This is a genomic window from Runella salmonicolor, assembly GCF_024158025.1.
In the GTDB taxonomy this organism is placed as follows: Bacteria; Bacteroidota; Bacteroidia; order Cytophagales; family Spirosomataceae; genus Runella; species Runella salmonicolor.
The window spans coordinates 26,479-84,149 of sequence record NZ_JAMZEL010000017.1 but is presented as its reverse complement, the minus strand read 5'-3'; the positions used below and the strand labels follow the sequence as shown (position 1 = coordinate 84,149).

The window sequence follows — 57,671 nt, the reverse complement described above, 5'->3', positions numbered from 1 at the left end:
CCTAATCCACTCCCGCACCAGCGCTACTCCTTCCGTATGCGTGGTTTTGCGGCCGAGTTCAGGCATCATTTCGCCAGGGTCGGTGGATTCCATGCGGTACAGTAAAATGGATTTTTCGGGTTGGCCGGGTACGATGCTGTATTGCCGTCCGCCGGAGCCTCTTCCTGCGGCTATGGGCGCTTTCATTATGCCCAATTTTGTCAAATCGGTTTCGTCGTAATTCAACATTAGGCCCGAGGTTTTGGCGGGGCCTTCGTTGCGGTGGCAGTGCGCACAGTTAATGTCCAGCCACGCCCGGGCCCGAGCCTCTAAGGAGCCGCTGGCGGGGTCATTCCAGACGGGCGCTTTGGGCACATCGGCAAGGGCGGGAAGTCCCGTCAAAAGTCCTGTTTTTTGCCAATGAACCAATTGGTTTTCTTTTTCGCCATATTCAAAATCACCATTCAATTGCCTTGCCGACGGCCCGATGGGCTGCATTTTTTCATTTTGATTGTGGCAGCCTTTGCACTGATTTAGGTTGGGCATTGCGTACTGAATGGTGCGTTTTTTGCCATCAGAATGAATCCAACTCACCTCTTTGGTTTCTCCGGCTACTTCTAGGTAAGCGTCGGTTTGGTCATCATTCCAGATATATTCCAGCGCTTTCCAGCCCGATTCTTCGTGAACCAGCAGACGTGTTTCCAGGATGCGGCGCCCCGCGGTGGGATTGCGAAAATCGTTGGGATAATAAAAGGTCTTGATGATGGTGGTTCCGACGGGAAAGTCAAGTACACGCTCAGCATTATAGGCTACGGTTGTGCCGGCAGGAAGTTTTACGAATCGCAATTTTTCGGCATAATCAGAAAAAAGCGGCGTATTGAGCTGGTAAGGAACAACCCCTTCGGCGGGAAGCTGGTCCGCGATTTTGCCCCGAAAAAATCCGTATTCCGAAAGATTTTCTTTAGGGGCAAAAGAGGTACTATCTGCCGAGGGGGATGTTTTTCGAAAAGAAAAAGTAAGGGCAATTGACAAGATAAAAAAGGCAAACGAAAACAGCTTCATTGTTGAATAACGAATTTTGAATGATAATAAATACCTACATCGTACCTCTGACTTCTCCCCACTTATTCCTCAAGCATCGAAGGCGGAATCGGGAGTTTGATGGGCTTTCCGTCTTCTGCTTCTCCGAGCAAATACCCGAACGGTTTGAGGGCATCGACCGAATCAAATATTACTTTCAAAATGGCCGTCATCGGTAGGGCCAATATCAAGCCAGATACGCCCCATAATTGCCCCCCCAAAATCAATACAATCATGGCCGCTAAGGGGTTGACGCTCACCTTAGAGCCCACAATGTAAGGCGTTATAAAATTGCCTTCCAAAATCTGGATTACCCCAAAAACGCCTAAAACGCCCAACGCATACATGGGCGAATCGAGTGCCACCAACGCCATCAGCGCAGGAAGCAACGAGCCAATCATTAACCCAATGTAAGGAATCAGTAATAAGCAAGAGGCAAAGAAACCGAAGAAGATTGCGTGTGGTACGCCCAGCAGCAACAACCCAGCCGAGTTCATGACACCCACAATCAAAATCACCGAAACCAAGCCAACTAGGTAGCCTTGTACGACCTCATAAATTCGACGAATGGCCTGGTCGACGCGGCGTTTGTGGCGACCGTTGAAAGCCTTGTAGAAAAATCGTCGAAAAAAATCACGGTACAAAAGGAAAAAGAAGACAAACAAGGGCACCAACGCCGCCGAGGCAAGCGTGCCAGTGGTGGTAGCCACCGCACCCGTGAGGATAGAGGCACTGTTTTTGAGGGCTTCGGTGAGGTACTTACGGCCTTCGGTGAGTTGTTTACGGCGGCTCATCCCAAAGTTGTCGGACAAGAAATCTTGTCCTTGGTCAATCCAGAAATTGGCTTTTTTCTCCAAACGAGGTAATTCTTCCCCAAAACTGATGATTTGAACGGAAGCAACGTATATTAAGCCAACCAAAACCGCAAAAAACAAGATTAAACTAATGGAAATCGCCGCAATACGCGGAATACGCCAGCGTTCCAATAAGGCACAAATAGGGTACAACAACACCGCAAAAAGGACCGAGAACGTAAGGGGAACCAAAGTTTCGCGGAGTACGTAAAGAATGTAAACGATGATAACGCCCGAGAGCAACCACCCAGCGAGGCGAACGGAAAACGGAAACGACTTTTGCATGTTTAAGAAAGAGTGAAAGCCAAATGGCACGAAAATTTAGGAATAAACCAGACGAAACAACCAAAAAATCGCAATTTTATTATGCATAAACTGATTTGGTGGGCTTTTACGCTGCGAGTGGCTTTGTGTGACTGTCATAATGAAAAAAAAAATGTTGGATTTGTCAATGGAAAAAGCGTCTACGAAATGGTCAAAATCGGCCAGCTCCCTCCCGAACTTCGGGAAACGTCAGGCTTGGCATTGGGCCGAGAAGCTCGGACCTTTTGGACGCACAACGACGGTGATAATCCTGCCGAACTCTACGAAGTGAACGACGAAGGGAAGGTAAAAACGGTGTTGAAATTGCCTCAATTTAAGAATATCGACTGGGAAGATTTGGCCCAAGATACCAAAGGGAATCTCTACATCGCCGATTTGGGCAATAATGCCAACCAGCGCAAAGACCTTGTCATCCACAAAATTAACCCCAATGAGTTGAATAAGTATGAGGCCATCCGCGTGGCGTATGCCGACCAAAAAGCATTTCCACCGCCTTCGGCTGAGCAAAATTTTGATTGCGAGGCTACCGTTTGGCACCAAAATAAATTGTATTTGTTCTCCAAAAACCGCAGTACAACTAACCGCAACGTAAGAATGTACGCCGTGCCCGATAGCGCTGGCACGTACACGGTTGCACCCATCGACAGCGTGTACAGCAAGGCCATGGTGACGGCGGCTGATGTAAGTCCCGACGGAAAAACGCTGGTGCTACTAACCTACGGAAAACTCTTGTTTTTTGACGTTAGCCAGGGCATGAATTTCCGGAAGCCGTTGTACTGCTTAAAGTTTGCTCAAGGACAAACCGAGGCCATTGTCTTTATTAACAACGAAGATTTTATTCTGACCAATGAGCAGAAAGGGGAGATGTTTTTGGGGAGTAAAAAAAGGCTTTGAAACGCATCCCGCAGCTTTAAGGGGCGGTTGGACAAGTGCCTATTTTTGCGCTAAAAACACTGCCCTGCGCGGCCGTAAATCCAGGTTTTAATTCAACGGAATTGCCAGCGGTGTAGGTGACATTGATGGCATTTGCAATTGCATTGGTTGCGTTGATTGAGTTGCTTGCATTGAATGTATTATTGCTCGTTATCGGGTCGAAAGAGGTCAATGTAATAGAAGAAGGGCAGTTTTGGGCTTTTATTTTATAAATGTTTCCATTCGAAAACGAAGCCGTGTATAGCTCTCCTTGCCAATCTTCCCCAAAAGTAACGGGGCTTGAAAGGGAGATAGATTGCGCCGCATTTTGGTAGCCGCCGTTGGGGTTGCGGCGTAAAGCCCAAAAGTTTCCTGAAATATAATCGGCGTAGATATAGTGGCCGTACATGGCGGGAAACTGTTGGCCGCGATACACAAAACCGCCAATCACTGACCGCCCGGCGCCGCCATTGTTGGTGAAGCCCGCGTATTCGTGGAGGGGAAAAGTCATACTGATTGAATCTTCGCATACGGGTTGAAGATACCGATGGTTGCCTTCATAACACCGCCATCCGAAGTTAGCCCCACTGGGGGCGTCCTTGGCTAAAAAATCGATTTCCTCCCAGCCGTCCTGCCCATTGTCGCCAATCCATAAATCTCCGGTTGAGCGGTCGAAGCTCATCCGCCAAGGGTTGCGGAGTCCACGCGCCCAGATTTCGTCTCGAATGCCGTCGTTGGGCATTTGGTAGGGGTTAGACGCTGGAATGGCGTAGGTGTTATTGTTAGCGTTGACGTCAATGCGCAGTACTTTGCCGAAAAGTTTGGACAGATTTTGGGCATTGTTGAACGGGTCTCCGACCGTGCCTCTTCCGCCATCGGCATCATCTCCAGTGGAAATGTATAAATAACCATCTGCGCCAAAACAGATTGCTCCGCCACGGTGACCTATATTCAGTACGTGTGGGATGGTAAGTAAACGCGTTTCGGTGGTATCGGCTAGATTAGCGTTGCCGACACTTTTTCGAAATTGTGAGAGTTGCACAACGTTATCGGGTTTTCGAATGTAGAGTACATAAAAACGGCCGTTCTCGGCGTAGTTTGGATGAAAGGCAAAACTATTAATGCCCGCCCATTGTGTGTCCTCAACTTTGGAACTAATGTCTAAGAAAGGCGTCGATAGAATACTGTTGTTTTGAATGATTTTTATTTTCCCACCGATTTCAGAAACAAAAAGCCGGCTATCACCAGCCGATTGAATATTGGTCGGACGGGTTAATCCTGTTTGGTATATTTCAAGTGAAAGGGTAGGGGGCTGAGCGTATATTTTTGTGAGAAAAAAAAAAGAGATAAAGTAAAATGTGTACTTGTTTGGGGTGTTCATATTGAACATTCTGCTTTTATGGTCGACCTATTATTTGCCTGATATATAAAATTTTATAGCGTATTCAGGTTAAACAAGCGATAAAGATGCTAAAAAAAACACCCCCCTCAAAAATATTAAAGGCGGGTGTATAAAAAAATGAATTAAAGGTATATAGAAAATGTCCTTTTATTGCTCAGGTAGGTGTGGGGGTAGTTTTTGACTTTCATCTTTACCTTTCAAGTAGTCTGGTAAATTAAGGCCAGCCATATTAAAAAGGTCATTCAGAGGTGGCACTGACTTCATCATTCCAGAGATAAAATTAGCCGTGGTAGAGCCGTCGGCGCTTCCGCCGGCGTTGTCCCAAACCGTTACTTTGTCAATTTTTATGTTTTTTACAGCTTCTACCTGAATCTTAACCAGCTCGGGTAATTTTTCGATCAACAGCAATTGGAACGCTTTTGAAGGATCGCCGCCAGCGGCTTTAACTACTTCTTTGTAGCCTTCTGCTTGTTTGGTCAGGATTTCATAAAGACCTTTTGCTTCGGCTTCCATTTTGGCGTAGATGGCATCGGCTTCCCCTTTGGCGCGTTCGCGGATACGCTCGGCTTCGGCCTGTGCTTCGATGATGGCGCGCTGTTTGGCTACTTCGGCTGGTACAATTGTATTAGCCAATTGTGACGAACGCTCGCGGTCAGCCCGGGCGGCTTCGGCTTTTTGCTCAGCCACGTATGATTCTTCCAATGCCTTGGCCTGTTGCACTTTTTCGGCGGCTCCGGCACGACGGTTGGCTTCTGCTTCGCGTTCGCGGCGCAAGGCTTCGGAGTTGGCAATGGTGATTTTAGCTTCGTTTTCTCCCTGAACGGCTATGGAGTTGGCTTCCGAGATTTTGATACGGGTGTCCTTTTCCGCTTCGGCTTTTCCGATTGCCTCGTCGCGCAGTGTAGCGGCAATCACCACCTCTTTGTCTTTTCTGGTTTGAGCAATCTGAATGTCGCGTTCGCGCTGGGCTTCGGCAATGCGCGTATCGCGGTCACGATCGGCAATGGCCTTTCCGATTTCCCCAACTTTTTCCTGCTCGGCTACGCTGATCTTGGCTTCGTTGATGGCTTTAGCTGCCGCTTCCTTTCCGAGGGCCTCAATGTAGCCTGATTCATCGCGCAGGTCAGTTACGTTGACGTTAATGAGTTTAAGACCGATTTTTTTCAATTCAGCTTCTACATTGTGGGTAATGTTGGTCAAAAACTTGTCGCGGTCGGAGTTGATCTCTTCGATGGTCATGGTAGCAATCACCAGACGCAATTGGCCGAACAAAATATCTTTGGCCAATTCCTGAATTTCCTGCATCGACAAACCCAACAGGCGCTCGGCGGCGTTGTTCATGCTATCAGATTCGGTTGAGATTGCGACCGTAAAACGACACGGTACATCAATCCGAATGTTCTGACGGCTCAGGGCGTTGGTCAGGTTGGCTTCGATGGAAATGGGCTTTAAATCTAGAAAAGAATAATCCTGAATCACGGGCCAGACAAACGCCCCGCCGCCGTGAATACAGCGCGCCGACGAGGTAGAGCCGTCTTTGTCGGTGCCCGTGCGGCCATAAATGACCAGAATTTTGTCGGAAGGACAGCGTTTATAACGCGTCAATAAAGCCGTAATGGTTGCAAAAATAACCACCGCAATCACGGCAATCGTAATCAATGGAGTCATGTGTTGTTTTGTGTTAAAAGTATAAAGAATTGATTTAAAGGGTTTCGGTTACGACCAATACACCATTGGGCAATATATCAACGACTTTTACGGAAGCCCCCGTCGGCAATACGCCTCCAGTGGTTACTGCATCAAGTTCGCGGAGGGTATGTTGAATGCTTATGTGTACTTTTCCGTGACCTTTTTGTTTGGCAGGAATGGTTAAGTACACCCGAGCTTCTTTTCCGAGTGCATTTTCGATACGCATGGTATTGTTTTGGTTCAACTTTCGTATCTGTTTAATAATAACAAAAAACAATCCGACTAGCCCCAGTCCCACGGCCATTGATACCATGACCAAAACGATTTTATTGGCAATGATTTCGTAAAAACCGACGCCTGTCCATCCCAATCCGAGCAGAAAATGAATAAGGTTGCGAAACGTAAACAGTTGAAACGGCCCGCTTGCGTGTGATAAATCTCCGTCAAAATCGGCGTCCAAACCATCAGAGGCATCTCCGCCCATGAAAGTGAGCACGGTCTGAATCAAAAATACCAGCGAGGCTGGGAGCGTAATGTACCAAAGCCCCTTCAGAAAAGGGTCGGCATTTTCTAAAAAATCCATGTGCAGTCTGCAAAAGCAGTGGTTAAAAGTTTAGGTTATGTCGTAAAAAAATGACGCTACAAAGATAACGCCCTGCTTATGACGCAGGAAGTGATTTTAGGGTACGGCCTTGGATTTAGAGGATGATGCCTTGTAGGAATTGGATGAGTGGTATCAGACAACAAACCACTTCAAATAATTTTCTAACCAAGCAGCTAAGAAGTAGGGAAGATTGAGGAGGCGATAGGGTTTGCCTTTACGGGTTTTAACGCGGTCGATGGAGATGTTTCCTGCATAAAAGCGCACTGCCAGATCGTGGGGGCAACGATCCATAAATTCGTGTAATGAACGTAGCGCACCACTTGCTCCGGACTTGATTTCTACGGGAATGAGCAGATTGCGGTAAGGGTAAACCAAGTCCACCTCCGAAGATGTTCCACCCTCTTCGCGTACCCAAAAGTGAAGCCCTGAATCGGGTAAGTAACGCAATGACTTGAGTTCTTGCACCACTACTTGTTGAATAAGTTTGCCGCGAGAGCTATCATTTAAGTCATTGATAACGAGTAGTTCGCGGTGTAGCCCCAACTGAAAATTAACCAATCCAACATCTAAATATTGGAGACGAGGGCTTTTTTTGAAATCGGGTAAAGCAGGCAATGAAACATTAGTGGTAGGGTAGATTAGTGCTAAGATTTTAGCTTTCTCTAAGGCATTAATTGCTTCTTTTACCTCTCGTGTTTTGAAAGATGAATTGCCAAAGTGGTTGAAAATAATGCGGTTGTCTATCTCAAACGGCGCGGTATCCATGACATGACGCAAGATTGTACGCTGCGTGAAGTTGGTGGCGTATTTTTCAATATCGGCTTTGTAAGCCTCAGTGATAGAGGCATACAAACTGATGATTCGGCTTAGGTTTTTGTCTTGAAGATAACTGTAAGTGATATTGGGCATACCACCAATCATCACGTATACGTGAAAAATTGGGTAAACTACGGCAAGTAATTGATTGTCAAGCGGAACATGGTTGAGCGCATTTAGTAGTGCCTGATTTCCTATCCCACTGAGGTATTCTTGAAAGTTGAGTGGATGTAATTCCGCAAATTCCACCCTACCTACGGGCATACGGGCGATTTGTTCCATCGCAAATTCCAACAACGAACCTGTTACGATAATGTAGAGATGGGGATAATCTTCGTAGAAAAATCGCAATGCCTCCAATACTTTGGGAGCTTCTTGCACTTCATCAATGAAAATCAGCGTTTTTTTGTCTTTGTTGTCGATTTCTCCCTTTGCTAAAAATAGCAATTGTATCGTTGTAGCAAGGTTTTCAACGGTATTGAAAAGTTGGCGGTCAGCGGCCCGCTCTAAATTAAAATAGAGGTATTGGTCAAATGATTTTCCGAACTGTGTCACCAAGGTAGTTTTTCCTACTTGCCTGGCCCCGCGCAAAATCAATGGCTTGCGAGAGAGTGAATTTTTCCACTCGTACAAGAAAGTTTCTAATTGCCTTTTTATCAAGATTTTGTTCGATTTAATAGGCAAATTTAAGATTTTTTTGTTTGATTTAATAGGTAAATTTTGGCATTTTTTGTTTGATTTTATAGGCAAAATGCTTTTTGTTCGTGGCTGGGGAGGGATATTATGGCAATTGAGAGTTTTGTTTTTACCGCAAAAAAAACAAACCCCCACCCTCATTCATCTGAATAAGTGCAGGGGTGTTAGTATATTTAGAAATAAAGTGAGTCGTTACACGATTCCTTGTGCCTTTGCTAAAGCAGCATCCAGCCCGCTCGCGTCGGAGCCGCCAGCGGTGGCAAAGAAAGGCTGTCCGCCGCCGCCGCCTTTGACTTCTTTGGCGAGGTCTTTGACGATGTTGCCTGCGTGTTTGCCCTGTGCTACCAAATCTTCCGAAAGCATCACCGCTAATTGAGGCTTGCCGTTGAGTACAGTTCCCAATACAATGAAACAGGTATCGAGCGACTCTTTCAGTTGGTACGTCAGCGATTTGAGCGCGTCTGCGTTGGCTACGTCTACCCGCGCAATGATGACAGAAATTTCCCCTTTCGTTTCTACCTGAGCCAATAAACCTTGTTTGGTTTGTTGCAACTTTTCGTTTTCAAGGGCTTCAATGCGTTTGAGCAACGTGGCCTTCTCCGAAAGCAGGTTTTCTACGGCTTTCACCACGTCTTTTTGGCCTTTGAACAACTCTTCCAATTGGCTGATAACCTCTGCCTGACGGCTGATGATTTCCAGTGCTTTCTCGCCCGTTACGGCTTCCACGCGGCGTACACCTGCCGATACGGAGCCTTCGGAGGTGAACTTGAAAAGCGCAATCTCGCCCGTTGAAGGCACGTGCGTACCCCCGCAAAGCTCGACCGAAAACTGCGGGTCAAACTCCACGACGCGGACAAAATCGCCGTATTTTTCACCAAATGTGGCCGTTGCCCCTTTCTTGATGGCCTCATCAATCGGCACATTGACGTAGGTTTTTTGGGCAATGTTGGCGCGAATTTTGGCGTTTACGATGTCTTCTACCTGCTTCAATTCCTCGTCGGTTACTTTGGCAAAGTGCGAGAAGTCAAAACGCGTTACTTCATCGTTTTGATACGAACCTTTTTGCACAATGTGCGTACCCAACACTTTCCGCAAACCTGCCAGCATCAAGTGCGTAGCCGTGTGATTACGCATGATGTTCTGACGGCGGTGGGCATCTACAGAAGCGAGGAGCGGGGAGTGAGTATTCAGAATTTCATCCAGGTTTTTGTCGCGGGAAACATGAACGAATAAATCATTCTCTTTTTTTGTATCAACAATATTGATCACTTTTAACTCATCACCCGTCATCCTTAATTCCCCCGAATCGCCCACTTGTCCCCCCATTTCGGCATAAAACGGCGTACGGTCGAGCACGATGTGGTATTCTTCTCCCGCTTTGGTTTTTACTTTGCGGTATTTTACAATTTGGGCGTTGGCTTCAAGGGTATCGTAGCCCACAAACTCAAAATCGCCACCTTCGCTTACTTCTACCCAGTCGGTAGCTTCTTTGGCGGCGTCCTGACGGCTGCGGTTTTTTTGTTCGGCCAATGCTTTTTCGTAGCCAGCCTCGTCGATTTTGTAGCCTTTTTCTTTGGCTAACAAAGCCGTTAAATCTACCGGAAAACCAAACGTATCGGATAATTCAAAAACCGTTTCCCCGTTGATGATTCCCCCCGCTGGTGTTTGCGCGCTGATGAGTTCAAAGCGTTTGATACCTGCTTCCAACGTACGCAAAAAGCTCTTTTCTTCTTCATTTACCACGCGGGTTACGAAGTCTTCCTGTGCTTTGAGTTCGGGGAAAACATCTTTAAACTGCTCGGCCAGTACTGGTACCAACTGACTCATAAACGGCTCGGTGAAGCCTAGATACGAGTACCCATAGCGAATAGCGCGGCGCAAAATGCGACGAATAACATAGCCCGCTTTGGCGTTGGAAGGCAACTGCCCGTCGGCAATGGCGAAGCTCACGGCGCGCAGGTGGTCAGCAATGACGCGCATGGCGATGTCGGTATAATCAGTGGTGTTGAGCGTACCGTTCACGCCGTATTTTTTACCGCACATTTTCTCAATGACCTGAATGGTATTTTGAAAAATGTCGGTGTCGTAGTTTGATTTTTTGCCCTGAATGGCCATGCAAAGGCGCTCAAAGCCCATGCCCGTATCGACGTGCTTGGAAGGTAACGAAATCAATGAGCCGTCGGCTTTGCGCTCAAACTGCATGAACACGTTGTTCCAAATTTCCACCACTTGTGGGTGGTCGGCGTTGACGAGCTCTTTGCCCGACTTGGCATCTACGTCGGCTTGGTCGCGGAGGTCGATGTGGATTTCTGAGCAGGGGCCGCAGGGGCCAGTATCGCCCATTTCCCAGAAATTATCTTTTTTGTTGCCCAAAATGATGCGGTCTTCGCCCACCATTTCTTTCCAAATATCCCAGGCTTCTTGGTCAAAAGGAACGCCGTCTTTTTCATCACCCTTAAAAACCGACACGTAAATGCGCTCTTTGGGGAGTTTATAGACTTCGGTGAGCAGTTCCCACGACCATGCAAGGGCTTCTTTTTTGAAATAATCGCCAAATGACCAGTTGCCCAACATCTCAAACATCGTATGGTGGTAGGTGTCAAAACCTACGTCTTCGAGGTCGTTGTGCTTGCCACTCACGCGCAGACATTTCTGGGTGTCGGCGATACGCTTACTTGGGGGCGTGCCGTTGCCCAAAAAGAAATCTTTAAACTGCGCCATGCCCGAGTTGTTGAACATGAGCGTGGGGTCATTTTTGGCCACAAGCGGTGCCGAGGGCACAATGAGGTGGCCTTTACTTTTAAAAAAGTCTAAAAACGCTTGACGGATTTCGTGGGAAGTCATTCTTACTGACATTTGAAATTTAATGTTTGACATTTGACCAAAAACACTGAAATCGCGTGAAATTCAGCGTTAAATGTTTAGTGTCTTTTTTGGAGGGGCAAAATTACGGAAAAATGCCGTAGCTTTCTGATTATGATTTGATTTTGATTAACTTGCATAGAAGACCCGATGAAGCTATGGCTACCATTGTCAGTACCGAACGTTGGACGTATGAACGAATGCGCAGAGAGCTACCGCCCGAATCGCGGTACGAATTGCGTCATTTTAATCTGATTGATATGTCACCTGCCCCTAAGCCTCAACACCAACGGATTTCTAAACGATTGTTTAGACTTTTGGATTATTTTGTGATTTCAAATCGACTTGGAGAAGTGCTTTTTGCGCCTATTGATGTTCATTTTGCCCAAGGGGAGGTATGCCAGCCTGATTTAGTGTTTATTGCCCAAGATCAGGCGCAGATAGTGGGTGAAAGCGCCATAGAAGGTGTGCCCGCGTTGATTGTGGAAGTGGTTTCAAAAGGCTCCGTAGCGCGTGATTACATTGAAAAAAAAGAAGATTATGAGCGTTTTGGTGTGCAGGAATACTGGATTGTAGACCCTCGCAATGAAGTGGTTTTGGTATATGTACTCGAAAACGGAAAATACCAGCTGTTTTCTTCGGCTGAAGAACAGGACATTGTTCGTTCGAGTGTGTTAGCAGGATTTGAAACCAACTTGAAAGAAATTTTTGCGGAGGGGTGAGGGAATTATTTTTTATTGTTTTACAAAAATATATTCTACGTTTTTTAGTACTTCCTCAGTTGTGTAATTATACTCTTTATCAATAGAAAATTTTATGGTTTTTTTATCCATAAATTGATAAGAATATACCTGTACTTTTCCTATGGCTTCCAAAGGTAACGATTTTTCGTTTTTTACATCAATATTGCATTTTTCTGGCCCAAAATTATACTCAAAATTGTATTTTGAACTATCTATTGTTAGAACCCCATTTCTCTTAGAATCTGTAAAAGTCATTACGACTGCTGGATTATTAATAACTATTAGTTTGTCGTTAGGATTCACATATTGAATGCGGTTCAATTGCCAAGTTCCTTCCAATTTTTTACCAACTGTGACATAATCGGGTTTGCAAGAGATTCCTGTAACAAGCAGTACAAGCAAATAAAAATATGTTTTCATGCTTTTAAAAATTTGAGTGAAGTAACCGAATCACCAGTTACTTCACTTTGATTAATTCTTAATTTTCAAGAGTAAATTGTATGCTTCCATCCCCAATACTACTTGGTGATGACTTAGTGTAGTGTATTAGTTCACCAGCGAGCTTTTTATCCTGAGCTTTATAAGTGAGTTTAAAACTTGCAGTTTGAGATGAGCTTCCCTCTATACCTGCTCCGCTTGCTTTTGTACCTTGAGTAACTCCAACCGTAAACTCTTGAGTTGTACCATCATCATCTATTTCATAGGATTGAATCTGAGGAATGGAAAGAGTGTTTTTATAAAGGCTATCGAATGGCGGTGCTACGCTGATGGGGAGCTGACTTGCTTTGAATTCTGTCGTATCACCACAAATAGTTTTGCCAAACCCCAAGCTCCCATCCATGTATCCTTTTACGTTTATATCCACAATACTATCTTCCCGCTTAATTTTGTAAAAGAAATACTGGGTTTTAGTCATATCGCTGAAAACATACGTCTCAATTATATCTTTCCGCTCGCATCCTGCTAGTATCAACAAAATGCCGATAAAAACTCTTTTAATTATCATTGCCTGTGAGGTACTTAATGCCCCACGAATTACCTAATAAGTAACCTGTGGGGCATTTATTAAACGTTTTAAAACCCGTAACCATGCTCGCGAAACACGACCTCTATTTTGCCTTTCTTTGCTGTACCGGGAATGAATTGTAAACAATACATAGCCCCAGCTTGAGTACCTTCACACCCACCCTTAGCAATGATCGAATCAGCAAAAATTTTAAAATACCTTCTTTTCAGACTAGTATCGATTTCACTAAGATTTTTGCCCTTGATGAATGACGAAAATTCGTTTTTGTCAAAGCAATTTCCCTCACTATATCCTAAGCTTCCGTCTATGGATCCTTTAATTTTGTAATCCACTATACTTTGCTCTCTTTGTATGGTATAGAATAAAAATCGAGGCTTAGAAAAATCTGTGATGATGTGCTTCTCTATGATGTCTTTTCGCTCACATCCCATCAGTACCAACAAAATTCCAATAAAAATTCTTTTAATTATCATTGCAAAAACTGGTTGCGGAACTGGTTTGAATTAAACTGTCTTCTTTTCTACCACTTGTGCCTATCGAAAGGCGCTTTCCTTGCTTATTGTATATTGCCTCCAAAACTTTCTGACGTAATGCTGAACCACTACATCCGCAGGTTTCGGCTACTTTTCGTCCAAGGTCATTGTTCCATAAGTCCATTTTCGCATCTAAGCTGTTCATATCTTGGCTTTCGTGATTGTCCCCTATAATTTTTGCCTCTGATGAACCAAATGATAAGGTTTTTAATGCATTCCAGTAGGCATGTTTGAACGCATTTTGGTTAGTTCCATCTATATCCAGATACGTTTGGCCGTCTTTTTCACACATATACTTGGCTTTGGAAAAATTCACCGCTGAGGTTTGGTTCCACCATGCGGCTGGCGCTTTTGTGGGATTTGCTTTTACCCAAGCGGTTTCTTTATCATTTAAACGCCCAAGCCACTGTAAAAACTGGGTTATCTTATCTTCCGGGACCGTCCAGCCTTCAGTGGGCTGCTCTTCATTAGTAGTTGTACTATTGTCCGAAGTGCCTCCACCATTGTCATACGGAGAGTAATCAGTGTCGTGTTTGCTTTGGCAGTCTCCGGAGCTTACACTAAAGCTATAAGATTCGGAATACATATAAATAGGGTCTCCGCAGCCATAGCCTGTCATGCAAGTCACTGAATAATGCGTAATGGTAACGTTGTAGGTGGTGGTTTGGCAGGTTGTCCGTAGGTTGGATTTAGCACCGTTTGCCTTTGGCAGTAACGTTTTGATTAGCTTCCCGTCTTCGTACACAAATCCCCTCTTAAAGTTTCCGTCATTGTCCTCAAACCAGTGCATACCTGTATAGTCACGGTCTTCTGATTTATTCTTTTTTCGTTTTTGATAGGCCGGGTCAGCTTTGCTATACATACGTTCAATTACTTCTTTCTCATCGTCGTCTTTATAAAGAACCAACTGCACAGGAGTTACTAATTCTGCAAGAGTCAGCTTGCTTTTGTCAGATATAGAGTCCATTGTAGTCAAAGTGGCTGACTCGGACATTTCAAAAACAGGCACGACCAATGCTTTTCGGCCACCCTTAAATTTAAGTTTTTTTGCTCTCTCCCAATCTGGGGCTTCCTCCCGATTTTTCTTTCGGGCATTGACGGAGGTTTTGTCAATCCGCCGTGAGTTTTCATACAAAACCTTTGCCCTATCGATGGAGATTTCATCGGAAGCTACGCTTTCAGTAACTGGCTCGGGAGGATTAATCAATGATTCTCGATTACACGAAATCCCTGTAAGCAAGGTAATCAACAATAAGTGTGAAAGATAGCGAAGTGGATTTTTTTCATCATTTTTAAATTTTAGGTTTATTATTTAATCTATAGACTAAAAGAAAATTAGAGTGTTTGCTTAGAGGTTTTTTAGGAAAATAATACTATTGATTTGACAACTTCGATAACTGCTGAGTACGCGGAAGTACTCCACGGGGCTTTTTCGTGTGTAAAGGTCAGAAGGAAAAATGAGAGCAGAATTGACCTAAATCAAAAAATAAATTGACATAAGTTATTTAGATGTATCTTCTTGAAATTTTTTCCGAATTCGGCTAAGGGTAGCAGGGGCAAGATTGAGAAATTGGGCAACGTGCTTCACCTGAAGACGGCAAGCCAATCGGGGGTAAAGCTCCAAGAAACCTTGATAGCGTTTCAGAGCATCTTGCTCCCGTAACAGTTGAAGGCGTTTATCATAAACAACAAGATGGTACTCTGACAGCAATCGAAAATGAAAATTGAGTTCAGGGTATTGATTCAATAGTCGCAGCAAATCTTGATAACTAACGGCGATTAGTTGACTGACTTCCAACAATTGGATGTATTCGTTGGCGGGGGTTTGTGTGAGAAAACTTTGCACCGAACATACCCATCCATCTTCTTGGTCAAACCAGTTGCTCACTTCACGGCCATTATCCGTATCGTAAAATGCACGGACAAGCCCTGCTTCGATGTAATACAATTTATCACTGATTTGATTTGGAACCAATAAGTACCTGCCGCTTTTGTAGATTAAAGATTGTGATACGGCTCGTATGGCAACTTGACACTTCTCGGAGAGTGGGGCAATTTTTAAAAGGGCGGTAGCGAGAGGCATGGCTGTTAGAGGTTAAGTTTCAAAGTCACAAAGAAGCATGTTTTTTGTGAGGATATATAGCGTAAAAATACTCATTTTAATGACGGCCCTGTACACTGAATTTTGGCGAAATTTTATTGTTTTCAAGCCTTTTGCTTAAAGATTTTGCGATTAAACAAATCGTTATATATTTGCTTAAAACTTATCCTAAGTGCTATGAAAATAATTCTTACTTCTATTCTTGTGTTGGGATTTTCGGTAGCGTGGGCGCAAAAACTGGAGCTGAGAATTCCTTCACCTTCAAAGCCGTTGAAAATCAAAAAGATTTATCCGCCGCTTTATCCTCCCGTTTCGTATCGTTTTTCGCAAGATTCGAGCATGGCTTATGCCAACATCGACAACATGCCAATTCTAGTGGCGCAATCTCCCGAAAACATGCCGAACGCCGATATCAAAATGCTACAAGACAGCGGAAGTGTGTATCGGATGCCTAATCCTTTAGGTAGAGGGGAGAGAAAATTTCCTAAGAAGCCTTAGCCTGACATACTTACATGAAAAAATCATCTTCTTTGATTGGAGGAGGAGTGTTTGCGTTGATTGGGCTGGTAATGACCGCTGTGAGCTGGAACTTCTACAAAAGTGATAAAGCTTTTATGAACAAATCTCTCTCGGCAATGGGGAACGTGGTTCGGTGGGATTATGTGAGGTCAACGCGCGGCGAAACTACGTTTTATCCCGTTATTGCTTTTGAGACAGCAGAAGGCCAAAAAATAGAGTTTCGTAACGGCGTCGGAACTACCCGCCGCAACGGCAGCTACCAAGAAGGGGAGCGTGTGAAGATTCGCTACGAAACACAAAACCCCGCCAATGCTAAAATCGCGGGGTTTTGGGAACTATGGGGATTGACCGTCATCTTAGGCGGATTTGGGCTGGTTTTTATCGGAGCAGGATTGAAAATTGCTCTTAGTTAAAGCAAACAACTATTCATACACAAACTCGCCAAATTCACTCTTTACAGTTACTTTTTTGCCTTCATGGGCTTCTACATGGCCAATGATTTGGGCTTCAATCCCGAACGATTGAGCAATCTCAATCACGCGTTGCGCGTAGGCTTCCGAAAGGTATACTTCTAAGCGGTGGCCCATGTTGAAGACTTTGTACATTTCCTGCCAACTCGTTCCGCTTTCGGCCTGAATCAGTTTGAAAAGCGGCGGAATTGGGAATAGGTTATCTTTGATAACGTGCAGATTGTCAATAAAATGCAGGACTTTGGTTTGAGCGCCACCGCTGCAATGCACCATGCCGTGAATCTGCGGGCGGAGTTGGTCCAGCAGTGTTTTGGCAAAAGGAGCGTAGGTACGGGTAGGAGAAAGAATCAGTTGACCTACGTTGACGGGCGCGCCTGCAACGGCATCGGTCAGGCGTTTGGAGCCGCTGTAAACCAATGCACTGTGTACTTCCGGGTCAAAACTTTCGGGATATTTGGGGGCAAGATAACTGTCTAACACGTCGTGGCGGGCGGAGGTAAGTCCGTTGCTGCCCATGCCGCCGTTGTAGGTGGTTTCGTAAGAAGCCTGCCCAAAAGAAGCCAAGCCCACAATCACGTCTCCTGCCTGTATGTTGTCGTTGGAAATTACATCTGCGCGTTTCATGCGGGCAATCACGGTGCTATTGACCGTAATCGTTCGTACCAAATCGCCTACGTCGGCGGTTTCGCCACCAGTGCTGTAAATCTCTACGCCGTGGCTGCGGAGCATCTCCAGAACTTCTTCGGTCCCGTTGATGATTTCGGCAATCACATCGCCAGGAATTTTATTTTTGTTGCGGTCAATACTCGAAGAAATCAGCATCGGGCCAGTAGCTCCTACGCAAATGAGGTCGTCGGTATTCATCACGATAGAATCTTGCGCAATGCCGCGCCACACCGACAAATCGCCCGTTTCTTTCCAGTACAAATACGCTAATGAGGTTTTGGTACCGGCACCGTCGGCGTGCATGATGGTACAATAATCAGGGTCGCCAGCGAGGGTGTCGGGCACAATTTTGCAGAATGCTTTCGGAAAAAGCCCTTTGTCGAGGTTGGCAATGGCGCGGTGTACATCTTCTTTGGAAGCCGATACGCCGCGTTGGAGGTAACGTTCAGTCATGGAGTTAAACACAATATGAGGCGCAAAGTTATCAAATTTGCACCTCATATTCTAACGTCGGCGAGGTTCAAAACCTCGCCGACGTTCCCTCGCCCACGTTGATTAGCTTATTTTCGGGAGTTGCCAGCCGTTATTGTAATGGGCTTTAATGAGGGCATTGGCTTCCGCGTCGTTTTTGAAAGAGCCCGCTGCTGCATCCCAATATACTTTACGGCCTGTTTTGTAGGCAATATTGCCCATGTGGGCGTTGATAGCCGCAATACTACCCGTTTCGATGCCGCATTTCAGGATTTTAGGATTGTTGTCTTTAATGGCTTGCACGAAGTTTTTGGTGTGGTCATTGAGGTATTCACCATTGCGGGCCTGATCAGGAATATCTTCGATTTTGTAGATTTTAATGCCGTTTTTGGTTTGGGTTTCGGGATGCAACGACCAGCCGCCCCGATGAAGTACGAGTGTGCCGTTATTTCCGATGAATGCAATCCCTTCGGTAAGGCCATAGTTGCCGCCGTCGATACCCGTGGCGTGTTCCCACAGCATGTTAAAACCTTCATATTCATACACCGTTTGCAGGGTGTCGGGGGTTTCGGAGGCATCGTCGGGATACGCCAGTTTTCCGCCCGAAGCCATTACGGATTTAGGGGCTTTGGCGTTCATGGCGTAGAGGGCAATGTCGATTTCATGCACGCCCCAGTCGGTCATTAAACCGCCTGCGTAGTCCCAAAACCAACGGAAATTGAAGTGAAAACGATTGGGATTAAACGGGCGTTTTTTGGCGGGGCCGAGCCACATATCGTAGTCTACGCCCGCAGGGACGGGGCCGTCGGGTTTTATGGAAACGGGTTCCATCCACCCCTGATACGCCCATACTTTCACCAACCGAATGTTGCCCAATTTGCCCGAGCGCACGTATTCGATGGCTTTTTCGTAGTGCGAGCCGCTGCGTTGCCACTGCCCGATTTGGACAATTTTGTTGGCTCTTTTGGCCGCCGCTAACATAATGTTACATTCTTCGATGGAATTGGCCAATGGTTTTTCGCAATAAACGTGCTTGCCCGCCGCCAGTGAATCGGTCATGGCCAAGCAATGCCAATGGTCGGGTGTGCCGATAATGACCGCGTCAATGTCTTTATTTTCGAGCATTTTGCGGTAATCCTTGTACAATTGGGGACGTTTGCCCTGTGCTTTTTCTACGTCGGCGGCGCGTTGATCCAATACACTTTGGTCTACGTCGCAGAGGGCTACGCATTCCACGTCGCTGAGTTGAAGGTGCGAGCGCAAATCAGACCAGCCCATTCCCTTGCAGCCTATAACACCAAGTTGCACTTTTTCATTGGCCGACACGCGCTTGCGTTGGCTGGCCAAAATCTCTAATGGAGCAAATGAAAAAAGGCCCGTACCCGCCAATGCGGAGGCCGAACGGATGAAATCTCTGCGCGAGGTTTGCATAGGTTTAGTGCGTTTTTTTCTATGCAAAAGGAGGGAAGAAGGTTTATCTAATGTTGTTCTATTCACGCAGAGTCGCCAAGGAGCAAAGTCGCAGTGTAAGAGCACATTGATTCTCTGCACCTTTGGGTCTCTGCGTGATTCTATTTCTTCATCTCCCCGATATGGTACTCCTGAATCAAAGGTGGATTTTCGGGCGTGAGGGTAAACGAGACCCACAGATTGGCTTTTTGGCCTTCCAGAATATACCGTCCGCGTAGTTGATTTTCGGGGACAATTTCTTTCACACTCACGATTTTACCCGCCTTCTCAAACAACGTTGCGGCTTCTTTTTTCAAGGCCTCCAATGAATAATCGGCAAAGAAATTTTCGGCAAATAGCCCGCTTGCTTCGGCATTTTTCCAGTCGGGGAGGAGTTGGGTCAATTCTTTTTGGCGCTTTTTGAGGATGTCAGAAGCGGGCAATTGTCGGGGTTCTAACTTGGCACTCACGATGAGCGTGTCCAAAACCCTCAGGTTGATTGGGACGGTTGAAGCATACGTAAGGTTGGCAAAAGCAATAACCCCAATGCCGTACTGAGGTAAAATGCGCCAGTTGCTGCCAAAGCCCGGCAGGCCGCCGCTGTGGCCAACGTACTCGCGGTCTTCACAGTCGCGCATCCAATTCAGGCCGTAGCAATAAGCCGATACCGTTGCGCAGGGGCGTCCGCTTGGGTATTTGTAGTTGGGGGCAAAACCGCTAATATTCCAAGGTTGGTGCATTTCGCGGATAGAACTACGTTTGAGTGGGCCATTGTCAGTATCGTCTTTGGGGGGCCAAGCGGCCAAGTGGAAAGCTGTATATTTGCTAAAATCTTCGATGGAGGTAATCAGTCCGCCCATCGCGCCGTAAGCACCATCGTGAAGAAGCGGTTCTTCTACCCACTGCCCGTCGCGCCAACGGTAGCCGTGGGCGAGTTTGTCGGCGGGGACTTCGGTGTACTCCCACTTGGTGTGGGTCATTCCGAGTGGTTTTAAGATGTTTTCGTTGATAAACTGTTGATAGGTTTTGCCCGATACTTTTTGAATGATGTACCCCAAGAGGGTGATACCCAGATTGCTGTACTCATACGCCACACCGGGCGCATTAGAAAAAGCCACCTGACTTTGCATTAGTTTCAACAACTCTTCATTGGTATCGGCCAGCTGCCGGTCGCCCCAAGGATTGTCTTCTGGAAAACCCGCCGCGTGGGTTAGCAAATGCCGAATGGTGATGGCGGGCGCGTCGGCGGTGAGCAGTTTGGTATTTTTCATTTCAGGAATGTACTTGTCGGCCCGGTCGTCGAGGTTGAGTTTGCCAGCGTCGCGCAGTTGCAAAATAGCCATCGTTGTAAAACTCTTACTCATGGACGCAATTCGGAAGAGGGATTGCGTCGTGGCCGTCGTTTTTTTGCTCAGGTCGGTATAACCCAAACTACCCGTATGAATGAGTTTGCCATCGACCACCACGCCGTACGTAAATCCTGGAAAATGGTTTTTTTCGGCGTATTCTTTGTAAATTTTGTCAATGGTAGGCAGCACCGCCTCAATCTTTTTCATCCGTTCGGGGTCGGTAAATACGGGTGGTTTGTAAGATTGGGCGCGGAGGAGGGAGGTACTGAAAAACAGAAGCGTAAAAAGTCGTAAAAAAGAAGGTTTCATAGTCGGTGATGGAAGTGTTTGGTGATGGGCTATTTTAAAACTTGATAAACAAACAAAAGTAACCAGAATGGAAGTAAAAGCCGCTTTTCCTTCGGAAATGATTCTTTTAACCATGCCGAAAATCGCCTAATTTACGTGTATCTTTATGTTCGTTAAACAGAAAAAACAAAATGGGGTCGTACGTACTTTTGGTTACTTTTTGGCTTGCTTACGGTGTACTTCACAGCGTATTGGCCAATAACGTTGTCAAACGTTTTTTTGAACAAAAAATGGGGGCGGGTTATCGTTTCTATCGGCTGATATACAATGGGTTGGCGTTTGTACTTTTGGCGGCAATTCTGTTCTATCAATTTACGCTTCCTGCTCAGTCTTTATGGGCGTTTGATTGGCGGATAGATTTACTCGGTAATTTTCTAAAATACGGTGGTTTGCTGATTGTAATGATTGCCATTTCGGGGTATAATTTCAAAGAATTTTCGGGTTTGACATTTTCTCCAAGCGATTCAAAACCAGGTTCGGGGACGCTCAAAACCAATGGGATGTTGCACTACGTGCGGCATCCCATTTATACAGGTACGATTCTGTTTATCTGGGGACTGTTTTTGTCGGATTCTTTGGTGCGCACACTGCTGATGGCGGCCTGCGTAACGGTTTATACACTGATTGGAATTTATTTTGAAGAGCAGAAACTGGTGGCCGAATTTGGAGAGGCGTATCGGGTTTACCGTCGTACAGTACCAATGTTGTTTCCAAAGGTTTTTCATAAAAAAGCGGCCCCGGAATGACACGGGGCCGCTTTTTATATGAAATGAAACGTTGGTCTAAAATCAGAAAGTGCTGACATTCAAACGACCGCCAGTCACACACTTTCCTGCAAGGGATGGAGTAGGTGTTGCCGAGTTCAAAATGGCAGTTTTGATTTGTGCCGCAGTAGCTCCGGGGTTCAAGGAGGCATACAAAGCAGCCGCACCCGCTACGTGTGGGGTAGCCATGGATGTTCCGCTGTAGCTGGCATAGCCTGATGTTACACTTCTTTTTGAGCCCACTGGAACGGTAGAAGTAATGGCGGAGCCTGGCGCACCGATGTCTACTTTGGTGGCGCCATAGCTAGAGAAACTTGACAGCCCGCCCGCCGAGGTAATAGAAGCTACCGCAATGATATTAGCGTTGGGGTAATTTGACGGATAGTTGGCAACGGCATCATTGTTGCTGGAGCTATTACCTGCGGCGCAGATGAAGAGCACCCCAGCGGTGTTTGCGCGCTCAATGGCATCCTGCAATGCCTGAGAGAAGCCTCCTCCGCCCCACGAGTTGTTGGTAGCAACGATGTTTAGGCCTTTGACTTTAAGGCCCGTAAAATAATCAACGGCTTTGATGGCGTTGGCAGTAGTGCCTCCACGGCTACCTAAAAACTTAGCACCCAGAAGTTTTACATTCCATACTACCCCTGCCACGCCTTTGCCGTTGCCGCCTACACCGCCGATGGTTCCAGCTACGTGTGTGCCGTGGTCATCGCCTGCGCCGTCAAATACGGAGCTGTTGTTGCCGTCAAAATCCCATCCGTATACATCATCTCTTAGGCCGTTGCCATCGTCATCAATACCATTTCCTGCAATTTCATACGGATTGACGCCCGCATTGGCGGTCAAATCCTCGTGGGTGTACATGTAACCTTCGTCAATGATGCCGATGTAAACGGCAGATGAACCCGTCTTGTTTGCAGCCCATGCGGTGGCGGCTTGGCTTCCGTATTGGTTGGCACTTGACATTCCCCAAAGCGAACCATTAGTGAAATAGGGGTCGTTTGAGGTGGCGTCGTGGGTGTAAATGTAATTGGGCTCGGCATATTCAATTTCACCGAACTCTTTGGTCTTGGAAAGTGCTTCAAACGCAGCCATCGGAAGCTCAACAAGGGTAATTCCCTCGTTGTCGCCCGCTCTTTCCATCATTTTTGTTAAGATTTTCTCTTTTAATTTTGCCCCAAGTTTTTCTAAAATTTCAGCTTTTTTTGAAGAACTAACCCCATTTTTGAACTTAATGAGCAGTTCATTGGGTACTGTATTGGCAGCGGCTTCCCTTGCAGAGCTGTGCGGATTGCCAGAGGTGGTGCTTTCGGTTAAAATGTCGTTTTGCTGACATGCGACAAAAGCAATCGAAAAGGCGGCCGCGAGTGATAAGTTAGAATACACTTTTTTCATGGTACTCGTTTTTTGGTTTAAAAGTTTAGGTTAATGATAATGGCATTTATACCGGCGGTTAAGGTAAATAAAAAAATGATAATTGATATTGAGTGACCCTCAAAAAATTTTTAACTCCAAATTTATTTTCTTGAAAGAATATGTCTGCTAAAACTAAAGTTGCCCTCATTACAGGAGGGACCAAAGGCATCGGTTACGGAATCGCCGAAATGCTCATCAAAGACGGTATGCGTGTGGCCATTACGGGGCGCAGCGAGGATACATTACAGGAGGCTATTCAACAATTGAATCAGCTTAAAGAAGGCCATGCGTTGGGTATTGTGGCCGATGTACGTGATTTTGAGTCGCAGCAAAGTGCTGTAAAGCAGGTAGTTGAGCAATGGGGCGCGCTGGATGTTTTGGTGGCCAATGCGGGCGTTGGGCATTTTGCGCCCATTGAGTCTTTGACGATAGAACAGTGGCAAGAAACCATTGACATCAATCTTACGGGCGTATTTTACAGCGTTAAAGCCGCTTTGCCTGCCCTAAAAAACGCTAAAGGTTACCTTATTACCATTGCGAGTCTGGCAGGTACAAACTTCTTTGCCAACGGCGCTGCCTACAATGCCAGCAAATTTGGGCTGGTTGGTTTTACACAAGCTGTAATGCTTGACGTAAGAAACGACGGCATTAAAGTGACAACCATAATGCCGGGTTCGGTGGCTACAAATTTCAATAATCATGAGCCTTCTGAAAAGGATGCCTGGAAAATCCAGCCCGAAGACATCGGTCAGATGGTGGTTGATTTGTTAAAAATGAATCCGCGCACGTTACCGAGTAAAATTGAGGTGCGGCCCACGATGCCTAAGTAGTTTTTGGGTGCCTGATTATTTATTAAGCCCGTATTTGAGGAAAAAATTCCCCAAATACGGGCGTTTTAGCGCTTATTGGAGTAAGTACGACTTTTGTGATAGAAACATCAATCACCATCATTATTTTACCACTATGAAAAAAGTAATTTTTGTTTTATCCATGTTCGCGACTTGCTTTAGTAGCGAAGTTATTGCGCAAAAAAATGTTTCTTTCGGTCCGCTGGTCGGCGTTAATTTTTCGAAGTTAACGGGCAACCAACCATATTCTGATTGGAAAACAGGCTCTACGGCTGGTATTTTTATCAATTACAGCGGCGAAAGCAGATTTGGTGTTAATGGACAAGTGCTGTACTCAAGAATGGGAGGCGAGTCTCCCAACGGCGCTTCTAAAGGCCACTTAGATTATCTCCAAATTCCTATCATGGGAACCTATTATCTCAATGGTCGGGGGAATAAATTTCGTCCTAAAGTAATGTTGGGGCCCTACATCGGTTTTCTGTTGAAAGCCGTCAATGAAAATGACGTGTCTATTAATCCTGAAGGCGCAACTCGCCCCTTCAAAGGGGTAGATGGGGGCGCTGCCATGGGTGCAGGATTTAACTACGCGATTGGCCGCATGGTGTGGCTCAATGCTGATGTAAGATATAACCTCGGCCTGACGCAAGTGATGAACACCGTCAGTGATGTTCATAATCGGTCGTGGGGTATCAACGTGGGTTTAAGTTTTCCTTTGGGCGAATATAGCCCAAGCACAGGAACCCTGCGTTAGAGATACAACTGAATTGAATGGTCCATCCACAAATGGGTTAGTTTTCCACAATCTATGTGGAAAACTAACCCATTTGTGGATTTTTTGGCTTTAATCTTCTTTTTTGGCTACAATGTCCTTTTTGTCCAACGATTGGGTCAACTTAACCAAACGCACAAACTCTGCGCGATACCCTTCTGGGTCTTTGGCTAACGCATTTTGTGCGGTTTGAATCACCTGCTCGTAGGTAGCGCTACCCTTAAATTCAGATTTTCGCAGCAACAGTCCCCATTCGGCCACGGCCGCTGCAAAACGGAAATTGTCAGAAGTACGCATAAAAGGCGTGTGTGTATCACGTACTGGAACTTCAAACAAACGGCTGGTTTCGCTGTCGGGTTGTTTGTAGCGTAGTTTTATCGTCAAAATTTCATCCGAAGCAGAGGTAGTCTCGATTGGTTTTTGGTATTTTAAGTCATCGACTTTGGCCAAATAGGCGCTTTCTACGCCCGCAGGGATGATTTCGTAAAGGGCCGTTACGGTATGCCCGCTGCCCATTTCACCCGCATCTTTTTTGTCATCGTGAAATTCCTCGTTTTTGAGCATTCGGTTTTCGTAACCAATCAGTCGGTAGCCTTTGACAAATTTGGGGTTAAACTCCAACTGTAGTTTTACATCTTTAGCGACGGTAAAAAGTGTTCCGCCAAATTCGTGCACAAACACTTTTTGGGCTTCCTGCAAGTTGTCGATGTAGGCGTAGTTGCCGTTGCCTTTGTCGGCCAGTGTTTCCATTTTATTGTCTTTGTAATTTCCCATTCCAAAGCCCAAAACACTCAAATATACGCCACTTTTGCGCTTTTCTTCCACCATTTGCTGCAATTCTCCTTCGCTCGAAACACCCACGTTAAAATCACCGTCGCTCGCCAAAATCACGCGGTTGTTGCCACCTTTGATAAAATTATCTTGCGCAATTTTGTAGGCCAGTTTGATGCCTTCGCCGCCTGCCGTGGAGCCACCTGCGCTGAGTTTGTCGAGGGCATCTTTGATGGTGGCCGTTTGATTGCCTGCCGTGGAGGGTAAGACTACTCCTGCCGCACCCGCATATACCACGATGGCCACGCGGTCGTTGGGGCGAAGCTGGTCAACGAGTAGTTTGAAGGCTTCTTTGACCAATGGCAATTTGTTGACCCAGTTCATAGACCCCGACACGTCTACTAAAAACACCAAATTGGATGCGGGCAGATGGTCGGTCGGAATGGTTTTGGCTTGTAATCCAATGTGTACCAATTTCAATCCTTTGTTCCAGGGAGAGTCCGAAATCTCGGTGTGAATGGCTACGGGATGTTCGCCTTTGGGCTGGGGATAATCGTAGTCAAAATAGTTAATCAGTTCTTCGATACGGACAACGTCCCGTTGGGGAAATTGCCCAAAATTGAGCATTCGGCGCACATTGCTGTAAGCCGCCCGGTCTACATCAATAGAAAAAGTAGTCAAGGGGTTTTTCTTGGCATCGTGAAAAACGTTCTCGTTCAATGTCTTGTATTCCTCCGTGTTGAATTGGCCGTCGTGCATCAGGCTGGGCATTGCCGCGGGCTGTACCGCAAATGTTTGCATTTTAGCATTAGGTGCGGCTCTTCCAGTCACGACTGCTACTTCCTGTAGTGGTTGATTATCTATTTTCAAAGCCACATTTATCACCAAATCGGCCCCGATTTTTCGTTCGACACCTTGGTAGCCAATGAATAAGAATAGGAGTTTATCCCCCGTTTTGGCACGGATAGCATACCTGCCTTGGGTGTCGGTGATGGTGCCCGTTTTGGTGTTTTTGATAAAAACAGTCACTCCCGCAAGTGGTACTTTGGTGCCCGCTTCCGAAACGATTCCCGTCACCGTGACAGGTGTAGACTGGGCGCAGGCGTAAAGCGCCAATACGCTAAAAATCAGGCAAAAGAATTTTGTTTTCATGGTTGTAATTTTTAGTTTCAACCATTAGATGCAGGGATATTAAAGATTCCATAAAAGTTTTTAAAATTTTTTTATGGAAAAAACGTAAGTCCTGCATCAAAAAGCAAAATCATGTTTCAGTGGAAGGCAGGCTCCATTTTTTCACTCCTGACTTTTACATTTTTCTCGGCGCCGTCCATACGGTTTATTATTTTTCTGATTACCCTTTTTCAGTTTATCATTTTTCTGGTTACTCTTTTTCAGTTTATTATTTTTCAGTTTATCATTTTTCGGTTCAAAACACCTCTTATCTCTTGTTTCTAAAAATATTTCGTCGCAAAACCGCACTCACCGATGTAGAATATCTGTCGGACTACCGTCGTACGGGCGATTTGACGGGGCTAGGAGAGCTGTATGAGCGGCACATGGACATGGTTTTTGCGGTGTGTTTTCGGTATTTGCGGGATGAAGACGAAGCCAAAGACGCTGTAATGCAGGTGTTTGAACAATTGATGATGGATCTGAAAACCCACGAAGTTCAAAACTTCAAAAGCTGGTTGCACAGTGTGGCGCGCAATTATTGCTTGATGCAGCTCCGCCAAAAACGGGTAGCGGTGGGAGATGAGGGGATTTTTGAGCAGGAAGCGTACGAAAATTTCGTAAGCGAACCGCCCGAAAAAGAGGATTGGCGAATAGAGGCTCAATTGTCTGATTTGGGCGATTGCCTGCAAACCCTCGCGCAAGAGCAGCGCCGCAGTGTAGAATTGTTTTATTTCCAACAGTTATGTTATCAACAGATTGCCGAGCAAACGGGTTTTGCAATCACCAAAGTCAAAAGTTATCTCCAAAATGGCAAGCGAAATTTGAAACTGTGCATGGAGGGCAAACAGCATGACTAAACCTAAAAAATACATCGAACCATCAATTGAGCAACTGCGCCGTTATGTGGCGGGGGAGTTGTCGCCTGCTGAGCAACATCAAATTGAAAAAGCAGCGTTGGAAAACGAGCGGATAGATGATACAATTGAAGGATTACGGGCGATAAAAAAAGCCAATGTTGAGGATAAAAAAGCCTTAGAGAAGCTACGCGCGAGACTTCACCAACGCGTACAAAAACGGCAACGGTCGTGGCTACCGTACTATTATGCTTCAGCGGCGGCGGTGGTTTTAGTGGTTGGGTTGGGTTGGTGGATGGCCCAGAAGGCAGAGATGCCTGAGAAGGCTTCGACGGCCATTGCGCTACCACAACCCCCACCCGTACTCAAACCTGAATCAGCGCCTGCGGTGGTAGGAAACACGCCGTCTTCGATTACTTCTTCGGCCAAAGCGGAGCGTTTTGACCGCAAACCTGCGTCCACATCTAAAAAGGAGGCTATGACCGAAGTTGCAACGGTACTCAAACCAACGCCAACTTCGGAAGAAAAGGCAAATGATGTGCCTGCGCTGGAGGCAGCCCCTGCGGCCATACAAATGTTGGATTCGGGGCAAAATGTGGCCGTAAGTACAAAAACACCCTTGGCTCCTACGTCGGCATTAGCCAAAAGAAGTGCATTTAGTGCGGTCAAAAATGAGGAGGTTTTTAACGTTCGTGGTAAGGTGCTGACCGCTAACCTGCAAGCGTTACCGGGGGTGGCGCTACAGCTTAAAAACCAGTTGAGGGGCGTGAGTACTGATGCGGGAGGCAATTTTACGTTGCCAAATGTACGCCGAGGCGACGAAATCACGGTCTTATCGGTAGGATTTGAGAAAATACAGCTTACCGTCAGTGATTCCATCATTGCTCCCATTGTGCTGAAAGAAGATGAGCAGCCTTTGAGTGAAGTGGTGGTAACCGCTCCGTCAAGAAATGCGAAAATAATGAAACGAGAAGTTGGTCCCAAAAACGGTTGGGAAAAGTACAAAGACTACCTTGAGAATTCAGCTAAAGCCTATATCGCCCAAAATCCTCAGGCACTAAGAGGGCAGGTTAGGCTTTCTTTTGTGGTAACCGCTTCGGGAGAGTTAGTTGATTTTAAGGCCATTAACAAGGCAGAATCACTGCTTTTTGAAGAAGCAGTACGCATCATCAAAAGCGGTGATTATTGGGAGCCTGGTTTGCGAAACGGGCAAGTGGTGGCCGATAAAGTATTGGTATCGGTTGATTTTAAGTAAAAACAAGTAGAAACACCTACCAAAAGATAGTACAAACACCCTAAAAAAAAAGGAAATAAGTATCGAATTTTGTGTTTCAAAAACCGTTACTTTACAAAAAGTACCGCAAACCCATATCTATTTTATCTACTCTAGTATGAACAGACTCCTTACGTTGATTTTCGGGGCGACCCTGACGGTAGCCACTACTTCGGGCAGCATGTATGCGCAAACGACTACTCCGACCAAACCCGCTGAACCTCAGCCAACTCAGAGTATGCAGGAAATGTATGATAAGCTACACGGAAATACAAACAAGAAACCCGCCACTCAGCCTACTAAGTCAAAAACAACTACGCCTCCTAAATCGACGACTAAACCTCAAACTGCCCAAAAATCAGCCCCCGCACCAGCCCCCAAAGCCGCTGCTCCGGCCGAAGAAGGCGGATTTAAGTTTAAAGTGGGTCTACGGGGTGGTGCGAATTATTGTAATTATTCGGTGCCTTCGTCACAAACAAGTTCTGGCGTAACCCTTGACCCAATCATCGGCTACCACGGAGGCCTTATTTTGAGCTTTGGCGGAAAAGTGTTTTCGGTACAGCCCGAAATTTTATACTCGCAGGTGGGGGTAAAATCGACCACTAGACAAGGCGGAGTTACTTTGTCGGGAGAGAATAAAATCAATACCGTGACCGTGCCTGTATTGCTCAAGTTTGCGTTGGGAGGTGAATCATTTAAGTTTTTTATCAACGGTGGAGGTTATGGAAGCTACTCGTTAAACGGAAAGGCAAAAATCATGCTCAACCAACAAACGACCACAACAGACATTAAATTTGAGAAAGGTGACCCCCGGATTGAGTACGGAGCGGTAGGAGGTGCTGGAATATCGCTTGGTTTAGGTAAAGCTCAACTGTTAATCGAAGGCCGTTATTACTACGGATTAGGAAATGATGATGGCGATTTAGATGCCAATGAAAAAAGCTTTGTGCGTAACATTCAAGGCTCTATCGGGATTTTGATTCCGATTGGAGGAAAATAAAGCCTTCCTGAGAGGGTTGTTAAGTGCCTGATGCTTCGGTATCAGGCATTTTTTTGTTTCTAATATTGCCCCGTTCGGATAAACGCCTCCAGCGCATTGAGGTGATTGGTAAACGCCAGACGGCCTTCAGATGTGGCACCGTAAGTAGTATTGGGCTTTCTGCCCACAAATTGTTTCCGAACAAGCAAGTACCCCTGCTCTTCAAGCGCGCGCAGATGAGTGGCAAGGTTGCCGTCGGTGAGGTTGAGCAACTCTTTGAGTGCATTAAAACTCAACGATTCATTGACCATTAATACCGACATAATTCCCAGCCGCGCTTTACTCTCAAAGGCTTTATTGAAATGTTCGAGCATTCGTGATTAGTTAATAATTGTTTGTAAAAGAGTGACTTATGAATGAGAAGTTCCTCTTTCGTACTTAAAATACATCAATGTGCCGTAAACAATGTGTAATACCCCGAATCCAAAAGCCCAGACCAAAAGATTATACCCGGTCAAAAATAAAGAAATCAAGCCTAAGATTACTTCCAAGATACCTAAATATTCGAGGTCGCGAACGGTGTATTTGCTGGCGTTGAGTAGGGCCAAGCCATAAAAAATAAGCGTGGCTGGAAAGCTTACCCACAGCATATTTCGGTAAAACATAGCCAAACAAAAAATTCCACCCGTCACCAACGGAATTAATAAGCTGACCAACATGCGTTTAGAAACAGGATTCCAAACACTCTGACCTGATTTTTTAGCTTTACGAATCGTAAAAAAACAACCCAGCAGAATGGCCACGACCAGGACGATGGAGCCATCTATCAAGATAAATTCAATCATGTCTCGTCGGGTGAGCACGGTCATTTGCTCGCTGCTTTCGTAATTGAAGGCGTCTGTTTTTAGCCTCAAATAAGCAACCGAAGCTCCGATAAGTGCCGTAATGCCTGCAAAAATCCCTGACAACCCACTGAGAGAAAGGAATTTAGACGACCGATGCATTAAGTCTCGGATTTCTGAAAGAGCCTGAATCGAATCTTGTTGAGAATTCATGATAGTTAAAAGGTAAAAGAGAATGACGTTATAATAGCTTTACCAAAAATAATGACTCCTGTCAGGGCCGCTGTACCAGCCATAATCAGCACCCCAGCCGCCGCTAAATCTTTAATGGCCTTGATCTGGGGATGGATACCAGGAGATACCACATCACACAATTTTTCGATGGCGGTGTTGAAGGCCTCGGCGGCCCAAACGCCACCAATCACGATGACGATTATCACCCAATCCAAGTAGGTAAGTCCAATAATTATCCCCGCAATGACAACGACCAACGCGGCCAATAGATGGAAACGGGCGTTGTTTTCGTATCGAAACAAAGCGACCACTCCTTCTACGGCGTAACCAAAGCTACGGAGCATTTTTCGTACGTTAATCATAATTGTGTATTAGATTCAAGCGGTTATTGTGGTCGGTTTCGTTAGTTAAATCCTGGGTTTGGTTGGAAAGTTGCTTTTCATTTTAAACATTTTCTTCCACCTTGGCCTTTAAGGTATATATCCAAAAAGTAATATACATGATAAGCATGGCCAGAGAAAAGGTAATGGTTAGCTTCATGGCCATTGGATTATGCAAATTAGAAACGCTATATTTAACAAGAGAAAAAGGGTTGGTAAGTACATCCCAGCTGTTCCAACGGCCAAAACGACCCAAATAAACGCCATAACTCGATAAAATCAAACATCCCGCCATAATTACCCAAGCCGTAATCCGATGGGTAATTTGTTCGATTAGCCGATGAATCATTAAAACGGAATAAAACCCCGTGAGCAAACCCGCCAGTGCAAAAGAGAAGGTCATGAGGGAGTCATACCAAAGCAGATAATCGGGTACTTCCTTCAAATGGATTAAGTCCGTAATTAAATAAGGCGCGTTGGGAAAGAGCAGCAGCCATAACATCATTCCTGCCAACAATCCATAATGATTTAGTAGTCCGCGTTGCCAAAATTGACGAGTCACATAAGCACAAACCAATGGCAGCCACGCCAAAAATAAATTCCAGAATAATCCCCAATGCGCAAGAGTGCCCGTAAGGGCAATCCGCCCCGCCAGCATCACAATACCGATACCAGATAGAAGTACTAAGAGGAGTATTTTGTTTTTCATCATAAAAAGAACTTTGTTTTGCAAAGTAAATAAAAAAACAAATACACAAGACAAATAGAAAAATAAGATTTTGATTTTTAAACTTTGTCGGGTCTTGTTTAGCATAAATAAATGTTTTATTGTTGCAGTTATTCTTTTTGCAAAACGTTATATTTATTTTTCATTTTAAACTAAAACCCAAATTTTGTATGGACAAAAAACGGCCTATTTAGATTATTATTTTTTACAATTGCCTTCATAAAAGACAACTAATTTACCTTAATTTCAACTAAATCGTATGAGAAAACAATTTACGCTTGCACTGGCGTTGGCAATGCTGATGTCGTGCATTTCGGTGTGGGCGCAGGGACAATCCCTGACGGGTAAAGTAACCGACGGGGCGGGCAATCCACTGCCTGGGGTATCGGTATTGGTAAAGGGGACCAATAGGGGAGCCACAAGTGCCGCTGATGGGACTTACAAAATTGATGTTCCGGCCAATGCCAAAGTCATTTTTAGTTACGTGGGTTTTTCAAGTAAAGAAGAAACCCCTGGGAGCCGTTCTACGTTGGATGTTGTCTTAATAGAAGATTCACGTCAACTCGAAGAAGTGGTGGTGTCTGGTTTGGCTACCAACGTAAAGCGCTCCAATCTGGCCAATGCGGTTTCCACACTTTCTGCCAAAGATTTAACGGGAACCACGTCGCCCGTAACGGCCGACGGAGCATTGCAAGGAAAACTTGCCGGTGCCAACATTCAGGCTAACGGTTCAATGCCTGGGGGAGGTTTTAACGTTCAATTCAGGGGCGTTTCTACTTTGGGAAGCTCTGCTTCTCAGCCGCTGTTTATTGTAGATGGCGTGTACATTGACAACGGCCAATACTCTAACGGACGCTCACAAGCCAACAAGGCAACGGGTGGTAGTGCGGCATCTAGCCAAGATAATAACGCCAACCGCTTGGCTGACTTAAATCCCGACGACATAGAAAGTATGGAGGTGTTGAAAGGGTCTTCGGCGGCGGCTATCTACGGAACGCGCGCCAACGCAGGTGTCGTGATTATTACCACAAAGCGCGGCAAAGGTGGCCTAACCAAAGTGTCTTTCGGGCAAGATTTAGGCATGTCGAAAGCGGTAGCGTACTACGGCGGGGCCGACTGGACCGAGCAGAAACTGACTGACTATTTTTCGGCGGATGATATTCCGTTGTTAAAGGCGGCCAAACAAAACGGTACTTATAATGACTGGGAACGTGTACTTTTCGGAGAAACGGGTGTGATAAAAAATACACGACTGAGCGTAACAGGCGGAACCGAAAAAACCAAGTTTTATGTCAACGGAAGCATTGCTGATGAAACGGGAATTATTAAAAATACCGATTTTAAACGCTATTCAATACGGGCGAACATTGACCATAAACTCAATAATTGGATTGATTTTGGGGTAAGTTCAAACTTTGTTCAATCAGACAACGACCGTGGTTGGACAGGAAATGACAACTCAAACACCAATTATGGCTATGCGTTGCCCTACACCAGACCTTACATTAATTTATTGCCAGATGCACTGGGCAATTACCCCAACGACCCCAACGTAGGTGAAAACCTGTTGGCTATTCGCGACCGGGCCGTGAACAATCAAAAGGTAAGCCGGGTGTTTCAAGGCTTCAATGCCAACTTCCGATTGATTAACAATGAAAAAACTTCCCTAACGCTGAAACTTAACGGGGGACTTGATTATCAGAATCAATTCTCATTGATTTGGCTGCCTTCAGATTTACAATCTCAGCTAAAAGAAGCCAACCCAGGTTTTTCTCAGGATACGCGCGGAGAGGTAATCAATACCAACTGGCAGATTTCGGGAGTATTTACCAAAACGGTGATGGACAGTAAGTTGAACCTGACTTCTTCGGCGGGTTTGGTACGGCTCAACAACCGTACCCGTTTGAGCTACACACGCGGGCGTGGTTTGCCAGCGGGTGTTTATAATCCAGGCCGTGCCAAGGTAATCGGTTCTGATGTTGAATATCGTTCAAACACCGACGTGGGTATTTTTGCCCAGCAGGAAGCCAACTATGACGATAAAATCATTGCATCAGTAGGTATACGTTTCGATAAATCAAACCTTAACGGAAACTCGTTTGACAAATTCTTTGCTTTTCCGCGCGCTTCTTTGGCCATCAATTTGACCAAATTCGGGGAGTGGGGCGGCAATACAGTCTCACAACTGAAACCGCGTATTGCTTACGGTCAAACGGCTGGATTGCCCAACTGGGGTGTTCCGTTCTCCCAGTTGAACGTAGTCGGAACCGGCGGTTTGGGCGGCTTGACCCCTTCTACTACCTTAGGAAATGTGAATATTCAACCTGAACGAGCTACTGAATTGGAATATGGCGTAGACTTTGGTTTATTCAGCAACCGCGTGACGGGAGAAATTACGCTTTATAATAAAAAAGTATTTGACCTGATTCAGCCATTGGTAACGGCACCTACTACGGGGGTAAGCTCAACGGTAGTAAATGCCGCTGACATGACCAACCGTGGAGTGGAAATCACGCTCGGAACCGACGTTGTAAAAAATAAAAGCATCACGTGGTTTGTGCAGCCTATTTTTTGGTTTAACCGTTCTGAAATCACTCGTTTGGATATACCTGAGCGTTTGACGGGCGGATTTGGAGCTACCTTCGGTCAGTGGCGTATCAAGCAGGGATTCTCACCTACGCAAATTGTAGGCCAGCCTCGGACGCTTCCCGTAACCGACCCCAACTATGCGACCTCGTGGACAGTGTACGGAGATCAGCAGCCTAAATTTGAATTCTCGCTCAATCAGCGTATTTCATTCCTGAAAAATTTTGAGTTTTCGGCATTGCTCAATTATCGTCACAAATTCACGGTGGTCTCGCTTGCCCGCGTATTGTGGGATGAAGGCGGTAACACCTCTGATTGGAACGGAACCGATGAAGTGGGTAGCGATGGCAAAACACCCAACGGGATTTACCGCCAAAACGTAAATGGCGTTGATGAAAATGGGGTTCCTAAGCCCGGGTACAACCCAAGTGTAGTAAGTTTTCTGAAACTGCGTGAGGTGGCGCTCTATTATCGCGTGCCGAAATCGGTTTTGAAAAGTGCCTTTGGTAATGTTGTTGAAGGGGTTCGCGTAGGAGTGTCTGGCAATAATGTGCTGCGTTGGACGGATTACAAAGCAGGTTATGACCCTGAAAACTCCAACTTTGGTTCGGCAGCGCTGGGCAGCGGGGTAGATATTGGAAGTTCGCCGCTCGTTCGTCGTATGATGTTCCATTTGTCGGTTGATTTTTAGCAACCAGTTAATGGGCAGTAGCACGGGCGAGTCAACTCATGAGCGCCGTATGTTTTTTGTTCTTAACAAATAACCTCAAAATGAAAATGAAAAATTTAAGATATTCCTTTATAATCGCTGGATTGACGGCCATGAGCCTCAACTCCTGCAATGTTCTCAAGACGGATATTGTCGATGACCCTAACTTCCCCAGCGTAGGTTCAGTACAAAATAACGCCACCAAAGCGCAATTGGACGCTTTGGCCATTGGCCAAATAGCCACGGCACGCGATGGATTGGCTACGTACCTTCAGGTAGTGGGTACGCTCGGCAAAGAGATATTTAACTTTAACTCGACCGAGTCGCGGTGGATGACCGAGCTGAATGGCCTGCGGCCGATTGACAACTCGGCTTTTTACAATGGAGCCACTACTGCGTTCGGATTGCCGATACGTCATGCCAACATTACGCTTGCTTCTCTCAACATCACTACGTCGGTGTCTGACCAGCAAAAAAATGGCTACCGCGGATTGGCAAACACGTTTAAAGGATTGGCGATGTTGTATCAACTTAATGTGCAGTATACCAATGGTATTCGTTTAAACATTGAAGACCCTTTCAAGCCCAGTAAAGCGGTGAGCTATACCGAGTCATTGGCGGGCATCGCCAAAGTGCTCGATGAAGGCGCAACTCAGCTGGACGGCGCAGGGGTGGCTTTTCCATTTGCTTTACCTTCGGGATACGCGGGTTTTACAACGCCGGCCACTTTCAAGAGGTTTAACCGCGCCATAGCCTTGCGGGTGGCGCTGTATCAAAAAGACTTTACCAAAGCCGCCGCGCTGTTGCCGCAAACTTTTTATAATGCCACAGGCGACTTGAATGCGGGCCCCAAACACAATTTCAATGCCACTCCCCCGGATGTGCAGAATCCGTTGTTGAACACCTCAACGGTGCGGATTGTAGCGGTTCAAAAACTGATTGAAGATGCCGAAACTGGGGATTTGCGGGTTGCGGCCAAGGTCAAAGAACAAGCGGCTCCGCTGTCGTATACGTCAGGTGTAACCTACAGTTCAAAGTATCTGACGAGCGTATACACTGGTGCCAACGACCCCGTGTCGATTATTCGCAATGAAGAATTGGTACTCATTGCGGCTGAGATTGCAGCGCAGCAGGGAAATGCCGCCGAAGCAACACGGTTAATCAATATTGTTAGAAAAGCGGCTGGTTTAAGCGATTATAAAGGACTTACCACTAAAGATGCGCTTATCAACAGCATTCTGAAAGAGCGTCTTTATTCGCTGTTTTACGAAGGTCATCGTTGGATAGATATGCGTCGTTATGAGAAGTTGGGCGAGATATATTTGCCCGTAGCAGGCATGAAAGTGCTCGAAAGACTCGAACGTCCAGTGGCAGAAGTTAACTGGGATAATGCAAATCCATAGGGGTTCAGCTTGACGTGTATTTTTAACAAAAGGCCGCTCTTTGGAGTGGCCTTTTGTATTCAGAAAGCTATACTTTGTCGCAATTTTTTTGTTTTATTTTTCCGCGTTACATAAAAATTGTGGTTATTGGCATATCTTTGAGATAGATATTCTTAATCTAAACTAAAAATCACAAGTATGAAAAGAAGGTTTACACTGCCAGCGGCGGTGATAATGCTGCTTTGCAGTATATCACTGTTTGCTCAAGACCGCACTATTACGGGCAAAGTAATTGCCGACGATGGCTCCATCCTCCCAGGAGTAAGTATCACAGTTCGCGGAACTACACGCGGCGCCACCACAGATTCAGAGGGAAGCTACAAAATTGCCGTTCCCACAGGCTCACAGCTCGTATTTAGCTTCATTGGTTTTACCAATCAAGAAGTAACAGTAGGTACACAAAATGTGATTGACGTTCGATTAATGCCAGATGCTACGCAGCTTCAGGAAGTGGTCGTAACGGCTCTCGGTATCTCCCGCGACAAGAAAGCGTTGAACTACTCTGTGCAGGAAATAAAAGGTGACAAAATCACCGCCGCCCGCGACCCCAACGTTGCCAATGCTTTGGCGGGTAAAATCGCTGGGGTACAGGTATTAGGGCAATCGGCCGCCAAATTTGGTACACCCAATATTCGTATTCGTGGCGTAAACTCACTGACGGGTGGAGATCCACTTTACGTAGTAGACGGTACTCCCACTGACATCAGTCAGGTAAACATGGATGATGTAGAATCATTGTCGGTATTGAAAGGACCCTCTGCTACTGCGCTTTACGGAAACCGTGCTTCGGGCGGTGTGGTGGTTATTACTACCAAAAAAGCAAAATCAGGCGAGGCAAAGCTTGACATCAATCATAGTACCACTTTGGACATGATTGGCCTATTGCCTAAGTTCCAGAATGAATATGGTGGTGGGTATTCACAAGACTGGGAGACATTCTCATTCAATCCTGCCATTCACCCCGCTGATTGGAAGGCATTTGAAGGCCAAAAACTCCTAGATTATTCAGCTGATGAAAGCTGGGGGCCAAAAATTGACGGTTCGCCCCACCGTTCGGCTTTCTCGTGGCAGCAAGGGCCTGAGTTTGGACAACTAACGCCTTATTCAGCTCAACCCAATAACGTGCGTGACTTTTTTAATAAGCCAATCAGCAACAACACCAACATTGCCTTTTCAAAAGGAGGAGAAAACTTCCAGTCGCGGGTGTCTTATACGCACATTATCACCAACGGAATTATTCCTAATTCAAAGCAAGCCAAAGATTTTATCAGTGCTAAAAACAGCATCACACTGTTGAAAAACCTGACGGCAAATCTTAACATTAACTATACGTCTACCAAAGGTACCAACGTACCAGCAGATGGCTATGGCAATCAGACCATCGGTTCTTTCAACCAATGGTTTCAACGTCAGCTTAAAATCGAAGACCTGAAAAACTACAAAAATCCCGACGGAACTTTCCGTAGCTGGAATATCGGCGGGCCGCTTGACTCTCGCCCTAAATATTGGGATAGCCCGTACACGCAAATGTACGAAAACACCAATAGCCGTTCAGACACCCGTTTGTTCGGTGATTTTGGTCTAACTTACCAATTTACCAAGTATCTAAAAGGAATGGTAGTGGCGCGTCGTGACCAACAGCAGTATAAATCAGATGCGATTATTGCCTACGGAACACTGAACGCTGGTGGTTTGGGTGCATATTCTAACTACCTGCAAAACCAACGTGAAAATAACTACGAAGGATTGTTGAGCTTCGATAAAACATTTGGTGAACTTTCGGTAGTTGCCAATGCGGGGGGAAACATTCGTTATAATTTAGTCGAAACATTTGGACAGGCTACTTCAGGTGGATTGACTAGCCCAGGTTTTTACAATATTGCGGCTTCCAAAGACCGCCCTGCAATCAGCAACAACCGTTTTGAGCGCCGGGTAAACAGTCTCTATGGAAACGTGAGCTTGGGCTACAAAGACATCGTTTTTCTGGAGGCATCTCTCCGCAACGACTGGTCTTCTACGTTACCAGTTGCCAACAATTCTTACTTGTATCCTTCCCTTTCGGGTGGGGTGATTTTGACGGAGTTGTTGCCAAGAAATTCGATATTGTCTTATGCGAAAGTGCGCGCAGGATACGCACAGGTAGGTACCGATGTAGGCCCGTACCAGATTTTCCAAACGTACACTACTGGCAATGCCTTCGGTTCAAATGCCACTCAGTATTTGCCAACATTGTTACCCAATGCTGATTTGAAGCCCGGCTTGTCTTCTTCATATGAAGCGGGCCTTGACATGAAATTCATGAACAACCGCTTCGGAGTAGAGTTTACGTGGTACCAAAACGACAACAAGAACCAGATTATTCCGCTTCCTGTAGATCCTACGAGTGGTTATCGCAACGCCATTATTAACGCTGGCTTGATTCAAACCAAAGGATTAGAATTACACATTTTTGCCAACCCTGTTAAGTCAGAACGTGGTTTCAACTGGGATTTTGATATTAACTTAGACCGCAACCGTTCGAAAGTAATCAAATTGGCAGACGGCCTAACCAACTATCAATTGGGTGGACCAACTTGGCGTACCCTGACCGTCAACGCCCGTGAAGGTGAAGATTGGGGACTGTTGGTTGGTAAAAAAATCCGCACATTAGATGGTAAAAGAGTGGTAGATGCAAATGGTTTCTACATTGTAGATGACCAAAAATCACTTGGTTCGGTGTTACCAACCTTTAAAGGTGGTTTCTTGAACAGCTTTACGTACCGTAATTTGTCGTTGCGCGTCAATACTGACTTTATCGTCGGCGGAAGATTTTTCTCTACTACCCGTATGTTTAATGCGTACGCAGGTTTGGCCGCTGAAACTGCTGGTTTGAACGAATTAGGTAATCCAAAGCGTGACCCAGTTTCTGCTGGAGGTGGCGTATTGTTGGATGCCGTAACCGAAGATGGCAAGCCAAACACCACCCGCGTAGAAACCCAAGAATTGTACGAAGATAAATTCTTTGCGCTCAATGACCAGTGGACTTACGACCAAACTTACGTCAAACTCCGTGAGGTGGCTTTAGGGTATAACTTACCAAAGTCGCTGTTGTCGCGGGTAAAAGTAAAATCTGCCAATATTTCATTCATCGTTCGTAACCCGTTGTTGATTTACAGCGCAGTAGGTGGTGGTCTGGATATTTCAGAATCTGAAACTTTTTGGACAGAAGGTGGTCAGTTGCCTCCAGTACGTTCGTTTGGTTTAAACCTGAGATTGAGTTTGTAAGCATTAAACGCATTTGAATCATGAAAAAATATATTTTAAATACCTTCATCGTAGCGGCCTTATTGTCGGTAGCTACCTCATGCGGCGATAATTTTGGGACGATGAACATCAGCCCAAACAGCCCATCAAACCCCAATACGGCGAGTATTCTGACGGGCGCACTGCGTAACGTAGGTGCCGCCGTGACTGGAATTCAGCCTGGCCTCTACGTACAGCATTTCGGTGATGTAACCTACATTGAGGAATCGCGCTACAAAACGGTTAACTTCGATTATAACGGATTCTATGCTGGACCTTTGATGAACCTACAGTTTATTATTCAGCAGAATACCGATGCAGCTACCAAAAGTAATGCGGCCGCTACTGGCTCAAATGCCAACCAAATTGCGACAGCCCGTATTCTGAAAGCGTATTTTTTCCAATTTCTGACTGACCGTTGGGGAGATATTGCTTATTCTGAAGCTTTAAAGGCGGCGGGAGATTTTAACCCCAAATTTGATAAGCAGCAGGATATTTATACTGATTTGTTTAAAGAATGGAAGGAAGCTGCCGCACAATTTGACGGTGGAAAAACCGTACAAGGGGATATTTTGTTGGGTGGAAATATTGCACGTTGGAAAAAGTTCGCCAACTCGCTTCGCGCCATTGCAGCCCTACGTTTGTCTAAAGTAGACCCTGCCAAAGGTAAAGCGGAGTTTGCAGCGGCGGTAGCTGATGGACTGCTTGCTTCCAATGCCGATAACGTAAAGTACGGGTATTTACCAGAAGCCAACAATGAGCATCCGTTGTACAACAATTACATTACGACCAACCGCAAAGATTTTGCAGTGGCGAGTACGTTTGTTGATTATTTAAACAAAGTGAACGATCCGCGTTTGCCAGCGATTGCCGATAAAAATATCAACGGAGCATACCGTGGCGTGCCTTACGGTGTTTTTCCTCCTACTTGGAAAGCGCAGGATGTATCTCTGGCCGCAGCGACCATGCGTCAGCAAAACTCATCGGTCAACGTGTTGACCTATGCCCAAGTGCTTTTTGCGCAGGCTGAAGCTGCCCAGTTGGGTTGGATTTCTGGCAATGCCAAGACGTTGTATGAAGCGGCCATCAAAGCTTCTATGGAGCAGTGGGGCGTGTATACGGCCGATGGTTTTGAAAAGTACATCGCACAACCCGAGGTGGCATTTACAAGTGCTAAAGCTATTGAGCAAATTGCAACCCAACGTTGGATTGCTTTGTTTTACCAGAATAGTGAAGCATGGGCAGAATGGCGTAGAACAGGGTTCCCAGTGTTGAAACCTGCGGAGAAACCATTGAACGGGGGTACCGAAATTCCACGTCGTATGGCTTATCCGACTACGGCACCTACGTTGAATAAAACCAACTATGATGCCATTGTTACTAGCCAAGGGGCTGATAATCAATACACTCGTGTATGGTGGGATAAAAAATAATCAAATGAATAAACAGTAACAAAAATGGGGCTCACGCCCCATTTTTGTTTTGTCAGGGTGTCACTACCAACTTCCCCATTACGCGCCGTTCAAGCATGTCGTTGAGGGCTTGCGGCGCTTCAGCCAATGAATACGTTTTTTGAATATAAGGTTTTAGTGTTCCTTTTTGATAAAATTCAAACAACTCTGTGATGTTTTGAAAGTTGGCTTTGGGTTCTTTCTCGGCAAACGCCCCCCAAAATACGCCCACGATAGAGCTACCTTTTAATAAGGCTAAATTGAAGGGCAGAGCAGGGATTTGTCCTGCCGCAAAACCCACCACCAGATAGCGGCCTTTCCAGTTTAGGGCGCGCAAAGCGGGCTCGGCATAGGAGCCCCCTACGGGATCATACACCACATCGACTCCGCCGCCCGTAAGTGTTTTTAGACTTTCGCGCAGGTCTTCTTTTGAATAATTAATGAGTCCATCGGCGCCATATTCTTTACACAATGCCAGTTTTTCGTCGCTCGAAGCGGCTGCAATGACTTTTGCACCCATTATCTTTCCTAAATTGACCGCGGCTAAACCTACTCCACCTGCCGCTCCGAGTACCAGCAGGGTTTCTCCAGCCTTCAACTGTGCGCGGTCTTTGAGGGCGTGGTAGGAGGTGCCGTAAGTATACATGAGTGAGGCGGCAACGTTGTAATCCATTGAGGGCGGCATCCTAAAAGCACGGTTGGCATCTACGACCAGTTCTTCGGCGAAACCGCCCCATCCTGGCATGGCAAACACATTATCTCCTACTTTTAGGTGTTTTACTTCTTCTCCGAGTTCTTTTACAACGCCCGCGGCCTCTCCACCTGGCGAAAAAGGAAAAGGAGGCTTGAACTGATACTTTCCCTGAATAATAAGCGTATCGGGGAAATTAACCCCGCAGGCTTTGACGGCGATTACGACTTGATTTTTTTGAGGGTGGAGCGCAGGCAATTCTTCTACGACGAGCGTTTCGGGCGGGCCGTACTGTTTGCAAAGGAGGGCTTTCATTTGGCTTTAGTTGTTGGATGTCAACTAAAGCCTTACTTGCTTACTTTTCTAATGCTCATGACGGGGCATACCGCCCTTTTTATTTCCACAACCACTGGCGTAAACGCTATACTGGTACAACCCGTGGCGGTAAATCGCGAACGGGCGTAGTAAGTGCCTGCCCGGGGAGGGATAAATTGCAATGTTTCTGACTTCAACGGAATGCTGCTATGGGGGGTATCGTACCAATCAACCGTAGCGCCATCCACGGTAAAAGCCTTGAATGGGGTAATGGAAGTGCCAGCGCACAGACTTTGGCTGTTTACAAGCGGAGGAAGGGGAAGAATAGGGTCACAAATAGGTAAGGGAACGATTTGGGTAGAAACCAATGAATCAACGGAAGTAAAAGTAAGGGTCACTTTAAAGTCATTTTCGGGCAAAATCCCCGCAATCGTATCGTTCCGAATCGTCCCACGATTGGTTGAAACCTTACCCGAAGTAGCTTCAAATACAAGCAGATAGGTTGATTCACCTTTGCACGGGTTGGGGCAAACAATGGTTTTGACCGTAATAGCGTTGGATTGTGCAAATGCACAATTATATACAGCACAATAGGTGCATATATACCAAATCGCCATTCGAATTGCGAAGCCACAATTCGAGAAAAAAGATAATAATTTCAATCTAAAGTAGGGTAATTAGTTGGTATTGACAGGGTAAAATATACTTATCAGGTCGTCGTGATGCCTAAACAATATATAAAATTGAAATAAATTATCCTTTTTTGCAAATAAAAACAAAAAAAATGCTCACTATCATTGCGTTAGTGGGCATTTTTTTGTTTTAAAATGGTATATTTTTTATTCCGAAAATTGGGGGTACTTTATTTTCTTCCCCCATTTTTTCTCCATTTTGGGTTAATGTCGTTGCTATTACTTTAAAATTTCTATTTCTACGCCGCTTAAAGCACCTGGCTGATGGTAAACACGATGGGTAGCTTTGATGAAATCTTGCTCGGTAGCGAGATAAATATTAGGAACGTATTTTTGGGGATTACGGTCAAAAAGTGGGAAAGCCGTGCTTTGTACCTGAATCTGAATACGGTGCCCTTTTTTGAACGTGTGCAGTACGTCTTGCAAACGAAAATTCAGCGGAGTAATTTTATTGGGAATGAGCGGCGCTGGTTTTTCAAAAGAATTACGAAAACGTGCCCGCATGATTTCACTGCGCACCATCTGGTGATAGTTGCTCAGGGTAATGTTTTTGTTTGGCAAGTAAGCATGATTGGGCTCATCTCCGGGATAAACGTCAATCAGTTTTACAAAAAAGTCGGCGTCACTGCCCGTCGTGCTGAAATTCAGTTTGGCCATAATTTCGCCCCCTAAAGTGATGTCTTCCGTCAAGGGCTCTGTCTGGAACACCAAAACGTCGGGGCGGCGGGCCGCAAAACGTTGGTCTTCCGACATATAGTTGAAAGGAGTAAAGCCCATGGTTTGGGTGTTGTCCTCAATATCAGGCACGGGTTTGAGTGGGTCACTTACGTACTCGCTGAATGCTCGGGCGGTCTTGGGTGCTTCAAAAGACAACTTTCCATTGGCATGAAAATATAACATTTTCTTTTCGGCATTGGCGGCAGGCCATTTGTCAAACGTTTCCCAGGCTTTCTTACCCGTGTTAAACAAATAAGCATCGGGCAGCCCCGTTTTGCCGTCGCCAGTTCCTTTCAGAAAGTGTTGAAAAAATTTAGCCTCAATTTCTCGTTGGTAAAAAGTCGCTACACTGTCGCCGAAGTAAACATTGCTGTGTAGCGTGTGCCCTGTTTCTTGCGACCAGCGACCGTGGCCAAACGGGCCCATCACGAGCGTGTTGTAGGTACCGGGATTGTTGCGTTCGAGGGTTTTGTAAACGGTCAATGGCCCGTAAAGGTCTTCGGCGTCAAACCAGCCACCCACCGTCATCACTGCATGTTTTACGTTTTTAAGGTGAGGAATAATGCTACGTTTTTTCCAAAATTCGTCGTAGTTGGGGTGGTCTTTGTGCTCTTGCCAAAAGAAATTGTCTTTGTAGTAAGCATCGAAATTTTTGAGCGGACCTAGGTCAAGGTTAAACTGGTAGCCATCTTTGGTTTTGGCATTGATTAATCCTGAGAGCCACCAATTGTCGGTAGTGGGCTTAGGATGTTGAATACCAAATACCGGAAATGTTAAAAAATAGCCTTGTGTAAAGGCACCGTTGTGGTGAAAATCATCGAAAAAGAAATCAGAAACGGGGGCTTGCGGCGACGATGCTTTCAAGGCGGGGTGTTGGCTCAACGCCCCCGCAACGGTATAAAACCCAGGATAGCTGATGCCCCATTGCCCTACTCGTCCGTTGTGATTTGGGATATTTTTGATGAGCCATTCGATGGTGTCATAGGTGTCAGAAGATTCGTCTACCTGTTGTTTGGTGGTTTTGTTGGCAATCTGTGGGGTCATGTTTGTCCAAGTACCTTCGCTCAGATAACGCCCGCGAACATCCTGATAGACAAAAATGTACTTATCCTGCATCAAAAATTTATTGGGTCCCAATTGCCCCGGAAATTTGCCTTCACCATACGGTGCCACGCTATAACAGGTGCGTTGCATTAAAAACGGGTACTTTTTAGAAGCCGAGGCATCCTTGGGTGAGTAGACGATGGTGTGCAGCTTGGTACCATCGCGCATGGCGATGTCATACTCAACTTTAGTGTAATTTTCTTTTACCCATTCCGATTGGGCAAACAGCGGAGAAACGATAACAAAAGCAACAAGTAGCAGGAAAAACTTCATTATAAAAGTGATTGTTTGATGAATAAATAAGCACCTTCCGAATTTGTTGGCAATTTAACAAAACCCTCTGATTTATATTGGTTTAAGAACGATGCAAAACCTGCGTCTTTGCCAAAATAGCTTTGCATATCTTGGGTCATCAAAATAAAATTGATGTTTTTGTCTCGGACAAATTTGGCAAAATCACCGTCTGTATATTCTTCAACGTGTATCCAGTCAGAATTATCCTTCAAAAAAACCCGGTACCAGTCCCGTTCCAACACCCTTAGGCGTTCTTTGGGGGTTAATTGAGTAATAAACCGGACATTGTCGGCGGTCGGAGTAGGGGCTTTACGGTGATACTCAGGAACGCGGATTGTTACAAAAATGGATAAAACCAACAGGGCTAAAAAAGCTGCCGAGAAAGGTTGCATGATTTTGACCTTACGCAAAGATAAACGACTTAGTACGTAAGCAATGAGCCACAAGACCAGCACTAAATGAAAAATCAAGTAATGGGTGCGTGGATAAATAAGCACAGTGGCAATCAATGTAGGAATAAGTAACGTAATCAGGCCAACGAACCCCCACCCATCAACTGGGTTTTTACGGAAATTTCGTACCGTCGTTTTGTAGTCTATTAAAAACAAAAATACCAACGCAATACCAGCCGCCACGCCCATGCGCCAGGGAGAATACCACCCCCGAAACAAGGTTTGGTAAAATATACTGACCACATTGGTCAGGTTGGCGGTAACTGTATGGACGATATTGGTCGTGATATGCTTGAAGGTCCATTTAGGCTGCATTTTAATGGCATCCGTTAGGGTATGAACATTTTCGCCCATTACCTTATGGAAAAGTTGGAGTTGGGCCTCAATGGTGCTTGGCTCAGGCTGATTCATCCAAGCCGAATAATTGACGACGAAGTGCTGTTGAAACGCTACCGTACTGCGATTGTCGTCACCTGTAAAAAGGGGATTCCCAAATAGTAAATGAAGGCCAACGGCAAGGATAACGAATACCCCAGCCCAACGCATAAGGGTGGGTTGAAGAATGCCTTTTTCTTTCCATAACCAAAAAACGGCGATAATGAGGGCCAATAAAAAGGATATGTAGAACTCAGGACGACAATACGCGCACAATAACCCCACCAAACTGATGACCAAAAAACGACGGGAATTGGACCACGGTCTCAGCTGAATCAGCGCCAATACGCCCAAAATTAAGCAGAAAGGAGCAATAGAAATTTTGGGGTTGAGGGGTACGTTTTGGTCAGAAAATAAAAATAATACCGCAATCCACGTAGCAGCCGCCAAGGATACCCCCAAAGAACGTACAAAAATAAAGACGGAAATACCCGCTAAAACGCTCAAAAGTGCCCAGTTAAAATAATATAAATTTAAGCTGTCTGGAATAAAAAAATGCCAAAATGCATACCATGCCGCATAAAGCGGTCCCCATTGGACGCCGCCTTTAAACGGAATGGAAAAAGAAAGACCAGACCCGAGGTAGGTAGTTTCATCGCCAAACTCGACATCTTTCCAAAATGGCAAATAGTGAACCAGCACCAGACTGGCCGTCATTAATATGAATATACTGAACCAATGAAGACGCATGTTTAAAGAGGCACGGCAAAGAAATGATACTTTGTGGGTGCGATTATAGTGCTTTACCTGTATCTGCGGGAGTCGTTTGAGGGGCAGGTACGGGTACAACAGGACGTTGATAATTTTGAAGTGGAATCAATTCAACGGAGACCACAAAGTATTTGGTGTCACCGTTCCAAGGAAGTTGAAAAAACTTCTCCTCGTAGTGGAGCGATACCCGCTGGCCTGTTCTTTGCGAAAGATTAAGGGCTTCGATGGCCTGTTTGTTGCTGTCATGCACCGAAAAATCCCAGGTAGTTGAATTAAAGGTTCCGGTACCGTCCGACATTCCGCCCACCATCAATTGCCCTTCGTGGGTTTTAAATACATACCCGCGACGGCTGAGCTTGACCAGCGAGCCTACCCTTGTTCCTTCACTGAACGAACCAAAGGAGATATAATATAGAATACCGCCTACAATGAGGAGAAAGATGATGAGGAATAACCACTTACGCATAATTGTATTATAAGTTAGATGTTAATAAAGTACTAACTAATAGATTTTCGGGGAGAAAAAAAATGGCAAATAGCATTATAATTGAATAGTATCCTGATCTGAACAAACATAATATACCAATCTGATCTGTAGCCATCCATCGTAAAAGTAGGGCAATTTTACAACATTAAGTCGATTGTGCCTAAATTTTGCTACTTTTGAAACGGTTTTCACATTGTTAAAAAGCTAAAAAACAAGTGGCATTAATAAAATCTATATCTGGTATTCGTGGCACGATTGGGGGGAAAACAGGAGATTCCCTTACGCCAATTGATGTTGTTAAATTTTCAGCCGCTTTTGGAACATGGCTAAAACGCAAAAATCCCGCTAATATAAAAATTGTCATTGGTCGTGATGCGAGGCTTTCGGGTGAAATGGTGGCCAAATTGGTGGCTTCTACATTGCAAGGAATAGGCTTTGAAGTAATTGATTTAGGGCTTTCAACCACTCCAACGGTTGAAATCGCCGTAACCCTTGAACACGCTGCTGGTGGAATTATCCTCACGGCTAGCCATAATCCTATTCAGTGGAATGCCTTGAAACTATTGAATGATAAAGGTGAATTTATCTCGGGACAAGACGGTGCGGAAGTGCTTGCATTGGCCGAAAGCGAAGATTTTGATTTTGTAGAAGTCCGCAAACTGGGTTCTTATCGGGTAGATAACTCCTATTTTCAGAAACATATCGAAATAATTTTGGCGTTGCCGTTGGTGGATAAAGAGGCCATCGTCGCCAAAAACTTTAAAATTGCCGTCGATGCCGTCAACTCTACGGGGGGGATTGCCGTTCCGATGCTTTTGGAGGCGTTGGGCATTGAAAAAGGAAACATTAAACTTATCAATTGTGAACCCACGGGCGACTTTGCCCATAATCCAGAACCGCTTCCCGAAAATTTAATCGAAATCAGCCGTGAAATGACTCGGGGAGATTTTGATTTGGGCGTAGTGGTAGACCCAGATGTGGATCGACTAGCGCTTATTTGTGAAGATGGGCAACCGTTTGGCGAAGAATATACGCTGGTGTCTGTTGCTGATTATGTATTGAAAAACAAAGTGGGCAATACCGTTTCCAATCTTTCTTCTACGGGTGCACTGCGTGACATAACACTAAAAGCAGGAGGGGCTTATTTTGCCTCGGCAGTGGGAGAGGTAAACGTGGTCGAAATGATGAAAGCCAACGACGCGGTTATTGGCGGAGAAGGCAACGGCGGCGTTATTTATCCCGATTTGCACTATGGTCGTGATTCCCTCGTGGGCATTGCCTTATTTTTGAGCCATTTGGCCAAATTTGGCAAGTCAGCTTCTATTTTACGCCGCACTTACCCGAGTTACCACATTTCAAAAAATAAAATTGAATTGACTGCTGACATTGACGTAGACGGTGTACTGGAAAAAATCAGCAAAAAATATGCTAAAAATCCCGTCAATACCATTGATGGTGTGAAGATTGAATTCAATAAAGAATGGGTTCACCTGCGTAAATCAAATACGGAGCCCATTATCCGGATTTATTCAGAATCAGAAACTGCTTCTACGGCGGATCATTTAGCCCAAAAAATCATTGACGACATCAAAGAAGCGATTCAAAGTTAACCAATAAACGTTTGTCGTTTTATGGACAACCATAAGGCCGTTTTTATTGCTTCCTCTGCGTCGGTCATGGGGCAGGTATCGCTTGGGGAGCAGGCCTCCGTATGGTATGGAGCCGTGATTCGGGCCGATGTTGAAAAAATCATCGTCGGCCACCGCACCAACATTCAGGATACCGCGGTATTGCACGCCGATGAAGGCTCGCCGACCATCATCGGTGATGATGTCACGGTGGGGCATGGCGCCATCGTGCATGGTGCTACGGTTGGCAACGGCTCACTCATCGGCATGAGAGCTACTATATTGAATAATGCCAAAATTGGTAAGTTTTGTATCATTGGAGCCCATGCATTGGTTACAGAAGGCATGGAAGTGCCTGATTTTTCGATGGTCCTCGGAACTCCCGGTAAAGTAGTAAAACAGCTTCCCGAGTCGATGGCGGCTCGTTTATTAGAAAGTGCGGCTCATTATGTAGCGATGGGTCAACGCCATGCTTCGGGAGAGTTCCCCATGATTAGTTAACCCTGTTTTTGTTAGCAAAAAAAATCCAGAGTTGCTATCAAGTACTATCTTTAAATTGGCACTATTCTTGAGGTAGTTTTTTATTATCTCTTCCTCTAAAGACGCTAATTTATATCAGTTAACATGAAAAAAACTTTATCCCAACTGCTTTACCAAGGGGGCTATCATGCCGCAGTGGCGGTATTGTTGGCTTTTACAATATACAGTTGTAGAACACCGAATGACCCTACAAATCCTGCCGATAATTCAAAAGAAACGCAGACATATAGTGCGGAAGTGGCTCTCAAATGGTCGGAAATGAGCCTAAAATTGATTCGGCAAAGCCCTGGTTTTACGCCTCCCGTTGCTTCGAGGGCATTGGGGTATGCTGGCCTAACCCTGTATGAATCGGTGGTGCCGGGTATCAAATCTAATCGTTCTCTTGCTGGGCAACTAAATGGTTTGAAAACGCTTCCACAACCAGAGGCTGGAAAAGAATATCATTGGGCGGCAAGTGCCAATGCGGCGCAGCTTTTTATGGCCAAAAACCTCTGGCCCAACGCTCCAGAAGCAGCCAAAAAGATGGCAGATTCTTTGGCGGTAGCTTTAAGAACCAGTTTTTTGGCGGAGAGTAACCAAGAGGTCATTGAGCGTTCCGAGGCTTTTGGCAATGAAGTGGCCAAAGCAATTTTTGAGTGGTCCAAATCAGATGGTGGGCACGAAGGGTTTACACGAAACTTTCCTGCCGATTATAAAGCTCCTACTGCCCCTGGCTCTTGGCAACCCACTGAAAACGGCAGAACGATTCCGATGCAACCCTATTGGGGCAAAAATCGCACCTTTTTGGCGGTAAATTCTTCGATGCCTATGCCGCTGCCTTTGACGGTATCAACTCAGGTTAATTCACCCTATTTTCAACAATACTACGATGTTTACAAGAAGAACATTGCCTTAACGCAGCTCGAAAAAGAAATCGCCGTGTGGTGGGCCGATGATCCGAGTGAAACCTTTACGCCTCCAGGCCATTCCTATAACATTGCCCGGATAGCTATCAAAAACAGCAATGCCAAACTAGATAAAGCTGCTGAGGCCTTGGCACGTACAGGAATAGCCGTGGCCGATGCCTTTACGCTGTGCTGGAAATGTAAATTTGCGTTTAACAACGAGCGTCCTTATACTTTTGTGCGTCGGGCCATAGACCCCAAATGGATTCCTTTTTGGCCCGCGCCTCCTTTTCCTGGGTATTCTTCGGGCCATTCCACGCAGTCTTCGGCGGCGGCTGTGGCGCTGGAGGCGGTCTTTGGTGCAGATTTCGCCTTTGTTGACGATTCCCACGTCAATCGGGTGCGCGATACCAAGCGTAACGTAGATTTTAAGCCTCGCTCGTTTCAATCACTTTGGGCAGCAGCCGAAGAATCGGCTTATTCGCGGTTTTTGGGCGGAATCCATACTTTTCAGGACAATGATATTGGCCAAAAAGAGGGACGGAAGATTGGTCAAAATATCAATGCTCTTCGGTGGAAACAGTAAAAAAACGTAGCTGAGGGGCATCGAAAGAAAGTCGCTTACTTGTTTGGTTAACCCGACAAGTAAGCGACTTTTTTTTTAAAGGTACAGTATTATTTCTAACTTTGCCCGTACAATCGTTAACGTAAATCGTTATTCGATAATCTATCAGTATGAATTTGGTTATCAGTTCTTTACGTATAATAATTAACTCTTTACCATTAATAATTAACTTTTATCAAAATTTAAAATCTTTTTATTGTGAAAAACGGACTACTTATTTGGAATGCGGTTTTGACTGTGGCGGTGGCTTTTTTAGGGTATCAGCACTTCTCACATCATTCATCTGACAGTGCAGGCGGAAGCATTTCGGACGCCTCGAAAGGCAAGAAAATTGTGTATGTACAGGCCGATAGCCTCCTCAAAAACTATGAATATTACAAAGACTTTCAAAAAGAATTTGAAAGCAAAGGGTTTCAGTTAGAAAACGATTTAGCCAATAAAGGGCGTTCGTTCCAAAACAAAGTGGCCTTCTTCCAGCAGCGTGCTCAGCAGGGGGCGTTGTCGCAAGACCAAGCACAAGCGGCTCAGTCACAGTTAGCCAAAGAAGAGCAGGATATTACCAAATACCGCGACGATCAATTGCGTAAACTCGATGAAGAGCGTATCAAAAAAACCGAAGAGTTTTACGGTAATATCTTCGAGTACATTAAGAATTATAACAAAGAAAACGGCTACGAATTTGTGCTTGGTTACAGCAAAGGCGGCGGAATCCTCTTTGCCGACGCCAACCTAGATGTGACCAAAAAGATGGTTGAAGGCCTTAACAAAGAATACAAAGAGAAAGAAGCTGCAAAAGCTAAAAAATAAGCTTGTCGGTTTTTGGATTCAGATTGTCAGTGTGCAGTTGCAAAGTAGCGGCTGTATGCTGACAATTTTATTTTTATCAAAACAATTTCGCCCTGCTTGCCCGCGTTAAATGTATCGAATTTAACGCTCATCTCCTCCATGACCTACCTTCTACCTTTTTCTCAAAATCAACTGACTGCAAATGAAAAAGGTATCTTTTATCTTAGGATTGGTATGGATAGCCGCTTGCGAAAGCGAAAACTCACTTGAACCAGCCGCCGATTGTTTGGTGGCGGCCTCTGCTCACCGCGGCGAAGTAATAGAAGGAGAGTATATTGTGACTTTAAAAGAAAATGCGGAAACATCGGCGCTAAGCCCGACCGCTACAAATGCGCGAATTGCGGCATTTTCGGAGCAACTTCTGAGCAAACATCATCTATCTTCTGGGGCCATTCGGACTGCTTTTGCGGGAAAAACGCGTGGTTTTGTGGCAAAACTTTCTAAAGGAGAGGTAAATACGCTCCAAACAGACCCAGCCATTGAAGTGATTGAACCCGACCGGGTAGTAAGTGTGTGTGGTTGCGTAGACGTAGTCGCCCCCGCTTCGGTGACGTGGAGTACGCGGAAAACAGGGTACGGGAATGGCCAAAATTTTGCCGAAAAAACCGTTTGGATTATCGATACGGGCGTTGACCTCGATCACCCTGATTTGAACGTCGATACCCAACGCAGCCAATCTTTTATTACTGGGCAAACCTCTGCCGACGATAATAATGGTCATGGAACCCACGTGGCGGGAATTATCGGTGCGCTCAATAATACCATCGGTACTGTGGGCGTAGCTTCAGGGGTTAAATTAGTGGCGCTGAAAGCCCTTGATCAACTTGGCGAAGGACGCCTTTCGAGTGTGGTGGCGGCGGTAGCGCACGTGAGTCAAAACGGCAAAGCAGGCGATGTGGTGAATATGAGTTTGGGATTAGATGGAGTTTCAAGCACGCTGGACCGCCAAGTGCAGGCAGCGGCCGACAAAGGAATTTTATTTGCGATTGCGGCCGGCAATGACAAAAAATTGGCCAATGGCTTTTCGCCGGGCAGACTCAATCATGCCAATGTGTTTACGGTGTCGGCCGTCGATAGTACGGGCCGTTTTGCCAGCTTTTCCAATTACGGAAACGACGTGGTTGACGTAGCCGCGTATGGCGTCAGAATCCTCTCTACTTATGCTAATGGGCGTTATGCGATTTTGTCGGGTACTTCTATGGCGGCCCCGCACGTGGCAGGACTTTTATTGATTCGTGGCAATGCGGTGCCTACTTTTGGCTCGGCTATCAATGATCCCGATGGAGCTGCAGATCCCATTGCCCGTGTGAGTAGTCAATACACCACGGTAGCTAGTCTTCTAACACATTAGCAATAAAGATAACTTTCAGAAACATCATCAACAGAAAGAAAGCCAAGGCCCAGTCGAGATACACGCGATAGAAGTCTTTAACTTCCTGATAACGGCGATTTTTGACTTTGACGCGTTCCAAATTGTCTATTTGTGAGAATATGTTTTTAAGCGTGGTATTGTCGGTAGCGCGGTAAAATTGGCCATTGGTAGCTCGCGCAATTTGCTGCAATGTACCTTCGTCGGGGGCGGTTTGGGGGGACGTAAGAGCGAGAGAGTCTGAGTTGCGCTGCGAATTGTTCACAAGTGGCTTGGACACAGTGCGGCCGATGGCGATGGTATAGACACGTACGCCGTAGGCTTTGGCCAGTTTGGCAGCGGTGATGGGGTCCAAATTGCCCGCGGTACTTTCGCCGTCACTTAATAAAACGACCACTTTTGATTTAGAGGCACTTTCACGCAATCGGTTGATACATACCGCTAAAGCACTCCCAACGGCGGTTCCTGCAATGGTAATTTGGTCATGACTGACCTCGTCCAAAAAACTGTAGAGTAATTCGTAATCGTTGGTTAATGGACAAAGGGTGAATGCCTCGCCCGCAAATAAAACAATACCGATGCGGTCTTGTAAGCGCCCACCGATAAATGATTTGGCAACCGATTTAGCAGAAGCTAATCGGCTGGGAGGCAGGTCTTTATCACGCATTGATTCAGAAATGTCCAAAGCCAGCATGATGTCAATAACTTCGGCGTCACGCTCGGTGAGGGTGTTGATAGACTGCGGGCGGGCCAGCGCCAGCAAAAGACAACTTAACCCCAAAAAGCCCGAAATAGGAAAGAGTAACCGCAGCCACACCGAGAAACTTTTGGGGGGGGCGGTATTCACAAACGTAATTCCTAAGCGTTGAAAAGCACCTGCATGAAACGCTTGTCGCAGCCAAAAAGCAATGGGAATCACCAATATTCCGTACAAAAAGTAAGGATGTGCCCAACTGAAAGCACGTAATTTAGCGAGTGAAAACCATTCGACAGAAAACCAATCCCACATGTTTATTACTGGTCAGAAGTCGATGGTTTACAGAGGGAAGAAAGACTTTTCTGTAGCACAACGACCAACACTTAATCTTTTACTTCTTCGTAATCAACGTATTCGCCGCCCCGAAACCGCGATTGGTCGGAGCTAGTGGGTTTTGGTTCTACCCTGATTTCGCCTTCGCGGCGTTGGGAGGGTTGATTTGCTTTTTTCTGCTCTTTTACCAATTGACGTCCTACCAGCAACCAAAACATGAAGCGCCGGAAGGGAGGAACAAAGGCAACAAAGAAGATGAAAATGAGGAGTATGTTAAAAAGTATTTTCATTGTTTTGGGGAGATTACTTGTTAAAGCTAACCATTGGTGTTTTTTTACTATTTAGCCATTAACTAACTTTTTATTCATCCAAAGTAAAAACGTCGGTAGCAGGATTAAATTGGACAACATTCCCATTAACACCGTAATGGCGACCAAAATTCCCAACGCAACGGTCTCTCTGAAGCTTGAAGCCGTAAAAATAACAAATCCTGCAAACAGTATGATGGCATTGTAAAACATACTTATTCCTGCAAACTGAATTGTTGTGGAAATGGCTTCGCTTACACTCTTTTTATTGTTGCGAAATTCATCTTGGTACATGGTCAAAAAATGGACGATACTCGAAGAAGAAAGCCCAAAAGTAATGGAAAAAACAAGCGTGGTGGCAGCGTTTAGAGGTATTTCTCCAAAACCCATGATTCCTGCCGTCATAACCAAAGGAAGACTGCTCGGAACGAGGGCAATCAAAATCAGGCGCCAATGACCGAAAGCTACCACCATTAATATTGCAATCAATACGATAACTAACAAGGTACTTTCGACCAAATTTTGTAATAAATAATCATTACCCTTGCTAAATACCACACTACTCCCCGTGATTTTGGCTTCGTATCGTTCCTCCTTCTCAACTTGTTTGCCAGTGCTGGTATCAATATTGAACAAACTATCAATTTTGGGTTGGAGTAGCGCGCACAGCGCGGCAATCCGATGGGTGCCAACGTCTTTGATTTGAAAACTGACTCGGGTATATCGCCGCGTGCTGTCCATAAAACTACTTAGACGATTATCGTTGCTTTTGAAATTGCCAGCGTATTCGGCCAATTTGCTGAGTTCGAGCGCATCGGGCACTACAAAATACTTAGAGTCGCCGTCTCGGTAGCCTTGGTAAATGAATTTGGTGGCTTCAACTACCGAAAGCGGTTTGGTAAACTCGGGACACTGAGCAAACTCTTTCTGCAAAAGATTAATTTTTGTCAACGTTTGAGGCATCAAAACGCGTCCTGGGCGGCCAGTGTCAATGTTTATTTCAAACGCCATTACTCCTTTAAAATATCTTTTGAAAAAATCTAAATCATTCAGAAGTGGGCTGTTTTGAGGGAGATTATCTGCCATAAAGCCCGTGTTTTTGATTTGGGTGAGCCCCACCAAGGCCACGATAAGCAGCGCCGCTACTGAACCATAAATAACGGGGGCGCGATGATGTACCCATCCATCAATTTTTTTCAGAAAGAAGCTGATATTTTTGTTTTCTAGGCGTCGAGGCTGTTTTTCGATGAGAGCGGAGGAATAACTGTAAAGAATGGGAAGAAGCGCCAACCCAATGATGTAGGTACAAAGCAGACTCAAAGCCGCAATCTGGCCAAATTCCGCCAAGAACTTACTGCCCGTTAGTGAAAAGACACCAAACCCGATGGTGGCCATAAGGTTGGTCCAAAAAGTGGTTTCGCCGATTCTCTCGGTAGTACTTTGCAGAGCTTGGCGTTGATTGCCCAATCGACCAAATTCTTCGTGGTATTTTTTTGTCCAAAAGAAGGTATTAGATACGCCAATCACTACCATCAGAGAAGGTAGGAGACTGGTGAGCTGGGTGATTTCGTGCCCCAAGAGGCCCATAAACCCCACACTCCACACCGCCCCGACCAAGGCTGCACCCAACGAAATAAGCATCACCACCCACGAACGGAAGAAAAAAAGCAGAATGAGTCCCGTGACTATGACGGCTAAAATGCTAAAAAGTACGATTTCATGACGCACCTTAGCGACGTATTCGGAACGGATGTAGGGCATTCCCGATAAATGTACTTTCAGACCGTGGAGGTTTTCAAAAGCCAGTGTTTCTCGCTTGATTTGGTCGATAGGTGTGTTTAGTGTGTGATTGAGGGCGTCTTGCTCAAGCATGATGGCCATCAAATGGGCTTTCCCATCCTCGCTGATGATGAATCCTTGGTAAAAAGGCAGACGGCTGATTTTGGCTTTTATCGAATCTACTTCGGCCTGGGTAATGGGTTTGTTGGGTATAATTTGCCTGAAATCAAATCGTTTAAGGCTGTCGTTGCGAACGATTTCCACTAAATTGGCACTCGAAATAATGTCTTTTACGCCACTAATCTTTTTGATTTTATGGTTCAGTTCGTACCAATCTCTGAAAATGGGGAACGTAAACAGTTGGTCGGTAGCAACGCCGATGACCAACACATTGCTATTTTCTCCGTAGCGTGCTTTAAACGATTCGTACAATTGAAAATCAGGGTTGCTTTCGGGTAAAATTTGGGGTAATTCGTAAGAAAAGCGAACTTTGGTGGCTTGATACCCCATAAAGACCGTCAGGCCGATATAGGCCACCAAGAGACCAAGACGGTGTTTGAGCATAAAAGTGGATACTGTATGGCTGAACATTCGATGAGTATCAAGGTACGAAAGAATACAAATCTAAAAATATCAGTGGAATAAGTTTAAAATTCAGAAAGTAGTTAGCTTCATCAACCATTAAAAAATCATGGCCGAAACCTTATATCTTCCCGCTACCACCGACCGCGCTGCGCTGTATGAAAGTCTGGTGCCGCAGATTGCGGCGCTTATTGAAGGTGAAAACGATTTAATTGCCAATTTGGCCAACATTACGGCGGCACTGCGCGAGGCGTTCGGCTTTTTCTGGGTCGGATTTTACCTCAAAAAAGACCAACAATTGGTGTTAGGGCCTTTTCAGGGGCCGATTGCCTGTACGCGTATTCAGTTTGATAAAGGCGTGTGCGGGGCGTGTTACACCCGTAAAGAAACCATTATTGTCCCCGACGTGGAACAATTTCCTGGGCATATTGCGTGCAGTTCGGCGTCCAAATCGGAGATTGTATTGCCTGTTTTTGCCCCTGACGGGAGCGTGGCAATGGTGTTGGATGTTGACAGTGACCAATTGGACGATTTCAGCGCAGTGGATGCGCAAGGATTGGGCGCAGTTGTGAAATTGGTGGCAGGGCTGTTGTGATTATTTAGCAGAGAAACCGCGAAATGTAGAACCGCGAAACTGAAAAATGTAGAACCGAAAGGTTAAATCGGGAAACCGAAAAATGTAGAACTGAGAAACTGAAAAATGCAAAACCGCGAAATGTAGAACCGCGAAACTGAAAAATGTAGAACCGAAAGGTTAAATCGGGAAACCGAAAAATGTAGAACTGAGA

General features: G+C 45.6%; 49 protein-coding genes (1 of these 49 running past the window's edge). 20 read left to right on the top strand and 29 right to left on the bottom strand.

Translation table 11 applies throughout. The features are described from left to right. Together NCI00_RS26550 and NCI00_RS26545 are read right to left on the bottom strand one after the other, a co-directional pair. Window positions 1-1,041, bottom strand: the 5' portion of a protein-coding gene (locus tag NCI00_RS26550) for an SO2930 family diheme c-type cytochrome (RefSeq protein ID WP_253532685.1). Its footprint begins 12 nt before the window's first position; only the first 1,041 of its 1,053 coding nucleotides appear in the window; it begins with the start codon at window positions 1,039-1,041; the stop codon falls past the left edge of the window. Window positions 1,042-1,103: 62 nt separating this feature from the next. Further along, a complete protein-coding gene (locus NCI00_RS26545) occupies window positions 1,104-2,198 on the bottom strand; it encodes an AI-2E family transporter (protein ID WP_253532683.1) in 1,095 nt (364 codons plus the stop codon). An 81-nt stretch (window positions 2,199-2,279) separates the two neighbouring features. Here NCI00_RS26545 and NCI00_RS26540 point away from each other — a divergent pair, with 81 nt between their 5' ends. Continuing rightward, entirely contained in the window at window positions 2,280-3,131 is an 852-nt protein-coding gene (locus NCI00_RS26540) for a YjiK family protein (RefSeq protein ID WP_253532681.1), read from the top strand. Window positions 3,132-3,147: 16 nt separating this feature from the next. On the opposite strand, the gene NCI00_RS26535 is transcribed toward NCI00_RS26540, so the two are convergent. From NCI00_RS26535 to alaS, 5 genes are all read right to left on the bottom strand, one after another. Then, window positions 3,148-4,530, bottom strand: a complete 1,383-nt coding sequence (locus NCI00_RS26535) for a PQQ-dependent sugar dehydrogenase (RefSeq protein ID WP_253532679.1) — start codon at window positions 4,528-4,530, stop codon at window positions 3,148-3,150. A 168-nt stretch (window positions 4,531-4,698) separates the two neighbouring features. Beyond that, the gene (locus NCI00_RS26530) at window positions 4,699-6,219 is read right to left on the bottom strand and encodes a flotillin family protein (protein ID WP_253532677.1); all 1,521 of its coding nucleotides are present in this window, start codon (window positions 6,217-6,219) and stop codon (window positions 4,699-4,701) included. Window positions 6,220-6,253: 34 nt separating this feature from the next. Beyond that, complete coding sequence (locus NCI00_RS26525; RefSeq protein ID WP_253532675.1) at window positions 6,254-6,823, bottom strand: NfeD family protein; 570 nt, start codon at window positions 6,821-6,823, stop codon at window positions 6,254-6,256. A gap of 153 nt (window positions 6,824-6,976) precedes the next feature. Then, a complete protein-coding gene (locus tag NCI00_RS26520) occupies window positions 6,977-8,320 on the bottom strand; it encodes an ATP-binding protein (RefSeq protein ID WP_253532673.1) in 1,344 nt (447 codons plus the stop codon). Window positions 8,321-8,548: 228 nt separating this feature from the next. Next, a complete protein-coding gene (gene alaS, locus NCI00_RS26515) occupies window positions 8,549-11,200 on the bottom strand; it encodes an alanine--tRNA ligase (RefSeq protein WP_253532757.1) in 2,652 nt (883 codons plus the stop codon). 176 nt (window positions 11,201-11,376) lie between these two features. Between alaS and NCI00_RS26510 the strand changes: the two genes are divergently transcribed. Further along, window positions 11,377-11,940, top strand: coding sequence for a Uma2 family endonuclease (locus NCI00_RS26510; protein ID WP_253532670.1), 564 nt, complete (start codon window positions 11,377-11,379; stop codon window positions 11,938-11,940). A gap of 12 nt (window positions 11,941-11,952) precedes the next feature. Here the strand turns inward: NCI00_RS26510 and NCI00_RS26505 are convergent, their stop codons facing one another. The 5 genes from NCI00_RS26505 to NCI00_RS26485 form a co-directional block, all read right to left on the bottom strand. After that, on the bottom strand, window positions 11,953-12,381 hold the full coding sequence (locus tag NCI00_RS26505; protein WP_253532668.1) for a hypothetical protein: 429 nt from the start codon (window positions 12,379-12,381) through the stop codon (window positions 11,953-11,955). 58 nt (window positions 12,382-12,439) lie between these two features. Continuing rightward, entirely contained in the window at window positions 12,440-12,967 is a 528-nt protein-coding gene (locus NCI00_RS26500) for a hypothetical protein (protein ID WP_253532667.1), read from the bottom strand. Window positions 12,968-13,035: 68 nt separating this feature from the next. Then, complete coding sequence (locus NCI00_RS26495; protein WP_253532665.1) at window positions 13,036-13,461, bottom strand: hypothetical protein; 426 nt, start codon at window positions 13,459-13,461, stop codon at window positions 13,036-13,038. Continuing rightward, window positions 13,451-14,728 carry a DUF6973 domain-containing protein gene (locus NCI00_RS26490; protein WP_253532664.1) on the bottom strand — a complete coding sequence of 426 codons (1,278 nt, stop codon included), beginning with the start codon at window positions 14,726-14,728 and terminating at the stop codon, window positions 13,451-13,453. The genes NCI00_RS26495 and NCI00_RS26490 overlap by 11 nt, the downstream gene beginning before the upstream one ends. 294 nt (window positions 14,729-15,022) lie before the next feature. Then, entirely contained in the window at window positions 15,023-15,604 is a 582-nt protein-coding gene (locus NCI00_RS26485; RefSeq protein ID WP_253532663.1) for a Crp/Fnr family transcriptional regulator, read from the bottom strand. 195 nt (window positions 15,605-15,799) lie between these two features. Here NCI00_RS26485 and NCI00_RS26480 point away from each other — a divergent pair, with 195 nt between their 5' ends. Next, a complete protein-coding gene (locus NCI00_RS26480) occupies window positions 15,800-16,120 on the top strand; it encodes a hypothetical protein (RefSeq protein ID WP_114461862.1) in 321 nt (106 codons plus the stop codon). 14 nt (window positions 16,121-16,134) lie between these two features. Then, on the top strand, window positions 16,135-16,554 hold the full coding sequence (locus tag NCI00_RS26475; protein WP_253532662.1) for a DUF3592 domain-containing protein: 420 nt from the start codon (window positions 16,135-16,137) through the stop codon (window positions 16,552-16,554). A gap of 9 nt (window positions 16,555-16,563) precedes the next feature. Here NCI00_RS26475 and NCI00_RS26470 read toward each other — a convergent pair whose 3' ends face one another. The 3 genes from NCI00_RS26470 to NCI00_RS26460 form a co-directional block, all read right to left on the bottom strand. Beyond that, on the bottom strand, window positions 16,564-17,730 hold the full coding sequence (locus NCI00_RS26470; RefSeq protein WP_253532661.1) for an AIR synthase related protein: 1,167 nt from the start codon (window positions 17,728-17,730) through the stop codon (window positions 16,564-16,566). A gap of 102 nt (window positions 17,731-17,832) precedes the next feature. Continuing rightward, entirely contained in the window at window positions 17,833-19,179 is a 1,347-nt protein-coding gene (locus NCI00_RS26465) for a Gfo/Idh/MocA family protein (protein ID WP_253532660.1), read from the bottom strand. Between the two features lie 140 nt (window positions 19,180-19,319). Beyond that, the gene (locus tag NCI00_RS26460; protein WP_253532658.1) at window positions 19,320-20,969 is read right to left on the bottom strand and encodes a serine hydrolase domain-containing protein; all 1,650 of its coding nucleotides are present in this window, start codon (window positions 20,967-20,969) and stop codon (window positions 19,320-19,322) included. Window positions 20,970-21,025: 56 nt separating this feature from the next. Here NCI00_RS26460 and NCI00_RS26455 point away from each other — a divergent pair, with 56 nt between their 5' ends. Then, complete coding sequence (locus NCI00_RS26455) at window positions 21,026-21,640, top strand: methyltransferase family protein (RefSeq protein ID WP_253532656.1); 615 nt, start codon at window positions 21,026-21,028, stop codon at window positions 21,638-21,640. A gap of 42 nt (window positions 21,641-21,682) precedes the next feature. Here NCI00_RS26455 and NCI00_RS26450 read toward each other — a convergent pair whose 3' ends face one another. After that, window positions 21,683-23,053, bottom strand: coding sequence for a S8 family peptidase (locus NCI00_RS26450; RefSeq protein ID WP_253532654.1), 1,371 nt, complete (start codon window positions 23,051-23,053; stop codon window positions 21,683-21,685). A gap of 140 nt (window positions 23,054-23,193) precedes the next feature. On the opposite strand from NCI00_RS26450, the gene NCI00_RS26445 reads away from it, so the two are divergent. After that, on the top strand, window positions 23,194-23,904 hold the full coding sequence (locus NCI00_RS26445; RefSeq protein WP_253532653.1) for an SDR family oxidoreductase: 711 nt from the start codon (window positions 23,194-23,196) through the stop codon (window positions 23,902-23,904). Window positions 23,905-24,037: 133 nt separating this feature from the next. Then, window positions 24,038-24,673 (top strand): porin family protein, encoded by a 636-nt coding sequence (locus NCI00_RS26440; protein ID WP_253532651.1) that lies wholly within the window; start codon window positions 24,038-24,040, stop codon window positions 24,671-24,673. Between the two features lie 90 nt (window positions 24,674-24,763). Here NCI00_RS26440 and NCI00_RS26435 read toward each other — a convergent pair whose 3' ends face one another. Then, window positions 24,764-26,614, bottom strand: coding sequence for a vWA domain-containing protein (locus NCI00_RS26435; protein ID WP_253532648.1), 1,851 nt, complete (start codon window positions 26,612-26,614; stop codon window positions 24,764-24,766). Window positions 26,615-26,907: 293 nt separating this feature from the next. Between NCI00_RS26435 and NCI00_RS26430 the strand changes: the two genes are divergently transcribed. The 3 genes from NCI00_RS26430 (at window position 26,908) to NCI00_RS26420 (ending at window position 29,762) form a co-directional block, all read left to right on the top strand. Then, the gene (locus tag NCI00_RS26430) at window positions 26,908-27,492 is read left to right on the top strand and encodes an RNA polymerase sigma factor (RefSeq protein ID WP_253532646.1); all 585 of its coding nucleotides are present in this window, start codon (window positions 26,908-26,910) and stop codon (window positions 27,490-27,492) included. Next, entirely contained in the window at window positions 27,485-28,744 is a 1,260-nt protein-coding gene (locus tag NCI00_RS26425; protein WP_253532644.1) for a carboxypeptidase-like regulatory domain-containing protein, read from the top strand. The genes NCI00_RS26430 and NCI00_RS26425 overlap by 8 nt, the downstream gene beginning before the upstream one ends. Before the next feature lie 136 nt (window positions 28,745-28,880). After that, a complete protein-coding gene (locus tag NCI00_RS26420) occupies window positions 28,881-29,762 on the top strand; it encodes a porin family protein (protein ID WP_253532642.1) in 882 nt (293 codons plus the stop codon). 59 nt (window positions 29,763-29,821) lie between these two features. Here NCI00_RS26420 and NCI00_RS26415 read toward each other — a convergent pair whose 3' ends face one another. From NCI00_RS26415 to NCI00_RS26400, 4 genes are all read right to left on the bottom strand, one after another. Beyond that, window positions 29,822-30,115, bottom strand: coding sequence for a winged helix-turn-helix domain-containing protein (locus NCI00_RS26415; RefSeq protein ID WP_114461851.1), 294 nt, complete (start codon window positions 30,113-30,115; stop codon window positions 29,822-29,824). Window positions 30,116-30,151: 36 nt separating this feature from the next. Beyond that, a complete protein-coding gene (locus NCI00_RS26410; RefSeq protein WP_166556749.1) occupies window positions 30,152-30,796 on the bottom strand; it encodes a hypothetical protein in 645 nt (214 codons plus the stop codon). Between the two features lie 5 nt (window positions 30,797-30,801). Then, entirely contained in the window at window positions 30,802-31,179 is a 378-nt protein-coding gene (locus NCI00_RS26405) for a diacylglycerol kinase family protein (protein WP_253532641.1), read from the bottom strand. Window positions 31,180-31,261: 82 nt separating this feature from the next. After that, window positions 31,262-31,909, bottom strand: coding sequence for a DUF1361 domain-containing protein (locus NCI00_RS26400; RefSeq protein ID WP_253532640.1), 648 nt, complete (start codon window positions 31,907-31,909; stop codon window positions 31,262-31,264). A gap of 274 nt (window positions 31,910-32,183) precedes the next feature. Between NCI00_RS26400 and NCI00_RS26395 the strand changes: the two genes are divergently transcribed. From NCI00_RS26395 to NCI00_RS26380, 4 genes are all read left to right on the top strand, one after another. Continuing rightward, window positions 32,184-35,201, top strand: a complete 3,018-nt coding sequence (locus NCI00_RS26395) for a SusC/RagA family TonB-linked outer membrane protein (protein WP_253532639.1) — start codon at window positions 32,184-32,186, stop codon at window positions 35,199-35,201. Window positions 35,202-35,287: 86 nt separating this feature from the next. Further along, window positions 35,288-36,622, top strand: coding sequence for a RagB/SusD family nutrient uptake outer membrane protein (locus tag NCI00_RS26390; RefSeq protein WP_253532638.1), 1,335 nt, complete (start codon window positions 35,288-35,290; stop codon window positions 36,620-36,622). A 177-nt stretch (window positions 36,623-36,799) separates the two neighbouring features. Then, window positions 36,800-39,925 (top strand): SusC/RagA family TonB-linked outer membrane protein, encoded by a 3,126-nt coding sequence (locus NCI00_RS26385; RefSeq protein ID WP_253532637.1) that lies wholly within the window; start codon window positions 36,800-36,802, stop codon window positions 39,923-39,925. Window positions 39,926-39,945: 20 nt separating this feature from the next. Next, window positions 39,946-41,376, top strand: coding sequence for a SusD/RagB family nutrient-binding outer membrane lipoprotein (locus NCI00_RS26380; protein ID WP_253532635.1), 1,431 nt, complete (start codon window positions 39,946-39,948; stop codon window positions 41,374-41,376). A gap of 52 nt (window positions 41,377-41,428) precedes the next feature. Here the strand turns inward: NCI00_RS26380 and NCI00_RS26375 are convergent, their stop codons facing one another. The 5 genes from NCI00_RS26375 to NCI00_RS26355 form a co-directional block, all read right to left on the bottom strand. Further along, a complete protein-coding gene (locus NCI00_RS26375; RefSeq protein WP_253532632.1) occupies window positions 41,429-42,400 on the bottom strand; it encodes an NADPH:quinone oxidoreductase family protein in 972 nt (323 codons plus the stop codon). A gap of 32 nt (window positions 42,401-42,432) precedes the next feature. Then, entirely contained in the window at window positions 42,433-43,017 is a 585-nt protein-coding gene (locus tag NCI00_RS26370; RefSeq protein ID WP_253532630.1) for an Ig-like domain-containing protein, read from the bottom strand. 294 nt (window positions 43,018-43,311) lie between these two features. Next, window positions 43,312-45,186: a CocE/NonD family hydrolase gene (locus tag NCI00_RS26365; RefSeq protein WP_253532628.1), complete on the bottom strand. Its 1,875-nt coding sequence runs from the start codon at window positions 45,184-45,186 to the stop codon at window positions 43,312-43,314. Further along, complete coding sequence (locus NCI00_RS26360; RefSeq protein ID WP_253532624.1) at window positions 45,186-46,784, bottom strand: hypothetical protein; 1,599 nt, start codon at window positions 46,782-46,784, stop codon at window positions 45,186-45,188. The genes NCI00_RS26365 and NCI00_RS26360 overlap by 1 nt, the downstream gene beginning before the upstream one ends. 43 nt (window positions 46,785-46,827) lie before the next feature. Continuing rightward, window positions 46,828-47,271 carry a DUF8785 domain-containing protein gene (locus NCI00_RS26355; protein WP_253532621.1) on the bottom strand — a complete coding sequence of 148 codons (444 nt, stop codon included), beginning with the start codon at window positions 47,269-47,271 and terminating at the stop codon, window positions 46,828-46,830. Window positions 47,272-47,507: 236 nt separating this feature from the next. Between NCI00_RS26355 and glmM the strand changes: the two genes are divergently transcribed. From glmM to NCI00_RS26330, 5 genes are all read left to right on the top strand, one after another. Beyond that, window positions 47,508-48,902: a phosphoglucosamine mutase gene (glmM, locus tag NCI00_RS26350; protein ID WP_253532618.1), complete on the top strand. Its 1,395-nt coding sequence runs from the start codon at window positions 47,508-47,510 to the stop codon at window positions 48,900-48,902. Between the two features lie 21 nt (window positions 48,903-48,923). After that, window positions 48,924-49,421 (top strand): gamma carbonic anhydrase family protein, encoded by a 498-nt coding sequence (locus NCI00_RS26345; RefSeq protein WP_253532616.1) that lies wholly within the window; start codon window positions 48,924-48,926, stop codon window positions 49,419-49,421. A gap of 123 nt (window positions 49,422-49,544) precedes the next feature. Then, on the top strand, window positions 49,545-50,930 hold the full coding sequence (locus tag NCI00_RS26340) for a vanadium-dependent haloperoxidase (protein WP_253532613.1): 1,386 nt from the start codon (window positions 49,545-49,547) through the stop codon (window positions 50,928-50,930). Window positions 50,931-51,167: 237 nt separating this feature from the next. Beyond that, on the top strand, window positions 51,168-51,776 hold the full coding sequence (locus NCI00_RS26335) for an OmpH/Skp family outer membrane protein (protein ID WP_166556762.1): 609 nt from the start codon (window positions 51,168-51,170) through the stop codon (window positions 51,774-51,776). A gap of 181 nt (window positions 51,777-51,957) precedes the next feature. Beyond that, entirely contained in the window at window positions 51,958-53,166 is a 1,209-nt protein-coding gene (locus tag NCI00_RS26330) for a S8 family serine peptidase (protein WP_253532610.1), read from the top strand. On the opposite strand, the gene NCI00_RS26325 is transcribed toward NCI00_RS26330, so the two are convergent. The 3 genes from NCI00_RS26325 to NCI00_RS26315 form a co-directional block, all read right to left on the bottom strand. Continuing rightward, the gene (locus tag NCI00_RS26325; protein ID WP_253532609.1) at window positions 53,147-54,193 is read right to left on the bottom strand and encodes a vWA domain-containing protein; all 1,047 of its coding nucleotides are present in this window, start codon (window positions 54,191-54,193) and stop codon (window positions 53,147-53,149) included. The genes NCI00_RS26330 and NCI00_RS26325 overlap by 20 nt on opposite strands. 71 nt (window positions 54,194-54,264) lie before the next feature. Next, window positions 54,265-54,504 (bottom strand): DUF4834 domain-containing protein, encoded by a 240-nt coding sequence (locus NCI00_RS26320; protein WP_114067664.1) that lies wholly within the window; start codon window positions 54,502-54,504, stop codon window positions 54,265-54,267. A 51-nt stretch (window positions 54,505-54,555) separates the two neighbouring features. Continuing rightward, the gene (locus tag NCI00_RS26315) at window positions 54,556-56,865 is read right to left on the bottom strand and encodes an efflux RND transporter permease subunit (RefSeq protein WP_253532608.1); all 2,310 of its coding nucleotides are present in this window, start codon (window positions 56,863-56,865) and stop codon (window positions 54,556-54,558) included. A 127-nt stretch (window positions 56,866-56,992) separates the two neighbouring features. Here NCI00_RS26315 and msrC point away from each other — a divergent pair, with 127 nt between their 5' ends. After that, window positions 56,993-57,478, top strand: a complete 486-nt coding sequence (gene msrC / locus NCI00_RS26310; protein ID WP_253532606.1) for a free L-methionine (R)-S-oxide reductase MsrC — start codon at window positions 56,993-56,995, stop codon at window positions 57,476-57,478. The last annotated feature ends 193 nt before the right edge of the window (window positions 57,479-57,671 follow it).

Coding starts and splice junctions, on each gene's coding strand:
- NCI00_RS26380 (WP_253532635.1), top strand. CDS start 39,946: ATGAAAAAATATATTTTAAATACCTTCATCGTAGCGGCCTTATTGTCG.
- NCI00_RS26420 (WP_253532642.1), top strand. CDS start 28,881: ATGAACAGACTCCTTACGTTGATTTTCGGGGCGACCCTGACGGTAGCC.
- NCI00_RS26360 (WP_253532624.1), bottom strand. CDS start 46,784: ATGCGTCTTCATTGGTTCAGTATATTCATATTAATGACGGCCAGTCTG.
- NCI00_RS26465 (WP_253532660.1), bottom strand. CDS start 19,179: ATGCAAACCTCGCGCAGAGATTTCATCCGTTCGGCCTCCGCATTGGCG.
- NCI00_RS26330 (WP_253532610.1), top strand. CDS start 51,958: ATGAAAAAGGTATCTTTTATCTTAGGATTGGTATGGATAGCCGCTTGC.
- NCI00_RS26325 (WP_253532609.1), bottom strand. CDS start 54,193: ATGTGGGATTGGTTTTCTGTCGAATGGTTTTCACTCGCTAAATTACGT.
- NCI00_RS26460 (WP_253532658.1), bottom strand. CDS start 20,969: ATGGTTAAAAGAATCATTTCCGAAGGAAAAGCGGCTTTTACTTCCATT.
- NCI00_RS26425 (WP_253532644.1), top strand. CDS start 27,485: ATGACTAAACCTAAAAAATACATCGAACCATCAATTGAGCAACTGCGC.
- NCI00_RS26470 (WP_253532661.1), bottom strand. CDS start 17,730: ATGACTGAACGTTACCTCCAACGCGGCGTATCGGCTTCCAAAGAAGAT.
- NCI00_RS26450 (WP_253532654.1), bottom strand. CDS start 23,053: ATGAAAAAAGTGTATTCTAACTTATCACTCGCGGCCGCCTTTTCGATT.
- NCI00_RS26375 (WP_253532632.1), bottom strand. CDS start 42,400: ATGAAAGCCCTCCTTTGCAAACAGTACGGCCCGCCCGAAACGCTCGTC.
- NCI00_RS26445 (WP_253532653.1), top strand. CDS start 23,194: ATGTCTGCTAAAACTAAAGTTGCCCTCATTACAGGAGGGACCAAAGGC.
- alaS (WP_253532757.1), bottom strand. CDS start 11,200: ATGACTTCCCACGAAATCCGTCAAGCGTTTTTAGACTTTTTTAAAAGT.
- NCI00_RS26405 (WP_253532641.1), bottom strand. CDS start 31,179: ATGATTAACGTACGAAAAATGCTCCGTAGCTTTGGTTACGCCGTAGAA.
- NCI00_RS26410 (WP_166556749.1), bottom strand. CDS start 30,796: ATGAATTCTCAACAAGATTCGATTCAGGCTCTTTCAGAAATCCGAGAC.
- NCI00_RS26510 (WP_253532670.1), top strand. CDS start 11,377: ATGGCTACCATTGTCAGTACCGAACGTTGGACGTATGAACGAATGCGC.
- NCI00_RS26500 (WP_253532667.1), bottom strand. CDS start 12,967: ATGATAATTAAAAGAGTTTTTATCGGCATTTTGTTGATACTAGCAGGA.
- NCI00_RS26455 (WP_253532656.1), top strand. CDS start 21,026: ATGGGGTCGTACGTACTTTTGGTTACTTTTTGGCTTGCTTACGGTGTA.
- NCI00_RS26435 (WP_253532648.1), bottom strand. CDS start 26,614: ATGAAAACAAAATTCTTTTGCCTGATTTTTAGCGTATTGGCGCTTTAC.
- NCI00_RS26485 (WP_253532663.1), bottom strand. CDS start 15,604: ATGCCTCTCGCTACCGCCCTTTTAAAAATTGCCCCACTCTCCGAGAAG.
- NCI00_RS26545 (WP_253532683.1), bottom strand. CDS start 2,198: ATGCAAAAGTCGTTTCCGTTTTCCGTTCGCCTCGCTGGGTGGTTGCTC.
- NCI00_RS26505 (WP_253532668.1), bottom strand. CDS start 12,381: ATGAAAACATATTTTTATTTGCTTGTACTGCTTGTTACAGGAATCTCT.
- NCI00_RS26535 (WP_253532679.1), bottom strand. CDS start 4,530: ATGAACACCCCAAACAAGTACACATTTTACTTTATCTCTTTTTTTTTT.
- NCI00_RS26495 (WP_253532665.1), bottom strand. CDS start 13,461: ATGATAATTAAAAGAATTTTTATTGGAATTTTGTTGGTACTGATGGGA.
- NCI00_RS26355 (WP_253532621.1), bottom strand. CDS start 47,271: ATGCGTAAGTGGTTATTCCTCATCATCTTTCTCCTCATTGTAGGCGGT.
- NCI00_RS26390 (WP_253532638.1), top strand. CDS start 35,288: ATGAAAAATTTAAGATATTCCTTTATAATCGCTGGATTGACGGCCATG.
- NCI00_RS26385 (WP_253532637.1), top strand. CDS start 36,800: ATGAAAAGAAGGTTTACACTGCCAGCGGCGGTGATAATGCTGCTTTGC.
- NCI00_RS26370 (WP_253532630.1), bottom strand. CDS start 43,017: ATGGCGATTTGGTATATATGCACCTATTGTGCTGTATATAATTGTGCA.
- NCI00_RS26525 (WP_253532675.1), bottom strand. CDS start 6,823: ATGGATTTTTTAGAAAATGCCGACCCTTTTCTGAAGGGGCTTTGGTAC.
- NCI00_RS26480 (WP_114461862.1), top strand. CDS start 15,800: ATGAAAATAATTCTTACTTCTATTCTTGTGTTGGGATTTTCGGTAGCG.
- NCI00_RS26395 (WP_253532639.1), top strand. CDS start 32,184: ATGAGAAAACAATTTACGCTTGCACTGGCGTTGGCAATGCTGATGTCG.
- NCI00_RS26315 (WP_253532608.1), bottom strand. CDS start 56,865: ATGCTCAAACACCGTCTTGGTCTCTTGGTGGCCTATATCGGCCTGACG.
- NCI00_RS26345 (WP_253532616.1), top strand. CDS start 48,924: ATGGACAACCATAAGGCCGTTTTTATTGCTTCCTCTGCGTCGGTCATG.
- NCI00_RS26540 (WP_253532681.1), top strand. CDS start 2,280: ATGCATAAACTGATTTGGTGGGCTTTTACGCTGCGAGTGGCTTTGTGT.
- NCI00_RS26440 (WP_253532651.1), top strand. CDS start 24,038: ATGAAAAAAGTAATTTTTGTTTTATCCATGTTCGCGACTTGCTTTAGT.
- NCI00_RS26320 (WP_114067664.1), bottom strand. CDS start 54,504: ATGAAAATACTTTTTAACATACTCCTCATTTTCATCTTCTTTGTTGCC.
- NCI00_RS26415 (WP_114461851.1), bottom strand. CDS start 30,115: ATGCTCGAACATTTCAATAAAGCCTTTGAGAGTAAAGCGCGGCTGGGA.
- NCI00_RS26365 (WP_253532628.1), bottom strand. CDS start 45,186: ATGAAGTTTTTCCTGCTACTTGTTGCTTTTGTTATCGTTTCTCCGCTG.
- msrC (WP_253532606.1), top strand. CDS start 56,993: ATGGCCGAAACCTTATATCTTCCCGCTACCACCGACCGCGCTGCGCTG.
- NCI00_RS26530 (WP_253532677.1), bottom strand. CDS start 6,219: ATGACTCCATTGATTACGATTGCCGTGATTGCGGTGGTTATTTTTGCA.
- NCI00_RS26475 (WP_253532662.1), top strand. CDS start 16,135: ATGAAAAAATCATCTTCTTTGATTGGAGGAGGAGTGTTTGCGTTGATT.
- NCI00_RS26400 (WP_253532640.1), bottom strand. CDS start 31,909: ATGATGAAAAACAAAATACTCCTCTTAGTACTTCTATCTGGTATCGGT.
- NCI00_RS26340 (WP_253532613.1), top strand. CDS start 49,545: ATGAAAAAAACTTTATCCCAACTGCTTTACCAAGGGGGCTATCATGCC.